The sequence below is a fragment of the Candidatus Pelagibacter sp. PS_31 genome, assembly GCF_059417865.1.
The window spans coordinates 353187-409796 of record NZ_CM182069.1 but is presented as its reverse complement, the minus strand read 5'-3'; the positions used below and the strand labels follow the sequence as shown (position 1 = coordinate 409796).

Here is a 56610-nt window from a genome sequence, read left to right as displayed (position 1 = left end):
TGATATTGAAAAGCCAAAACTTCAAGATAAGTCTGTCCTAGTAGAAGTACATGCTGCTAGCATTAATCCGATCGATAATATTCTACATGCAGGTTATCTAAAAGAAATGCTAGAGCTTAGCTTTCCCCACGTTATGGGCTACGATGTTTCAGGCAAAGTAGTCGAGGTTGGTAAAGATGTACTTAATGTCAAAGTTGGTGATGAAGTGTTTGCTCGTCCCAATCAAGAAGACGCTGGCTCTATTGCTGAATTCGCTCGTATCCAAGAAAATGAACTTGCTATTAAACCAGAAAATCTAAGCCATATAGAGGCGGCATCTATCCCACTAGCGGGTTTGACAGCATGGCAGGCATTAGTTACGAAAGGTAATATTAAGCAAGGTGACAAAGTGTTAATCCACGCTGGTTCAGGGGGTGTTGGAACACTTGCCATCCAAATTGCAAAACATTTTGGGGCAACAGTTGCAACGACTACAAGTTCTAAAAATACTGAACTAGTTAAAAGTTTGGGAGCTGATCTAATAATTGATTATACCGCTCAGTCATTTGAAGATGAGTTATCTGAGTATGATTTAGTCTTTGATATGATCGGGGGTGATGTGCTTACTAAGTCTTTCAAGATTTTAAAAAAGGGAGGTACTCTGATTTCTATTAAGGGTCAAGATACTGAAAACCTTGCTAAAAAATACGGTGTAAACTTTGAATGGTTTTTCATGTCACCTGATGGAGCAATGCTAACAGAACTTGTAACATTAATTAGTCAGGGCACCATTAAAACTGTCATTGATAGTACATATCCAATGGAACAGGCTTCAGAAGCTTTTGGAAAACTAGCAGAAGGTCGAACCAAAGGTAAAATTGTTCTTACAATTAAATAGGGTTTTAATAATCAAGCTATTTAAGTTTATCAAACCTCTAATCAGGTGTCTAGATGGAGTAACTAACTAATACTAAATAAGGATAAAGAGATCCTGAGAATGGGTAATATTTTTATTTAATAATCCAAAAAATGATATTTATTATATAAACCAAAATACCATAAAATAAGAACATTAGAAATTTGTCTTTTCCTGACTTTTCTTTCCAATTTAAAGTAAATAACGCAGCAGGTGATGCAACTAGTAAAATAACCCCAACAACAATTACCAATACTGATAAAATTATAAATACATTCATAAATTAACTTTTATCATATATTTTCTTAAATATTAAATCTGTCTTTAATTGCATAAAACCACACCGCTAATCTAAAATAAAACGTTCTTAACTGGGGGAAGATAAACTTCTTAGGTAATCCTTTGTAAATTTTTGAAATATCTAACTCTTTACTGTTTGATAATACTAACTTAGACAATTGTTTTCCAGTCCAAGGAGCAGCACTCACTCCAACCCCATTATAACCAAATCCATAATAAATCTCTTCATTATCAATTTTACCAATGGAGGGAGTTAATTTTTGAGATAAAGCAATTAATCCCCGCCAATTATAATCAATATTAATATCTTTCCATTTAGGAAAAATATCTTTTAAAAATTTTTCCATTTTCTTAGACATATTTAAATTAGATTGATCACTGCCACTTAAATCTCCTCTAGTGCCAAATAAAATTCGGTTGTCAGGTAACTTTCGATAATAATATAAAAGATTTTTAGTATTAGCTATTGGTGAAAATGTTTTAAAATTATGTTGGTCAATTTCTTGCTTCGTTAAGACTCTGGTGACAATAATATTTGAAATTACTGGTAAAATTCTTGAATTCATCTCTGGGATTAAGCCTTCTTGATAGAACCCGTTTGTTGCAACGACTATTTTTTTTGAACGAATAGATCCTTCTTTCGTCCTTAAAATATAAGCACCCTTATCTTTATCAATTTTATCCACTTTAGTGTGCTCGAAGATTTTTAATTGTTTAGATAAAGCGTATTTTGCAATGCCATTAACAAATTTAAGAGGATTGATTGCAAAACCAGGTTTATATGAAAAAGCTCCAAATTGCTCTGTGCCCCCATGGCCAATTTTATCAAAGTCTTCTTTTGAATAAATTTCAGTTTCAATACCAAACTCTTCTTTGTAAGCTTTGGCTTGTTCTTTAATATCTTTAAACTTAATTGGGTGATGGGCGACTACGTAATTACTATCCCCCGTTACATCACAATCAATATTATATTCTTGTATAATGTCTTTTGTATAATTTGAGCCGTCAACAGAGTTTTTAAAGAATTTTTTAGTTTCATCATTGCCGTAAATAGATTGCATCTTTTTAAAAGACATCTTACTTGGTGGCAGACAACAAAAACCTGCATTACGAGATGAAGCCCCCCAACCTATTTTTCCAGCTTCAACTAAAATGACCTCTAAATTATGATTTTCTATTAAATTAATTGCACAGGATAAACCAGTGTACCCTCCACCTATTACAACAATTTCTGAGCTGACATCTTTATTAAGTTTATCTAGATTTAAATTTTCGCTTGAATGATCTTCCCAATAACTACTAACTGGGGTGTTAAATTGATAAATATCAGAATGATAAATATTTTTCATTAACAAGACCCTAGCACGCAATTAATACTTAATTCTAGTCAAACTTCTAATTTTTTAGGATTTGAAATGAACTTAAAAGACTTAAGCCCTATTTTCATAGGGCTTAAATTAGATTAGTTAAGCAGCACTTACTCTTTGCTCTATGTGCTCTTTATTATTAGAACTTGAAGAAACCTTTTGAAACAATTTAATAGGAACTCCTTTTGATAAAATATCTAATACCGGGCAATGTGTATTTACCGTATCAATCAATTTATCTATTTCAGCTTTTGGTGATGAAGATTTAATATCAACAGTACCAGAGATGGATTGAAAGCCAGGTCTAGTGTTTTTATTTAAAGCTAAAAAACCCTGAAGATCTAATTCACCTTTTAATTTAACACTAACACTCTCAATATTAATACCCGCTGCTGTAGCAAATGCTTTATAGGTTATCTCCTGACACGTTGCTAACGCTGCTAATATTAACTCTACTGGGCTTGGACCTTCGTCTTTACCACCAAAACTTTTGGGTTCATCAACAACTAATTTATGCTCTCTAAGAGTGACTACAGATTGAAGTCCTTCTTTAAGAATTGAGTTGCTTTCATATTGGACCAAAGCATTTTTGGGGTTGGCTGTAAAATCCTTCTGTAGATTACTTATTGTTTCTTTTAGATTGTTACTCATTTGTTTTCTCCTGTTTTAGTGCTTCGACATATGTCAGGCGCACAATTTAGTTAAATGCCCTTCTTAATTTATTTACGCTTTGTCTCCATATTCAGTCATATGTTTTGGAATTCTTTTATTTTTTCCATACATAAAATGATTTTCCATGTTCTCTCGATATTTACTTGCTGGAACAGTTAAACCAATTGACTCAGCAACTTCCCTAATCAACATTGGGTTTGCTCCACAACATACTCCAAGGTAATTAATACCTAGCTCATAAGCATCTTTTGCAAATTTACCTATTTCATATCTATTACAAAAGTGTGGATCCAATGCTGTTGGAAACGTTCTTCCATGAGGTGATGGACACTGACAATTGCTTCGATCTGGTAGATTAAAAAATGTTGGGTAATCTTCACTGGTTCTATAAGGAATAGGTAAAGCTCCAACATGACATTTAACTGCTTTTCTAATTTCTTTTAAAAAAGGAAACATAGTAGCAGGTCCTCTAAAACAATTTAAACCAACAACATCGGCCCCTAATTGCTCTAGCTCTTTACAAGTATCAACAACTGATTTTCCATCTCTCATTTTATTTTCACCCATTGGAGATATGGTTAATACAGTTGGTAAACCTGTTTTTTTCATAACTTCTAAAGCTTTAAAAGCTTCTTCAGCATAATAAAAAGTTTCACCAATTAACATATCAGCACCTTCTTCAACGGCCCAACCAATCATCTCTGTAAACATTCCTTCAACTTCTTTTTGAGATTGTGGATCATTATGTTTCCAGATATTTGAATTTGAAATATTACCTGCCATCAAATTTGGTTTTGATCCTTTAGGAGTATCTAGTGCTACTTTTTTAGCAATTTTTAATGCTGAACGATTTAGTGGTTCAAGAAGTTCTTCTTTACCAATAACACGCATTTTTTCTCTGTGTCCATTATAAGTAAAGGCCTCAACTACATCAGATCCTGCGTGTTGAAATTCTCTATGTAAGTTCTCTAAAACTTCAGGATGATCTAATGACACCATTGGAACAAACTCCCCTGATGACATGTACCCACGTCTTTCTATTTCAAATAAAAAACCTTCTGCACATATAACAGGTCCTTTATCTAATCTTTCTTTTAATCTATTTGTGCTCATTTTTTTTCTCCGAGTTTTGTGGAGAAAAAAGGTCACAAAATAACAAGAGGGTTAAATCCATAGGCCTCTTTTCTCCTTTTTAGTGCTTAAGCAAATGCAGGGCGCACAATATGGTTCAACTGCCCGGTTTAATTTTATGAAAGATAAAAAAAAACCACCTGACTAAAGCGGTGGTTGAAGCGTCGCTTTAGCAGGATTTATAACGCGCTCTGCAATTTAACTTAAATCAGCGCAACTAAATATAATCAACTTTCTCTCAAACTGTCAATTGAAAAAATAAATAATAGTTAAAATTATGAGAATAATGACAATCCAAATACTAAGATTAGTTAAGAATTGCTTTAATTTAGAATTAGATTGTAGAAAAGCTGGGAGTACTAATAAGAGTATCCCTAGCATATAAACAAAGGGTAATATCTGATCTGCCATTTATATCGATGATAGCTTCATCTTTTTGGAATACTTCTTCTGAGGTGAATTTTTTATAACTGCTTGAGCACAACGCATGACCCCTCTTTTTTTATCAAAAGTCATTTTGGGTTCACCATACAATTTCCATCCATTGGATATGGCCTCCGTGACACGATGGCAAAATTCTGAAGTGTCGTCACTTGTAATAAATCTATAACCTTTCATAATCAGACCTTAACAAGTCCTAAATCGGGTGTCTATATCTAGGACGATTATTACTTAATGAAATAATAAGATTGGTTAAGAATTTTTGTAATAGAGAATCTTTTAAATACTTTTATCAATAAATTCATATAACTCATTAAGTGTTATATTTATGTTAATTATAATCCTGTATTAAATGAAATTTAAGTCATTATTCAACTAGACAAAATCATTAATTAATATAAATGATGATGAATCAACTCCTCTTAAAACTTATTATTAAATTCTCTAGCTAGATTTTAACTTCGAATAATATAAAGATTGATGAATCAACTCTCCCCAAAGTAAACTAATAAACTTAACTATAGATATATTTTTACCAACCTATTAAATCGACCTTAAGACTAAGAATCGTTCGAAATGAAAAACAATAAAAAAAACATAAAATAGGAAAATAGAAAAATGGAAATGACCTTAATATATACGATAGTAGGCTTTGCTTTAGCGGGATATAGCGTTATTGCAAATGACTCAATTCAGACATTGGGAACTTTTATCGCGTCAAAACAAAAATGGTTTAAATGGTATACGCTTGCAAGCGCTGCATCATTTGTAATGATACTTGCTATTACTTGGGGCTGGTATAGTAATGATGGAGATATCTCTTACGGCAGACTAACAAGAATACCTTTCCAAGAAATACAATGGTATCACGCAGTGGCACCAGGAATACTTCTAATATTAACAAGAATAGGAATACCGGTTTCAACAACCTTCTTAGTTTTATCAGCTTTTGCATCAACGGTGGTGCTTGAGAAGATGCTTATGAAAAGTGTTGTCGGCTATGGTTTAGCTGCAACGGCTGCTTATATTTGCTGGGTCGTTATTTCAAAATTTATTAATGAAAAACTAGATGAAGTTGAAGACAAATGGATTGGCTTTTGGCGTAACTCTGTTTGGGTAACTTCTGCTTGGTTATGGTGGGTTTGGTTATCTCATGATGTAGCTAACATTGCAGTTTATCTTCCAAGACAAATTGATGTTAACTTATTATTAATTGTACTAGCTTACTTTACAGCACTACTTTTTTATATCTTCTACATTCATGGTGGAACTATTCAAAAGGTTGTCTTAGAAAAAACTGGCACAAGGTACGCAAGATCAGCAACCATAATCAATATTATTTATGCTGCGGTTCTTTATTACTTTAAAGAACTTAATGACTTGCCAATGTCAACAACTTGGGTGTTTGTTGGACTATTGTGTGGAAGAGAATTAGCAATCGCATCAATGAATAGTGATTATAAATTCAAATATGTGTTTCCACTAATTGGTAAAGACTTTCTTAAAATGACTATAGGATTGACGGTGTCAGTTGCAATTGTACTTGCAATTCACTACATCATTATTCCTAACAATTGGTTTTAAGGAAGTAAGACATAACATTGTAATTATTAGCTCTAAGCATTTAATTTATTGCTTAGGGCTTAATAATTTAATCTAAGCTAAGCAATTCAAGTATTAGCTATTTAAGCTTAAACCGTGAACAGAGAAATTTAAAGATAAGGTAATTAAATTTACCAAGACCGTAGAAATTAGGTGCAGATTTTTTAGTCTTTAATTTTTTAGCTTTTTTCTTCTTCATAACTGATTTGGTTTTGTGTTTCGTTTGAATGTTTAAGATTATAGCAATCTGTGCAAAGTAAGATCACCTCTGGTCCTGAGCTTACTTGTGTTAAGATGGCTGTATCATCTCCACACTCACTGCACCCTGATAAACGTTTTTTCATTTATGTTTTTTACGGGTAATTTCATTAATTCTATCAATATAATTTTTAATCTCAGGGTTATCTTGAGCTTTATTATCTTGCTTAGGGTTTTTCTTCCTTTGGTAATAATAATAGATAGGCATAACAACAGATAAGGCAACAATAATAATTGCTAATATAATTTCAGAAGTTGTAACCATTTAATATTTAATGACAGGCTTGATTGAATTTTTTAAGTCTCCAATAATTATAAGGCCATGGTGTTAAAAATCCCGCAGTTAACATAATAGGTACCACCCACCAAGTTAGCATCGCTCCACCAGTTAAAAAATAATCTGTAGCATTCATTGAAATTTCCATACTAACCATTGAGATGAAACTCATTCCACAGGCGGTCTTTAAAGCATTAATTAATTTAAAATTTTGTCTCATTAAAATAAAAGTTTCAAGCATAATGCTGGTTAATAAACCATTTATGATTGCTAAAGTCATAATACCTAATACTGGAAAAGGAATTTTACTTAACTGAAAAAATAGTATGGTTCCAAAGTCACCAATTGCACAACCGATAACACACCACATCGTATTCTTAGCACTTTTTCGCCACGTGTGTTTACACGACCAATGAAATGTATCAGTTGCCATTTAATTTATTTACTTAAATTTATTTGATGTTTGTAATAATCATCTGGCCAAAAACTTTTAATATAGGCTAAAACTGAATCTATATCTTTGTCATTTAATTTATCTCCAAAACCACCCATTTTTCCTTCATAGTCACTAATTATTCCAACTAAACCATACTTAATAATTTTATGTAGTGTTTCATCATCATGGTGCCAAGTGTGTCCTGTACCATTTAAAGGTGGTGCTTTTCTATGGCCATCTTCATCAACACCCTTCCAATTTTCAGCACCTGACAAATTAACTTGATGACAGCTTGCACAATTATTTTGGTAGGCAATTTTACCTCTAGCAATCATTAATTCAGAATCTCTCGTGATTGGATAATGATTGTCAGAATAAGAAAAGCTACTTAATGATATAAGTAGAGTTAAAATTAGAAGTATTTTTTTCATAACTAATAAATTTATATATTAAAAATTGTTAGATTAATCTTATATTTTTTTAAGATTGATTGATTATAGTCCTTAATAATGAACAATTTTTTCTTATTTATTGTCACACTTTTTTGCTGGTCCCCTACTTGGTATGTCATCAAGTTTCAATTAGGTTACGTTGATCCATTAGTATCGGTGTTTTATAGATTTTTGATAGCTGCAATAGTTATTTTTGTTTATTTAATTTATAAGAAGAAAAATCTTAAGTTTTCTTTTAATCAGCATCTTTGGTTTTTACTCTTTGGTGTTTGTCTCTACTCACTAAACTATGTTTTCTTTTATCTATCAAACACTTATTTAATAAGCGCATTTCCAGCAGTTGTCTTTTCAACGGTGGTTATTATGAATATTTTAGGAGAAGGCTTTTACTTTAAAAAGAAACCTTCTTTAAAAACTTTACTTGGAGCAAGTATTGGGATGATTGGAATTATTATCATCTTTAATGATGAGATTTTCAATTTCAGCTTTGCTAATGGAACGCATGTTGGATTATTTTTAGCCTTACTTGGTACATTTTCTGCATCAACAGGAAATATGGTTCACCAAAGAAACTTAAATAACAACTTTTCATTAATACCAACACTTGCGTATTCAATGCTTTATGGTTCACTAGTCACACTATTAATCACTCAGATAAAAGGCACTGAATTATTATTTGAATATAGCTTCAGTTATATCACATCCCTTGCTTATCTATCAATAGTTGGCTCGATATTTGCTTTTATTTTTTATTTAAGATTATTAGAAAAAGTTGGAGCTGGTCGAGCGGGTTATGTAGGAGTTGTGATGCCTGTACTTGCTTTATTAATCTCAACAATATTTGAAAACTTAGAATGGCAACAAGATTTAATAATAGGTTTACCTATTTTAATAATTGGAGCAGTGCTCGTTATTAATCAAAAAATTAAGCCTATAAAATAATTCTTAAGAATTTTTTATTTATTACATTTACCAATAGAACCTAGTAAACATTTAGTTCCATCAATCCAAACTGCGTTATTAAGATTAGCGCCTTCAAAAGTAGCATTTAAAATATTAGCACCCGTTAAATCTGCTTCAAAAAGATTACTGTTAGTAAAGTTAGTCTCAATTAGTGAAGCTCCTTTAAAGTTTACTCTTGTTAAATTAGCACTTGAAAAGTTAGCTTTTTCAAAAATACCCCCTTCAAGATTTGCTTCATATAAATTCGTTCTAATAAAAGAAGATTCTACAAAATTACCATTAGCTAATGTTGCATTCATCATTACCCCTTTATCAAAGGTAACTTTAATAAAACTAATAAAAGATAGATTAGAGTTTGGTATATAGGCTCTACTTAAATCTTGGCCTTCTGAGAATTGACAATTAGAATAATCCACTCCATCAACTGGTGCATCATCACAACCTGCTTTAGCGCCACTAGATAACCATAAACTTAAAAATAAAATGGTAAAAAGCTTGCTTATAAAGCCTGCTCTTATTAATTTTATCATGACAAATGCTAACAAATCATAGATCGGGAGTCTTCTATTAATTTAATTATAGGTAAAATTAAGCCGCTATTTATCGTTTAGGGAAGCCTTCTACGGTATAGAAGTTTCTTATCTTCTTTAGAGATACGTAATAAGCACTTTCTCTAAAGGATTTTTTTATTTGTTTTTTAGCATTATAAATTTCAATAAATGCATTTCTCATACTGTCTTCTAGACCTGAAAAAGCTAAGTCCTCTTCATCAGCACCATGAATAATTTTTTTAATGGTGTCAAAATCTGTTTTAGTATTAGTTTTTTTATCTATCAAATCAATAATGTCTAATATTTTTTGTTCTTGAAATCTTTTTTCAACTCTACCAAAACGTATATGAGAAATATCTTTTACCCACTCAAAATAAGAAACCACAACACCCCCTGCATTGACATAGATATCAGGAATAATCATAACGCCTTTTTCAAATAATTTTTGATCCGCCTCAAATGAAATGGGTCCATTTGCAGCCTCAATTATTAATTTCGTTTTAATTTTATCTACGTTATCAATGGTGATTGCATTTTCTAATGCAGCTGGAATTAAAATATCACAATCTAATTCTAAAAGTTCACTTGGATTGTTTTTAAATTTTCCAAGTTTAGGATTATTGATAGTTTTATTTGTCTTATAAAATTCAATTAGTGCATTTATATCAATGCCTTTTTTATTATATAAATAACCATCAAACTCTCCTATGGCTATAATCTTTGCATTATCTCTATTATATAAATGTTTGGCTAAATTACTTCCAACATTACCAAAACCTTGAACTATAATTTCATTATCCTTTAATTCATTTTTCAATCTTGCTTCTTTAACAACATCTTCATGCCTAAATATTTCTCTAACTACTTCTTCAATACCTCTACCGGTAGCCTCAGTTCTGCCAGCAATACCTCCTCTGTGTAAGGGTTTACCTGTTACGCAACCTCTATAATTTATATCATCTGGTTTAAGTGTTTTATAAGTCTCTAAAATCCATTCCATTTCTCTTTCAGACGTTCCAACATCTGGAGCTGGTACATTTAATGCTGGAGAAATAAAACCTTTATTAATTAGTTTACTAGCAAAGGCTTTAGTAATTTCTCTAAGTTGGGGCATGGTATAATTTTTAGGATTAATTTTTAAACCCCCTTTAGCTCCTCCAAAAGGAATATTAACTATTGCACATTTATAAGTCATCAAAGATGCTAGAGCTTCTGTATCATCTTGATCAACCGTTTCTGAATATCTTAGTCCACCTTTAGTTGGAAGAATGTGCTCTGAGTGAACGGCTCTCCATCCAGTAAAATTATTAATTTTACCATCTAGGACAACACCCACATTTACTTTAATTAATGAATGAATAGATTTTAAATGTTCAAGTAAATCATCACTAAAATTTAGTAATTTAGCTGATTTATCTACATGTAAATTAACGTTATCTTTAAAGCTCATTAATAATTATTATATCTTTAATTTATTTTTTTCCAATAACCATAAACACAACGTGTGCCCCGTCTTGAACAATCATATGTATCATGCAAGACACCATCTTTAACAACAGTTATGTGTTTTGAGCAAGATACAATTAAAGTCCCACTTGGAAGTTCATCTTTTTTCAAATGAACTTTACAGCCTTGACCAATAAACATAGTCGGCGTCCACTGCCAACCTAGTTTTTCAAGGTATTTCTTAACCACCACTCTATGGGTGCCTGATCTTGGGCTGTCATTTTTTTGTTTTAAACTTCTTGCAAGTCTTGTTCTTGATGTAGTTCTAAATTCTTCATTTGCCTTATAAAGATCATCATAAATTTTTTGATAAGGAAGATTTGTTACAATTGCAATAGATCTAACTACACAGTCTCCAGCTTTACCTTTATATCCAGCCGCAGCTCTACCCCCATCATTGATTTGTAATTCTAAATTACTGCTTGAGAATAGTTTTTTAAGGAAGTTCATTAAAAAAATTTTTTATTGATAGTCTTAAATATTTAGATGTTGTGTGCTTAAAATGTGCACCATCAGTAAAATAATTATTATATTCGTCTAAATCACATTTATATTTAGGACATAAATATGTATATGTATCAAATATAAATAAATTAAAATTTTGACTTAATTTTTTGAATGTAAGAAAATTTTTTTGTTTATCTGATTTATACTTTATTAAATTTTCATTATTAGAAATTATATTTACTGTTGGGTGTGGATAAATATATATAACAATAGTATCGCTTGGTAAAAACTCTAGGATCTTAAAAAGCTTTTTGAAAAAAATATCCTCAGTATTCAAAGAAATGAATAAGAATTTTCTATTATAATCTTGAGAAATTTTTATGAATCTATTTAGCGTTATATCTAAATTATTTTTATTACAATTTTGTTCTAAATTAACATAGCAATTTTCAAATCTAGCTTTGTAAATAGACGGACTATCAATAATGTCCATAGTGCTTGGAACCAGATGATCACCGTAACTATTGCCTAATATATAAAATAAAGATTCGCTATTATTTTCAATAATACAATTTGTGCCTGTAGACCATGAAAAACTCTCATTTTTATTATTACACTCATCATATTGTAAAACCCAAATATCATTCTGGATGCTATTCGTTAATTTGTTATTTGAATATTTGGGATAAATTTTTATTAAATTTTTATACAAGCCGTCTCTTAAGACATAGGCTAATTTATAGTTAAATAAAAAAAGAATTAATAAAGTCGTAACCAAAAGGGTTATAAATTTAACAATATTCTTCAATAAAAAATCAAATCTAGTTTTTCTATTTAATGGCAATTCTATTAAATTATAAGTGGTATATGAAATCAATGTTGTGCATAAAAAAGATGAAAAAAAAATTATGACATTAGAGGTTGCAATTAATTTGGTTAAAGAAATTATAGGCATGTGCCATAAAAAAAATGAATATGATATATTCCCATAAAATTTAAAAAAATCGTTTATCAAGAATACTTTTCTATAACTATTAAATATCATGCAAAAGCATATTATTAATACAACACTGATTATAACAATTTTGTAATTTAAATTATAAGGTAAAAAATTTACCATAACTAAAAATATTAAAAAATAAAAGATAAAATAGATAAAGTTTATTTTAACTAAATTTTTTAATCTATTAAAACTTATTAAATAGATTAAAGCTCCTAAAAAAAATTCCCAAAATCTTGATAAACTAAAAAAATAATTTGATAAATATTTTCCAGTACTAAATAAAAAAAAATATAACGAAACTGCAGAAAAAGTTATTAAAAAATAAATAATAATTTTTTTTATTTTAAAAAATTTCTTAGTATTGGATAAAAGAAATATTAATATTCCATAAAATAAATAGAACTGTAATTCTACGCTTAATGACCAAGTATGATTTAACCATTTAACAGTATCACCAAAATATCCTAAATTAGGATTTAAAATATAGTAGAAATTGGATATACCTAAAATAGTTGATAGACTTGAAATAATAATTTCAAAAAAAATACCATCATTAATTTCTAAAAATAAAAAATATATAATATTAAAGATAATTAAAAAAAAAATTAGATTAGGAAAAATTCTTTTAATTCTTTTTAATAAAAAATCAAAAAAATAAAAATCATTTTTAAATTTTATATGATTGAAAATTGAACTAGTAATTACAAAGCCTGATATCAAAAAAAAAATATCTACACCTACATAAAAGTATTGAAATACATTTTGATCTAGATGAAATAGAAATATTAAAATTACTGATAAACCTCTTAAAAACTGAATATCATCTCTAATAATTTGTCCCATTATTAACTTTGTTTTTTTTTGTGATCCAAGATCTCAATCATGCACTGGGTTGCATATTCACGCCATTCACTAGCAGTTTTGCCTTTAAGGCTATCAAGCTGTTGCTTGTTACTATTAATGCTTTCTTGGTATTTAACTTTATCAGTTTCTTCTAGATTTTTTTCCATGTTAGTAAGATTGGTTTCCATGGCACTAATCCAACCATTACCAAGTTCAACACATTTAACATCATCTTTCTCATCACAAACTTGCTTGAAGAAATTGAAAATAACATCATCTGTTTTAATCTCTTTGCTCATCTTATCTGCCAAAAATACCTAATTTAACATCATAATCAACTGCAATTCCATAATCAGGATCATCATCACTATCAACTACTAATTGGCCTGCTCTACTTAATAATCTATGACAATCTTTAGTTAAATGTCTTAATTTAACTTTTTTTCCAAAACTATTATATTTGTCAGCAATGTCTTCAATGGCTTTTAATGCTGATTGATCAATTACTTTTGATCCTGCAAAATCAATAATGATTACTTCAGGATCTTCTTCTGGTTTAAATAATTCTAAAAAGCTATCCGTTGAACTAAAAAATAATGGTCCTTCTATTTCATAAACCTTAGCACCTTTTTCTCTAACAGATGGCCTCTCTACGGCTCTAATTCTTGATGCAGATTTCCAGGCAAAAACTAATGCAGATACAATCACTCCAACAATTACAGCAACAGCTAAATCCTCTAAAACAGTTACAACGGTTACAAGGACAATTACTAACGCATCACTCTTTGGTACAAAAAATAATATCTTTAAAGAGTTCCAGGCAAAGGTTCCAATCACTACCATAAACATAACACCAACTAATGCTGCAATTGGGATCATCTCTATATAGTTTGATGTATATAAAATAAAAATTAATAAGAATAATGCAGCAGCTATTCCTGCAATTCTTGTTCTACCGCCTGATTTTACGTTAATCATAGATTGACCGATCATCGCACATCCACCCATACCCCCAAAAAAACCAGTAACTGTATTTGCAAAGCCTTGTGCTAAACATTCCTGACTAGCCCCACCTCTTTTATTGGTAATTTCACCAACTAAGTTAAGAGTTAACAGGCTTTCAATTAAGCCAATGGCTGACAATATAAATGCATAAGGGAAGATAATTTTTAAAGTTTCAAAGTTTAAAGGAACATTTGGAATTGAAAATGTTGGTAATCCTCCTTTAACACTTGCAAGATCTCCAACACTTGGAATATCAATCTTTAATGCTAAAACTAATATTGAAGTAACCAAAATTGCAGCAAGAGTTGCCGGCACTGCTTTAGTAATCTTTGGTAGTAACCAAATAATTAACATGGTTAAAACAACGAACCCTATTGAATAATATAAAGTATTTCCTGAAATCCATACTGATTGCCCCATTGCATTAAGGGTTTTAAACTGACTAAGTTGTGAGATACCAATAACGATTGCAAGGCCATTAACAAAACCAAGCATTACCGGTTGAGGTACCATTCTAATAAATTTTCCAAGTTTAAAGACACCCGCTAATAATTGTAAAATTCCCATTAAAACTACAGTTGCAAATAAATATTGTGCACCGTGATCCATAACAAGGGACACCATAACAACAGCTAAAGCACCAGTTGCTCCTGAAATCATTCCAGGTCTTCCACCAAACACAGCAGTAATTAAACCAACAATAAAAGCTGCATAAAGTCCTGATAAGGGTGCAACTCCTGCAACAAAAGCAAAGGCAATAGCTTCAGGGACTAACGCTAAAGCAACTGTTAAACCAGATAAAACTTCAATTCTAAATAAAGAAAAGGACGCTCCTTCCTTTGGAATATAATTTTGTGAGTTAAAGCCAATAGATTTAGCAAATGATGAGAGTGTGGTTTTAATCAATGTGTTTAAATTTTAATTATTTATAAGTAGGCGTGTTATCTATTTAGTAAAGCAAGCAGTTGATAAAGTCTAGTTTCAATTAATACGTGTTAACAAATTTGAGACGAATCATATACATAATGATTAAGAGGTAGTGGCGGGAGACTAAAACTACCTCTGTCCTTACCCTTTAATCCTTAAAAAAACTTTTTAATTTTTGAAATAGTTTTCGTTAATAGAACTTTTGAATAAGGTTTTCCTTTAATAACCCAAACCGATAGTGGCCAGGTACTATCTTTAGTAGATCTTGCAATAATATGAATATGTAATTGAGGAACAATGTTGCCAATTTTTTCAACATTAAGTTTTTTTGTTTTAAATATTTTTTTCATTAACTTGCTGCAATGAACAATTTCCTTCATCAATAACATTTGATCTTTTGAGTTAAGTTCTGAGATATCAGTTATATTTTTTCGCTTAGGAATTAAAATGATCCAAGGAAATTTAGCATTATCAATTAAACGAATACTGCATAATTTTAATTCAGTTATTAAATGAGAATCTTTTAGAAAACTTTTACTTACTTTATTTGCCATAACTACAGTTTGAAATATTCATATAAAAATTTTGCAGCAATGATAAGTAAAAATATTCCAAAGTATTTACTAATTTTATTCTTATCAATTGTGTGAACTGTTCTTGCGCCAATTCTTGCCATAAAAGTTGTAATCGGTATAAAAATTAAAAAAGCTGGAATATTTAAAAAACCAATACTTAATGGAATATTTGTTTTTAAATAACTACCCGTTATCAAAAATCCTATTGCACCAAATAATGCTATTAAAAAACCAATAGCAGCAGCGCTACCTATGGCTCTATTAATTGAATAACCAAAAAACTTTAGAATTGGGACATTCATAACGGCCCCTCCAATACCCATGGGTGCCGAGATAAAACCTACTAAAAATCCTAAAATAATTTTCAAATGGAGCTTAATTTTAAGAGTTATATTTTTTTCCTTCTCTTTTAATAATAAAAGATAAATACTTAATAAAAATATTACGATTGCAAAGAAAAGAACTAAAGTTTTAGTTTTAAGAGTTGCTGCAAAAATTGTTCCAAAAATAACACCAAGCACTACAAATATTCCATAACTTTTAACTATATCAAAATCCACTGCTTTAAATTTATGATGAGTTAAAACTGAGACAGTTGAGGTTGGTATTATGATTGCAAACGATGTTCCAACTGCAAGGTGCATGACATATTGTTGATCAATCCCTAAGGAATTAAAAATATAAAACAAAAATGGAACTGTAATTAATCCACCGCCAATACCAAATAAACCTGCAACAAATCCAACAGGAATAGCAGTTAAGGCCATTAGTAGGCTAAAGTATATGTACTCGTTAGATAAAAGAGAACTAAGCAGATTGACTTACCGACGTGTCGACATTGTTATATTTAATCTTATCCATGATGTGATCAATCTTTTTAACATCGGCATCTCTAACACACATATTTTCGCTTAAATACCTTTTCCAAAAGCTAGATCCTGTTTGACCATGAAATAATCCTAACGTATGTCTCATAATTTGATTTAAACGTGTTCCTTTTTTAATTTCTTCTCTAACGTACGGTAGCAACTGTTCAATTACATCTTGTCGACTTGGTACATTTTCATTATTAAATATATCTCTTTCAATATCAGCTAATAAATAAGGAGTATGGTAAGCAGCACGTCCAATCATAACTCCATCAACTTTATCTAAGTGATCTTTCATTTGATCAGTTGTGGTAATTCCACCGTTGATAATAATTTCTTCATTAGGGAAATCTTTTTTTAATCTGTAGACAAAATCATACTTTAAAGGAGGGATGTTTAGATTTTGTTTAGGAGTAAATTTTCCAAGAATAGCTTTTCTTGCATGAATGATAAAAGTTTTAACACCAGTGCTTTTTAAAGTTGAAATAAAATGATGTAAATTTTCATAATCCTCAGTGTCATCGTAACCAATTCTTGTTTTAATCGTGACCGGCAACTTTGTAACCGATTGCATTTTACTTAAGCAGTCTGCAACTAAATTTGGTTCTTTCATCAAGCATGCCCCAAATTTATTTTTCTCAACTTTTTTTGAAGGGCAACCAAGGTTTAAATTTATCTCATCATAACCAAAGTCTTCACCTGCTTTAGTAGCCTCTGCAAGTAAAGTTGGAGATGATCCACCAATTTGAAGGGCTATTGGTTTTTCATTTATATTAAATTCTAATAGTTTTTTTTTATCCCCTCGATGAATAGCTTCAGAGACAACCATCTCACTATAGAGCAATGTATTTTTACTAATCAGTCTTAAAAAAAAACGTTCATGACGATCAGTGCAATCCATCATAGGTGCAACGGATACTTTCCTGTTCATACTAAACTTTTATATTATTTTTTTAGCTATTTGTAGTCTCTGAATCGTCAGAGTTTTCTTCAGTTGTTTCAGCTTCTGTTTCGGCTTCAGCTATTTGATCTAAAGAAACTGCTGTCTCTTCATCTCCCACTTCTAACTCTGCATCAACGTCAACTTCTGGCTCTGCCTTTGCAGTTAATTCTTCTAAATCATCAGAGGATACTTGAATTTTTTCAGGAATTTTTCTAGCTCTTTTAGATGGTAAAATAGGAGTTCCACTTTTAGAAATTTCACCTTTGTACATACTTTCAAAATCATCACCAATAATTTCATCATCATCAGTGCCATCGTCAACTTGCTCAACGTGTTTTCTAAGTTTGTGAATAGCGCTATCTGTTAAGTCTGAAACTTTAATAGTGTCTGCTGCAATTTCTCTTAAAGATATAACTGTGTTTTTGTCATTATCTCTATCTAAAGTTGGTTCTAAACCAGAATTTAATTGAACTGCTCTTTCTTTAGCAACTAAAACTAATTCGTAAGGACTTTCTACTTTATCTATGCAATCTTCTACTGTTACTCTAGCCATGCGCAGTATCTATACAGTAGTTAAAAAAAAATCAAGGATAATTCTATAAATAATCAGGATTAAGCTTGTTCTTTACAAGGAATAACAACAATATTGCTATTAAAATATAAGATCCTGAAACAAGAGCAATTTGCTCAATAGAAAGACTATTATCAATCAAAATTCCAAAGAGTGCTGTACCAAATGCAGTTGAAAATACCATTAACGCTGTGGTTAATGCTTTAATGGAACCAATATATCTTACTCCATAAATCTCAGCCCAAGTAGCAGAACCTAGAACATTTGCTAGTCCATTTGAAATTCCAATTAAACCTAAAAATACAAATGATGAAATTGGTGAGTTAAAATAATAAAGCACAAACGTTGCAACTAATAAAGGAATGTTCATATAAATTATTAATTTTCGACTACTAAACTTATCAATTAAAAAGCCTGTTAAAAATAAAGTAATCACTGATAAAATTGAATACACCATAAAGGATTGGGCAATAACATAAGGTCCCCAACCTTTAGATGACACTATAAAAGATTGATAAACAAATGTACCCGTTGCAATCCAAGGCATCGCTAACATGCTTAAACATATAATATAAAAGCGATAATCTTTTAAAACTTCACCTCTCGTCCATTGTTTTATATCTTTAGTTTTAATATTTGTGGCACTAGATGCTTCTCTTGAATCTAATTTAACGTTTTTAACTAATGTAACAATGACAATAGGTAAAATGATAATAACTGAAATTGATATGGCTATCCAAATATTTCTCCAATCAATAAAAGTTAATAAAAAAATAATTAATAAGGGTAAAATAAATTCAGCTAACGATAAACCAAGCCAAGTTGTGCTTAATGCACGTCCCCTAGTCTTTTCAAAAAATCTTGATATTGTTGTGGTTGCAGTGTGAGACATTAGTCCTTGACCTGATAACCTCATTAAGAAAATTGATAAAAATAAGAAAGCGACTGATGAAATTTTAGAAAATAAAAAACAAGAGATCGCTAGTAACGCAATGACATAAGATGCAAATTTTAAAATATTAAAGTCATCTATTTTTTTACCAACCCAAACAAGTATAAAACTACTTAATAGAGTAGCAGATGCATAGATAGATCCAAACTGACCATGCGTGATAGAAAGCGCGTCTCTTATGCTTGAATTAAACAGTCCTAGAAAAAAACTCTGTCCAAAGCTTGAAAAAAATGTAAATATAAATCCAAATAAAATTACTTTAAAATTCAAACTTTTAAACATAGGAAATAGAAATTATGAGCAATGTTGCATTTATAGGTTTAGGTGTCATGGGTTATCCAATGGCAGGATATATATCAAAAGCAGGTCACAATGTAACTGTTTATAATAGAACTGCTGCAAAAGCTGATAAATGGGTTGCTGAATATAAAGGGTCAAAAACAGATACTCCTGCAAAAGCTGCAGAAGGTGCAGATTTTATATTTACCTGTGTTGGTAATGATAATGATTTAAGAGAAGTAACTTTCGGTGACAACGGTATCTTTAAAACAATTAAAAAAGGCTCAGTTTACATTGATAACACAACCGCTTCTGCAACGATTGCTAGAGAAATTTATGAGCATTCATTAAAAAGTGAATTTGGTTTCTTAGATGCACCGGTATCAGGTGGACAAGCTGGTGCTGAAAATGGTGCTCTAACTGTTATGATTGGTGGAGACCAAGCAAACTTTGATAAAGCAAAAGACATTATTGATTGTTACAGCAAAAAGATGAAATTATTAGGTGGTGCTGGTAATGGTCAATTAGCAAAAATGGTTAATCAAATTTGTATTGCAGGTCTTGTTCAAGGTTTATCAGAAGCAATTAACTTTGGAAAAAAAGCAGGTTTAAATATGGAAGATGTAATTGAAGTTATATCTAAAGGTGCTGCTCAATCTTGGCAAATGGAAAACAGATATAAAACGATGATTGATGATCAGTTTGAATTTGGTTTTGCAGTTGATTGGATGAGAAAAGATTTAAAAATTGCTATGGATGAAGCTAAAAATAATGGCTCTCAACTTCCTGTAACTGAAATCGTTGATAAATATTATGGTGAAGTTCAAGAGATGGGTGGAAACCGTTGGGATACTTCCAGTTTAATTAGAAGACTAAGTAAATAATCTCGTATGCAACCAGCGTACTACGAAGATTTTGAGGAGATCAAAAATAAAATCTGGTCTATGCTGGATAATGCTATCAAAGATAGAGGGTCTCAATTTAGAATTCCTGTATTTATCTGTGGTGGTCAAGATGACTTTGATGGAAGAATTGTAGTCCTTAGAAAATCCGATAGAGAAAATAATATTATCCAATACCATAGTGATATCAGATCAGATAAAATTGCTAAATTAAAAGCAAATAAGAATGCGGCAATGTTATTTTATGACAAAGATGAGAAAATCCAAGTTAGACTTAAAGTTGAGTGCATCATTAATCATGAAAATGATATTACAAAACAGTCTTGGTTAAAAACAGGACACATGAGTAGAAAATGTTATTTAGTTGATAACGGACCAGGAACATTATCTGAAACCCCTACTTCAGGGCTAAAGCCTGAACTAGATAATTTTGAATTTACAATGGAGCAAAGTGAAGTGGGATATAAAAACTTTACTGTTATTCAATGTAAAATTAAAAGTATGGAGTGGCTTTATTTAGCAGCCAAAGGTCACCGTCGTGCTAAATTCGATTTAGAAAATAACAAGGATACCTGGTTAATTCCTTAAAAAACTGATTTAGAATATTTTTTCCAATTATCTTGGTAATGAATTGCATTTTCAGTAATTGACTTTGCCTCTTCTGTTGAGACTTGTCTTACAATTTTGCCAGGGGATCCAACCACTAAAGAATTGTCAGGAATGACTTTGTTTTCTGTGATCAATGCATTAGCTCCTATGATGCAATTTTTTCCAATTTTTGCACCATTTAAAATTACAGCACCAATTCCAATTAAAGAATTGTCTTCAATGGTGCAGCCATGCAGCATAACCAAATGACCAATAGTTACATCTTTTCCAATTTTTAAAGGGTAACCTGGATCGGTATGCAATACACTGCCATCTTGTATATTGGAGCCTTCACCGATATGAATATTTTCAACATCTCCTCTTAAAGTAACATTAAACCAAATGCTGGTATTTTTTTCTAGAGTTACATCACCAATGATGGATGCATTAGATGCAGACCAATTATCACCTAAATTTTTAACTTTTTTATCTTCCAAATCATAAAACATAACTTATATATTATTATAACATGCCGTTAAAAACTCCAATATGTGATTTCGGACAAGCTGCTAAAAGCTTTGAATTAAAGTCCACTAATAACGAAATTATTAAATTAAATGATGTTAAAGGGACAAATGGAACTTTGGTTATGTTTATTTGTAACCACTGCCCTTATGTAAAAGCAGTTATTAAAGACATTGTTGAAGATTGCAAAAATTTAGAAAAACATGGGGTAAAAGCTGTGGCTATTTCAGCAAACGATCCAATAAATTATCCTGAAGATAGTTTTGAAAATATGATTGAATTTGCAAGAAAACATCAATTTAATTTTCCATATTTATTTGACGAAACTCAAAATGTTGCAAAAAGTTATGATGCAGTATGCACTCCTGATTTTTTTGGATACAATAATAATTTAGAATTACAATACAGAGGTCGTATAAGAGAATTGGATAATTTAAAACCAGTAAGAACTGGTGATAGTGATTTATATAGTGCAATGAAACAAATTGCAGAGACGGGCAAAGGTCCTGAAACGCAAATTCCAAGTGTTGGCTGCAGTATCAAATGGTTAGATAATTAATGTACTTAATAGTTACAAAAACGTTCCCTCCAGAAGTTGGAGGTATGCAGAATTTAATGTGGGGTTTAGCAAATGAACTTTCAAAACACTACATGATAAAAGTATTTGCTGATTATCATGAAAATTATAAATTATTTGATGAGCAAGTTTCTTTTTCAATAGAGCGTGTTGGTGGCATAAAACTTCTTAGAAAATATAGAAAAGCTCAATTGATTAATGAATTTATTAAAGAAAATAAAATTGATGGTATAATTGCTGATCATTGGAAAAGTTTAGAACATCTTAAAACTAATAAAAAAAAGATATGCTTAATTCATGGTAAAGAAATTAATCATGAAAAAGGCACCTCTCTTAATAAAAGAGTATTGGAGGTTTTAGATAGTGTTGAAACCATTGTTGCAAATTCTGAGTACACTAAAAATTTAGCTATTTCATTAGGTGTTCGCCAAGATAAAATTGTAGTTATTAATCCTGGTGTTGATCCTGTTGAAGAATTAGATAAAAAAACTTTAGATAAAGTAGAGAATTTATTAAAACATAAATCTCCCAGATTAATTACTGTCTCTAGATTTGATAAAAGAAAAAACCATGAAAAAGTAATCATGGCGCTTCGAAATTTAAAACAAATCTACCCTAGTATTATTTACATTTGTGTGGGCTATGGAGACGAGGAGGAAAATATTAAAAAATTAGTAGCAGAATTGGGCCTTCAGCCACAAGTTATGTTTTTTAAAGATATTTCTAACGAATTAAAAAATGCGCTAGTTGCTAAATCTAATATTTTTGTAATGCCATCTATTGTTCATAAAAAATCTGTTGAAGGATTTGGTATAGCTTATGTTGAAGCTGCACAATATGGAGTGCCCTCTCTTGGAGGTAAAGATGGTGGTGCAGCAGATGCAATCGAGCATGAAAAAACAGGTTTAATATGTGATGGCAATGAATTAGATGAAGTTTATTCATCAATTAATTTAATGATAGAAAATAATAAATTTCATGAGTATGGAAAAGCTGCCAAAGAAAATTCTACTAAATTTAAGTGGAATATAATTATTGAAGAATATAAAAAAATTCTAAACTAAATCTTTTTACTCTTAATTGTTTTATAAATTTGCCAACTAACAATTAGAATTGTAACTCCTATTATTGAGGCTGTAAGAGGTCTGTCCCATAAAAAAGTCCATGATCCATCACTTATTAATAAAGATCTTCTTAAATTTTCTTCCATTAATCCACCAAGGACAAAAGCTAATATGAGTGGTGGCATTGGAAAATCATATAAGCGCATAAACGTTGCAACAACTGCAATCCCAATCATTAAATAAATATCAAAATTATTAAATGACATTACGTAAATTCCCGTAATTGAAAAAAATAAAATAAGTGGAATTAAATAGTTTTTAGGTACTGCAAGTATTCTTGCTATGTAAGGTATTAAGGGCAAGTTTAGAATAAGTAATACTACCATTCCAATATACATGGACATGATTACTGACCAAAAGATTTCAGGATTAGTTATATAAAGTCTAGGTCCTGGTTGAATTCCAAATCCTAATAAAGCACCAAGCATTACCGCGGTTGTTCCACTGCCAGGTATTCCTAAAGTTAGTAATGGTACAAAAGCTCCAGAGCATGCTGCATTATTTGCAGTTTCTGGTGCAGTTAAACCATGAACGCTTCCCTTACCAAATTTTTCTTTTTCCTCATCACTAACAAAATTTCTTTCCATTCCATAAGCTAGAAATGATGCAATAGTTGCACCAGCTCCGGGTAAAACACCAATTAAAAAACCGATTACTGAGTTTCGAGGAATAGCTTTTAACATTTTGGTTCTCTCTTCCTTGTTAATTTTAATTGAACCAAGCTCTGTTAATGAAACTTGTTTGGCGACCGCAGATGGATCATTTCGTTTTAAAATAATTGTTAAGGCTTCACTCATAGCAAAAGTTGCCATTACAACTAAAACAAAACTTATCCCATCAGATAAATTCATATTATTAAATGTAAATCTTGAAATATCAGATAAAGAATCTTGACCAACTGATGCTAACATTAAACCTAAAACAACCATCATCATTGCTTTTAAAAATTGTCCCTTTGATGAAAAGGCTGCAATGGCTGTTAAACCTAAAATCATTAAAGCAAAATAATCTGGTGATCTAAAAGATAAGCTTACTTTAGATAAGCTTGGTGCAAGAAATAATAAATAAATTGAAGCAAGGGTTCCACCTGCAAAAGAACTCCAAGCAGCAATTGCTAATGCTTTTCCAGCTTTACCTTGTTGAGCCATTGGATATCCATCAAATGATGTTGCAACAGTTCCAGGAACACCTGGAGCATTTAATAAAATTGATGAAGTTGATCCACCAAATACTGCACCATAATAAACACCCGCCATTAAAATTAATCCAGTAGCTGGATCAAAACCATAAGTAATAGGTATCATTAATGCAATTGCCGTCATTGGTCCAAGACCTGGTAGCATTCCAATGATGGTTCCAAAAAAACAACCAATCATAACCATAAATATGTTTTGAAATGTAAGAGCTGTTTTTAAACCAATTAAAATTCCTTCAATCATCCCATAACTCCAATTAGTTTTAAAAATGGATCTCTTAAATAAATTTCAAGCACTCCATGCAAAAGATACATAAAAGCACCCACAAAAGGGAAAGAGAGTAAAAATATTAACTTCCACCTTCTCTCACCTAACGCATAATAAGAAGATGCTAGAAATAGAGAGGTCGTTAAAAAATAACCTACTTTTAATATAGTTACTCCATAAATAATTGCTATGAGCACAAGTATAGCTGTTTTCTTGTACTCTAAGTTTTTATGATTAACTTTAATGGTATTGGGTTCTGGTAAAATAATTTTTAAACCAGAAAAAAATAAACCTGCATAACCTAAATAAATTGGAAATGTTCTGGCATTAAAAGGTGCATTTTCATCAAATGAAAAAACCTGAATTTGATACGCAATATATAAATAGAATGCTGAGAAAATAAAAAAGAGCAGTGATATAATTTTAGTAGTATTTATATTCACTGCTCTAATTTTTAAATAATCCTAAAGGATTATATAACTCCTAATTTCTTCATAAGAGCTGTCATTTCTACAGTTTGTGCATCTAAGAATTTAACAAAATCCTTATCTGAGTTATAAATATTAACCCAAGCATTTCTTTTTCTAACAGCTTCCCATTCAGGAGTTTCCATCACTTTACCTAACATTGTAGATAAAGCTTTTTTATCTTTATTGCTCATATTTGGAGGTCCAAAAAATCCTCTCCAGTTTACGAACTGAACATCATATCCTTGTTCTTTTAGAGTTGGTGCATCCGGTGCATCAGCTATTCTTGAAGGAGCAGTAATACCAATAATTCTTACTTGGTCTCTTGCACCCATAAGTTCACCTAAACCTGTAGAGATAATTTGAGTTTCTCCAGATAAAAGTCCAGCTAACGCTTTTCCACCAGCATCATAAGGAATATAAGCAACATCATTTGGATTAGCACCAGCAGCTTGGAAAGCTAAAGCACCAATTAAATGGTCCATACTTCCTCTTACTGATCCACCAGCCATTTTGATAGAGCTTGGATTCTTTTTATATGCATCAACTACATCTTTAAAGTTTTTGTAAGGTGAGTCTTTTGCAACTGCAATCGCACCGTAGTCACCAATTACACCAGCGATCGGAGTAACATCTTTATAAGATAAAACTCCAGATCCTGTAACATAACCTTCGTGTCTAGTAATAGATCTTAAAACTAGCGGCGTAGATTGTACTAAAATTGTATTTTTAGGTTGAGTGTTAATCATGAAAGCTAAAGCTTTTCCACCACCACCACCTGACATATTTTCAAATGATGCACTTTTTAACATTCCTGATTTTGTTAAAGCTTCTCCAGTACCTCTAGCAGTTCCATCCCATCCACCACCAGCACCACCACCAATTACGAAATGGATTTTTTCCATTGCGATTGAATTTGTTGCTGTTGCAGAGAATAATAGAATTGCTGAGAATAATACTGAAACTAATTTTTTAATGTTTTTCATTATATTCCTCTATTGTTAGTTTTTAATATTTGCAGTTAATTATACTATGGTCATGAAAGCAAGTTTTTGAATAGAATACAACTTAACGTTGATTTTCTTTCTTTAGGAAATAAGCAAGTGTTATCTCAAATATTTTATTAATAAAAAAAATAGATATCATTAATTACGAGAGTTTCTTTTCTGTTATTTTTTTTAAAGTAAGTGATAAAAGAATATTTGTTAATGAAAAATTCTTCTATTCAATTTAATTCCTTTAACATTAAAGAATTATTTTCTAAAAAATTTCTATTAGTTATTTTAATTTCTATCCCAAGTGCAATTGTAGCTGACTATTTTAATATTCCATTAGCGTGGATGCTTGGTCCTATGCTTGCAGTTTCAATTGCGGCATTAAGTGGAATAAAAATTAAAATGCCAAAACTAGCATTAAGTTCAATTTTAATAGTTCTTGGGCTTCATATTGGAAATTATATAGATCAAAATTTAATCAATCAGATGACTGAATGGGTGTGGACTTCAATAATAATGTTTGTCTATATTTTAATAAGTATTTTAATTGTTTCAAAATATTTACAAAAATTTTCAGGTTATAATGTTAAAACTTCTATTTTTTCAGCAGCACCGGGTGCATTAGGTCCGTTAATGATACTGGCTGAACATGAAAAATCTGACTTATCGCAAGTTGCTACATCACATTTAATTAGGTTAATTATAATAATAACTGTCATTCCTTTTTTTGTTGTTAACTATTCAACAAATGAAGCTCTAACAATTGAAAAATTTAATTATCTTGATCAAAATCATTTTCATCTTTTAATCCTCTTAATAGGTTCGGTATCGTTAATTTTCTTATTTGATAAAATTGGTGTGCCTGCTGCATTATTATCTGGGACATTAGTTGCAAGTGGAATTTTACAAATAACTGAAGTTGCCTCCTACAAACTACCAGATGAAAGTATAAATTTTTGTTTGCTTATTTTGGGTGCCTCTGTGGGTTGTCGTTTTGCAGATAAATCATTAAAAGAAGTTGCAGGTAATTCATTTCATAGTTTAGTTGCAACTGTAATACTTGTAGCTCTTGGATTATTAGCTGCAATTGTTGCAACATATTTTGTTGATACCAATTTCTTAACTCTACTTTTATCTTTTTCTCCTGGAGGAATTTATGAGGTAGCTGTAATAGCAATAGCTTTTGATTTAGACCCTAACTTTGTGGCATTTCACCATATTATTAGATTACTAATGATACTCTTCACTGTTCCTGTAATATTGAAAATTATTGGTAAAAAATTAAATTAATATTTTTTCTAAAACTTTACCTGCACTTAATTTATTTAAATCATCAACCTGTATTGCTTTAAAGTTTTCTCGCTCAATACTAACTTTAAAAGCTGTGGTGTGTTTGCCAAATAAGGTCAAGCCTTTTACACCAAGATGAGCAGTCATATGAGCGGGTCCTGTATCATTTGCAACAACAAATGAACTTTCTTTAATCAAGCTTGCAAGTTGAGAAATATCTAAAGCTTTACCTTTATCTAAAATTGAAATGGCATTAATGTTTTTTGCATCATTAATTTCAGAGGGTCCAGGTGCCACAATAACTTTAATTTGGTCTTTATATTTATTTTTAATTAACTCTATTAGCTCATTATAATGGGGCCACTTTTTATGAGTTAAATGCGCTGAACAAAATGGAAATAAGACAATGTATTTGTCTAACTTAAACTCTTGTTTAATATTATCGATGTTAGTCACAGCCCAACTAAAATTTGGTTTCATGGTATGTTCTGTTTTAATTTCAGAGGTTTTAAGTTGATGATCAAATCTATTTAAAACTGGGTTTTTATCAAATTCATCTTTTGAAATATTACTTGGTAAAGTTGTTTCTGAGCTAGACCAAGTATTAAAATTTGCTTTTGGAAATAAAATATTTTTATAAAATTTTGTTCTAGATGAGTTTTGTAAATCATAAACTTTTCTAAAATTCTTCTTTTTCAAGTTTCTCATTAACATATATAGATAAATTAAATTAAATCTTGATTTACGTTCGTCTAAAATAACATTGTGTACAAATGGGTTTTTCCTAAATAATTCAAAATAAGGTGTTGTTGTTAATATATGTATTTGATCTTCAGGGTGGTTTTCAGAAATATCTTGAATTGCCCCACAAGCTTGGGCTATATCTCCTAAAGAACCATGTTTGATAACTAAAATATTAGACATATTTCTAACAACTTAACATAGTATAAATTTTTATGAATAAAATTCTAGTTGAAGTATCAGTTGGTGAACTTTTAGATAAAATTTCTATTTTAGAGATTAAACAAGAAAAAATTAAAGATCCTGAAAAATTAAAATTTATTAATGATGAACACGGTATTTTAAAAAATCAATTAGATAACAATGTTAAATCTGATGAAAAGCTTAATACACTTTTTAAGTCACTGAAAGATATTAATGCAAAATTATGGGTTATAGAAGATGACAAACGATTGTGTGAAAAAAATTCTGATTTTACTGAAAAATTTATAAAACTATCAAGAGATGTTCATTTTTTAAATGATGATCGTGCTAAAATAAAATTAGAGATGAATAATCACACAGGCTCTAAGATTAAAGAGATTAAAGAATACACTTCTTATTGAAAACTATATTTTTTTTCTAGATATTTTATCAAGTTGTGAAAAATAAAAGTCATAAATAAATAAATTCCACCTGCTAAAAGAAATACTTCTAAAGGTTTATAAGTTGTTGATACAATATGTTTTGCAACACCTGTAATATCCATCAACGTTACCGTACTTGCAAGAGATGTGCCCTTCATCATTAATATAATCTCATTACCATAAGCTGGTAAAGATTGTCTGATCGCTACAGGAATTTGAATTTTATACAAAATAATTTTACTTGATATCCCTAAACTTTTACCCGCTTCAATTATTCCAGGTTTTATAGTTTGAAAAGCTGATCTTAAAATTTCTGAAGTATAAGCCCCTGTATTTAAGGCAAATGCAATAATTGCACACCAATAGGGTTCTTTTAAGATGACCCAAAGAAAAGTAGATCTTAGCCATTCGATTTGTCCAAGACCATAATAAATTATAAATATTTGAACTAGTAATGGAGTTCCTCTAAATAAATAAGAATATCCATAAGCAAATTTATTAATAAATGGGTTTTTATTTAATCTTAAAACTGCAAACAAAAATCCAATAAATAAACCAATGATTAAAGATGCAGATAATAATTTTAAAGTTATAACAGCTGCACTAAGTAATTTTGGTAAACTTGTTATCATTAAATCAAAATCCATTAAAAGCCCCTACTATATTTGACTTCAAGTCTATTAATTAGCTTCATGCTTAAAAATGTAAGCATCAAATATAAAACTGCTGCAAAACAATAAAAGAATAAAGGATCTCTAGTAGATCCTGCTGCAATATAAGATTGTCTCATAATTTCAACTAAACCTGTAACTGATATTAATGATGTGTCTTTTAAAGTGATTTGCCAGACATTACTTAAGTTTGGAATAGCAAGTCTTAACATTTGAGGTAGAATTATTTTATAAAATTGAGCAAATTTACTAACACCTAAAACTTTGGCAGCTTCAAACTGACCTTTATCAATTGATTGTATCGCTCCTCTAAATACTTCAGTTGAATAAGCCCCAGATATAATGCCGATTGCAACTGAGCCTGTAATAAATGCATTAATTTCTATATATTCAAAGTATCCAAAAATTGAAGCAACGTACATTATCGCTCCACTTCCCCCAAAAAAGAAAAGGTAGATTACTAATAATTCAGGAACCCCTCTGATAACTGTTGTGTAAGTATTGCCAATAAAATTTAAAAATTTATTATTTGATAATTTTAACGGCGTAAAGATTAATGAAAATAAAAAACCGATTAACATTGCAGTGACTGCTACTGCAATTGTCATTAGAGTTGCATAAAACAACTCGTCTCCCCAGCCTGTTTTTCCGAATGATAAAAGATCCATATCGAAAGGGCGACTAATTAAATAGTCGCCTTTTCAAAATATTATTTACATAGAAGCGTCAAAGCCAAAATGCTTGATCGCTAATTTGCTAATGATTCCTTGTTTTCTAGCAGTGTTAATTGCTTTGTTGAAATCTTTAAGAAGTTTTGCATCTCTTGTACCGATTGCATCATCTCCGCCTTGTCTAATTCCAACACCAACACCATTACCAAAAGCACCACCTGAAAAAGTAGGTCCAACTAATACTACTGGTTTTCCTGATTTGTCCGCATAATCAGTGAATGCAACTGCTGCAGCTAATGCAACATCACATCTACCAGAAGTTAAGTCTAAGTTTACTTCATCTTGAGTTTTGTAAGTTCTAACATTTACTTTACCTACATCACCAGACTCTAAAAAGTTTTGGTGAATAGTTCCAGTTTGTGTACAAACAGTTTTTCCAGCAAGTGCAGCAGTTAAAGTCTTAAGAGTTTTCTTAACAGCACTTCCACCTAAAGTTAAATTGATTCCTTCTGGTGTATCCATGCCCTCTAAACTAGAACCTTTCATTACTGCAAGGGCCGCAACTTCGTCTGCATAACCTTGTGAAAAAGTAATTGTTTTTTGTCTTTCAGCTGTAATAGACATTCCAGCCATGATCGCATCAAACTTTCTCATTAATAAAGCTGGAATCATTCCATCCCAATCTTGCTCAACAATTGTACATTCACGTTCCATAATTGCACAAAGCTCTTGAGCTAATTCAACCTCAAAACCAATAAGATTGCCTGATGCATCCTTAGAGTTCCAAGGAGGGTAAGCACCTTCTGTTCCAATTTTTATTGTATCAGAATAAGCATTTCCAATTAACAATAAAGAAGCAAGAACAGTTAAAATTGTTTTTTTAAATATATTCATTTTTTCCTCCATAGATTTATGTAGGATTTATTTCACAAATTTAATAATTTAAAAAGAAAATTTTAGTGATTAATTGATGATGAAAAGTTCCAAGAACAGTCAAAACTTGGGATGTAAACCCTATCCAAAGTTGTATTTCCAAAATTCTTATTGAAAACATCTAGCCATTTCTGCACTTGCTCTGGTTTCTTATCTTGACTACCCACTTGAGCGGTAATTACTCCATTTGGCTTTAATATTCTAATTAACGAATCCATATTATTAGCTGCAAGATCTATGCAAAACTGATCATCGTTAAGATCTACAAAAATTTTATCGTACTTATCGTCTTCAACAGATTTTATACTTTCAAAAGCATCTCCCCAAATACATTTAACTGAATTTTTCTTAGTTGATTTATTACCAATACTTCCAAGGTGTTTGTTACAAACTTCAACTACTTCTGAATCAAGTTCATACCAGTCTATAAAATCAAAACCTTTAGACGTACACTCTCTTGCAACTCCTCCATCTCCACCACCAATAATAGCTGCTGTTCCCATATCTTTATTTAATTTTAAAGCAGCGTTTACAAATGTTGAGCTATACAAAACTTCATCATTTGTTGCGACTTGAATTTCGTTATCAATGAATAATGATTTACCAAATTGTTCTAAATCTAATATTTCAATATGTTGGCCTACTTTAGATTTAAAATCTTCTAAAACTTCATTTACAACATATGACTTTTGTAATCCAGGTGAACTGTAAATGTCATGATATAAAGACTTAGTATCTCTATCAAAAGCTTTTGTGACAATTCTTTTATGTTTAAATTCTTTTTTAACAATATCGAGCGCAATAGAAGGGCTAATTTTTCCACAGGTAAAAAAATCAAAACTAATAATTCCTTTTTCTGGAAACGTATGAAAACTGATATGACTTTCAGCTAATAAAGCAAGTATAGTGAAACCTTGAGGCTCAAATTTATACTTTGAAATTTCAAGGACCGTTACTTCTGCAGCTTTTGCAATTTTACGAATTACGTTCTCGTAAACTGAAGGGTCATACTCTTGAGTAGTACCTATGATGTCTAAAGTTATGTGCTCACCTACTTTAGTCATAAAAATTATTCCCTCTTATAATTTTTTATTAATATTAAGTTGCTCGGTTTTATATAGGTGTATTGATAATTTTCAACAATTAATCAATTTTTTGATATTTTACTTAATTAAATTAAAACTGAGCATTAATTAAATTAGCAAATGCACTAGCCCCTTTTGCTAGATTTTTGTTCCAATCATTATCAGCATTTTCATCCGCATTATCCGATATATATTTAAAACATTTAAACTCAATATTTTCCAACCTACAAACTTTTGCAATAGCGTATGCCTCCATATCGACTACATCAACTTCCATATCAATCTTTTTATTAACAAAGCTGTCTCCCGTTCCACAAGAATAACCATCTTTTGATGTAATAATTTCTTTAATTTTATCAAAAGGCGTCTCTCCCAATTCAAAGTCTAACCCTCTAACATCCATATCTCTTTGATAGAATTTAGTACACTCAACTATTCCTTTTAAATCTGTATTAATTGCACCAACTGTACCATAATTAATAATTAGTTTTGGTTTGTGAATATTAATTAACTTTAATGTGTTATAGGTTGCATTAACTTTTCCAACACCAACGTGATTAAAATAGTCCAATCCAATAGTTTCTTCTTTAATTGCTGCTAGGAATAATTTGTCCATAGATTTTTTTTACTAAAGATATAAATATATTAATATCATGAATTTAAAAGATTATATTAGGTCTATTCCAGATTATCCAAAAAAAGGAATTCTATTTAGAGACATTACAACTCTAATCAAAGATGCAGATGCATTTGAAGAATGTATTAATCAAATAGTTAAAAGATCTAGTAAATATAAAATTGATAAAATTGCAGCAATTGAATCAAGGGGTTTTGTTTTTGCGTCAGCCGTTTCTTATTTGTTAAAAAAGCCGTTTATATTACTTCGTAAAAAAAATAAATTACCTGCTAAAACTCATTCTATTGATTTTGAGTTAGAATATGGAAAGGCAACTATTGAGGTACATATAGACTCGATTGACAAAAATGACTCTATTTTAATTATTGATGATCTAATTGCAACAGGTGGTACAGCTGAAGCTGCTGCTAAGCTTGTAGAAATTTCAGGAGGTAAAATTGCCGCTTTTATTTTTGCAATCAATCTTTTTGATCTTGGTGGTTGTGATAAGTTAATTAAGAATGGTTATAAAATAGAAAATTTAATGGATTTTCCAGGTCATTGATATTTTTTATCAACTCGGTACGATGAATTTTTCCCAATAATTGAATTTAGCAAACCATTAAGTCTGCAAACATATTTACTTTTCATTTTTTTATTAAAGGTAATTGTATAAAAAACAACTTTAAAGAATGATCTAAGTAATTTTCCACTAGTTTTTTTAATTGCAAATAAATATCCATAATTTTTTTTATAAAAATAAAAAGTTGACCACATCCAATGCCACTCTCTTAGTTTTTCAGATTCTAATTGATTTTTGGGATCAGATCCAAAAGATCCTTTGTAACCAAGGTGATCAATAAGTAAGTCTTTTGCTCTAAAAACATTTTCATTTTTTAACTCAAGATTTTTACACAAATCAAATTCCTCAAAATATAAAAAAAATGACTCATCAAAAATTTTCCTTGAGTTAAATTTTTTTAAGTTAATTAACATCATGCATCCAGTAACCCAGTCAACTTTAGTTAACGTTTCAAATATTTTTTTTGTAGATGACTCAATGTCATTACTATACTGCTTTTTCTCATTTTCTTTAAATACACCTGAAGATGAGAAAGATTTATCTTGATTGTATGTGCTCCCAATAATTGTAAAATTTAAACTTGAATCTAGATATTTTTTAACATTATCAAAAAATGTTCTATGAAAAACTATATCTGGATTGGCTACTATTACATAATCGGTGTTTACTAGGTTAAAACCATAATTGTTTCCGGCTCCGTAACCAAGGTTTTTTCCTGTAAAATGAATTGATAAATTATTTTTTTTATCGATAGAGAAAAATTGATTTTCTTTCTTAAAAGAGTTTTCAATAATTTTAATTTCGACATTTTTATCTATTGAATTTAGACAATTTTTTAAAATGGTACTGTCTGTTTTGTATGTAACTATTACAATAGTGAGTTTTGCTAAATTATTCATTATATTCAAAAACTAAAATATATACTTTTTTTATTATTAATGTAGAAATTTTATAATGAAAAATATTATAGTAACTGGAGGGCTTGGGTTTATTGGTAGTAATCTAATTGAGTTATTAATCCATAAAAAATATAAGGTTATAAATATAGATAAGGTTACCTACTCATCTAATTTCTACAATACAAATGAGTACCTAAAAAACTCAAAATATAAATTTATCAAATGTGATTTAAATAATAAAAATAAACTTAGTAAGATTATTTTCAAACATAAGCCAATTGGTATTTTTAATTTAGCTGCAGAAACTCACGTAGATAGATCTATTGATAGTCCTGAAAGTTTTATTAACAGCAATATTATTGGTGTTTTTAATCTACTTGAAATATTTAGAGAATATTTGAAATTAAATAAAAAAAGTAAATTAATCCATATTTCTACAGATGAGGTTTATGGGGATATATTAAAAGGAAGATCTCATGAAAACTTTCCCTACAAACCTAGTTCACCTTATGCCGCTAGTAAAGCGGCCTCTGATCATCTCGTAAGTTCATATGTTAGAACCTACGGTATTTCAGCAATAGTCACAAATTGTTCAAATAACTATGGCCCAAAACAACACCCTGAAAAACTTATTCCAAAATTGATTTATAATATCTTGAATAATAAAAGTTTACCCATTTACGGTAATGGGAAAAATTCAAGAGAATGGATATATGTTCAAGATCATTGTGAAGCATTAATAAAAGTTTTTCAAAAAGGTAAAGTTGGTGAATTTTACAATATAGGTTCAAATAAAAATTTGAATAATCTTGAAATTTGCAAAGCCTTAATAAAAATTGCTAAAAAAAATCACTTAATTGGTTCAAATGTTATGATTAAATTTGTTAAGGATCGACCTGGTCACGACATAAGATATGCACTTGATAGTAAAAAAATATTAAAAACCTTGAGATGGAAGACAAAAGTTAGTTTTGAGAAAGGTTTGGAAAAAACATTTTTATGGTATCTTCATAATAATAACTATTACAAATCTATATCTAAAAAAGATATTATTAAAAGATTGGGTACAAAATGATTAAAAAGGGAATAATTTTAGCAGGAGGAATGGGAACTAGAATGAGTCCTCTTACAAAAGCTGTTAATAAACAACTTTTACCAATTTACGACAAACCTCTTATCTTTTATCCACTCTCAATATTAATGCTTGCAAAAATTAAAGACATTTTAATTATTGTAAATAAAGGACAGTTAAATCAATATAAAAAATTAATTCCTAATGGCAACAATCTAGGAATTAAAATTACTTATATAGAGCAAGACAAACCCAGAGGATTACCTGATGCTTTTGTTTTGGGTGAGAAATTTATTGGTAAAGATAACGTTGCAATGATTTTAGGAGATAATTTTTTCTATGGTCAGAACCTAACTTCAAAATTACTAGACTGTGCAAAAATTAAAAATGGCGCTAAGGTTTTATTGCATAGTGTTCAAACTCCCGAGTTATTTGGTGTTGCAAAAGTAGATAGAAATAACAAAATTATACAATTAAAAGAAAAGCCAAAAAAATTTATATCTAAAAACGCCATAACCGGTTTATATTTTTTTGATAATAAAGTTGTACAGTATTCAAAAAAACTAAGACCATCTAAAAGAGGTGAAGTAGAAATTATTGATCTTTTGTTAAGATATAAAAAAGATAATAAGTTATCGGCTGATTTTATTGGAAGAGGTGGTGCCTGGTTAGATACAGGTTCAATTGATGATTATTATAAAACAATTGCTTTTGTGCAGGCAATTGAAAATAGACAAGGATTTAAAATTGCTTGTATAGAAGAAATTGCATTAAACAATAAATGGATAGGGAAAAAAGAAATTGATAAATCAATTAAGTTTTATGGTAACTGTAATTATTCAAAATATCTTAAAAATTTAATTTAATGCAAAAAAAAATAGTTATCACGGGTGGTGAGGGAAGATTTGCCCAAGTTTTAAAGAGAGATAATAAAAAATTAGATATCCTTTATCCAAGTAAAAAAGAATTAAATATTTTAAGTATAAATTCTATAAATAGATATTTAAAAAAAAATAAGCCTAAATATTTGATTCATGCAGCAGCTTTATCGAGACCAATGAATATTCATGACAAACAAATATCTAAAAGTATTGATTTAAACATAATAGGTACAGCCAATATGGTAAAAGTCTGCTCTGAACTAAAAATTAAACTTATTTATTTTTCAACTGGCTATGTTTATGAGGGAAAAATTGGTAATTATAATGAAATTGATCCTGTATTACCTGTTAACAATTACGCATGGTCAAAGCTTGGAGGTGAGTGTGCGGTTACTATGTACAAAAATTCTTTAATATTAAGAATTACAATGTGTGAAAAACCTTTTTTACACAAATATGCTTTTCATGATATTGAGGCAAACTTTATATTTCATGAAGAAGTTGTAAAAATTATACCTAAAATTTTAGATAAAACTGGAATAATTAATGTTGGTGGAAAAATTCAATCAATTTATTCATTTGCAAAAAAAAATAACAAAAGTGTCAAAAAAAAATCTGGTAAAAAATTATTTCCAAAAAAAGTTTCCATGAATGTTGCAAAATTAAATAAAATTATGAAATGGTAGCGGGAAGTGGAATCGAACCACTGACCTCAGGCTTATGAGTCCTGCGCCATGACCCTTGGAGCCAACGCATCCTGCAAGAACATCTTTAAAACTCCTTTGTCTCTGCTCTTTTCTTTCTAAACTCAGATTTACATAAACTTAGACTCTAGTCAACTTCTATTGGAGCATTGGAGCATGAGTGGAGCAAAAAAAGTTAGTTCCAATCACTAACAGCTTTAACTTATCAAAATTATTAAAAGCTTTCAAATAAAACCCAAAATAAACATAATATGACTTTGATTACATTAAACATAAGTATATTTTAAAAATATGACTCAAACACTTTTTGAAAAATATGGTGGAAAAAAAACAGTTGGTCAAATTGTTATTAACTTTTATCAAAAGCTTATGGCTGATGAAAATTTGAAAAAGTTTTTTACAAATTCTGACATGAAAGTTTTAATTTCACACCAAACTAATTTCATTTCTCAAGCTTTAGGTGGACCAAAAGAATATACTGGTCTTGATATGAAAACTGCTCATCAAGGCATGAAAATATCTCAAGAAGACTTTAATGGAGTTGCTGGACATCTAAAACAAACCTTGGAAGAACTAAATGTTGAAAGCCAAGATGTTGACACCATCATTGGTGTTGTCGCTCCACTTTCAGAACATATTGTATCAAAATAACAGAATTCATAATTAATAAATTTTGATAATATTTATTTAATGATAAAAATAAATAATTGGGAAGACTTAATAGCGTTAGCAAAAGAACAAGGGCTTACACCTAAGGAAGCATGGGAAAGAATTGAAAAAACAAATCTAAAATTTTTAAATAGAAAAAGTTCAGCAGAAAAAGAACTTAAAAAAGGAACAAGAGTACAAAGACTCATGTTTCCAAAGAATAATGAGGAAAATATTCTTTTAGCAAAAAATGTACCTTCTTTGGATGTTTCTGGTGATTTTTATAATTTCAAAAATTTAGAAGATAAAATCTTTTTTACTCTTGGCGATGTTTCTGGCAAAGGAGTGGATGCAGGACTCATTATGGCAAGAGTTACCTCATTGTTTGAAATCCTTGTTGAGGAAAAAAAGAGTCTTATTGAAATTGTGTCATTAATAAATGATAATTTATATAATTTACGTTCAGGAAAATTTTTAACAGGAATATTTGCTGTATACGATAAAAAATCTAAAAATCTTGAATTTATTAATGCTGGCCATTCAGAAAGTATAATTTCAGAGAATAAAAAAATTACTGAACATGTTTCTAGCAAAATTCCGCCGCTTGGAGTTCAGCCTATTAATCTTGATTTAAATAGTGTTTTAAATAAAATTTCATTGAAGGATAAAATTTTTTATATATACAGCGATGGCTTAAGCGAAAGTAAAGATTTTGAAGGAAATGAAATTGAAGCTGAGGGTATAATAGATTTGTTAAATAAGAATAAAGATCACGATATTGCAACACAATTGGAAAATATTTTTATAGAAATTTCCGCGTTTGGTGCATTGCAAAATATGTCAAATGAAGAACAAAGTATAATTAAGGATGATCTTACAATTTTAGCTATTAATGGGAAAAATATTTAATCAATGAAAAAAATTAAAAATGGTTTTACCTTAATTGAATTATTAGTGGTAGTTGCCATCATTGGTATTTTATCATCTGTCGGGGTTGTTGCTTATAATGGGTATACAGCTGGGGCTAAAGAAACAGCTTGCAAAGGTAATTTTAGAACCATAGTTAAAGCTGTTTATGAAAATATAATGTGGTGTGAGCTTAACCCAACAATTAATTTTTTGTGGAATAATGAACAATCTTGGGAATTTGATTGTGATACTATGTTCTATAACGGCATGTCAGTTGCGTCTCAGTGGGGGTACACGACAACTGAACAATTAGTCAGTCTTACTGTAAGAGATATTTCTAGTCAAGATAGTCATAGAAAACCAGACTCAAATATAGGTTCAAGAACAACACTTAAAACGATGACTAATCCCTACACTGGTTCTGGTGCTGTTTCTGGTGGTACTGCAAGGAGGGAAATTTATGATGGAGATAGATATGATATGAGAGGTAGTGTATCTCTTCTAAAAAGAGATAGTAGTGGAAATGAATTAAGCAATAATTGGCAGTCAGAGGGACAACTGTATCTAATAACTAAATGTCGTGATAAAGTGATAGAATACGAATTTGATATCTATTGAAAATTTATATGTTTTTTTAAAATGAAAGTTATAAATAATAAAAAAGGTTTTACCTTAATTGAATTATTAGTGGTAGTTGCCATCATTGGTATTCTTGCAAGTGTAGGTATTGTTAGTTTTCAAGGTTACACTAAAATGGCAAAGAACAGGGTGCTTGTTGCAAATTGGAAAACAATTTCAAAAGTAATTGAGTTAGAATTAGCTGCTGCAAACAATGGTCTTGATAGTTTTATTGCAGAATATGATGAAGATGGAAATATGGTTAGTGAAAAAATGGATGGAAATACAACTTGTAATAATTTTGCATTTTCAGTCCAACAACATTTTAGTCATTTTAAAAACCCATACAATCTAGAATGGGAATCTGTAACAGTTGATACATTAGCGCAATCACAACATAGGAAAGGACAAATTCAATTAGTGTGCTATTCACATTTTGCAAGTTTCGGTGACGGTGGAGGATGTCCTATTTCATCTGATGCATGTAGATTGTTGTTGATTGCTTATAAAGAAGATAGAGGACGATGGAATACACCTGATGGAAAGTGTGATAATACAATTGTTTCAACCACTGGTGATGGCTGGCAACGTAATATGAGAGAATTTGTAAATGATTGTTATAATCAAATACTTGTAGGTGGAGACCAAAGAGAAAGTCAAGCTCAAGCACAATCTGATTGTGGTTGGGATTCAAGTATCCATGGCTCTTGGGCAGTAAATCAAAATAGTATCAGAGATGAAGCAGGTGGAAAATGTTCAGGTTCAAGTGGAACACCTTGTTCTTAAATTTTTAATTAATCTGTTATCTAACACGTGCTTCTCACTTGTTATTTCTTCTTCTAGATAACGCAATGACCAATTCTCATTGGAGCATGAGTGGAGCAATTGATATTTGAAAATGTTCAACCTTAAATAAGGGTTGATTTTTGGTAGCGGGAAGTGGGATCGAACCACTGACCTCAGGCTTATGAGTCCTGCGCTCTAACCGACTGAGCTACCCCGCCACTTAATTCTTGATGATTTATAATAGTTTTTTAATTTAGTGCAATCAAGTATTTGAGAGAGTTGTTTACTTTAAGAACGTGATCAAAGTTCCTAATAAAGAAAGTCCTAATATAGTAGAGCTATAAAAAATTATTTTTCGTTTTGTTTCATTTTTTTGATCTATTTTTACCCTGTTAAGTAATTTGTTAATGTCTACAATTCTCTTTTGATCAATATATTGTAGTGGAATGGTTTTTTTATTAACTTTTTTTTCACTGATATGTTTTCTGTCATGAAAATAAGTTTTTTGCATGAGATTATTTAACCACCAATTATTTAACTCGGCAACAAAATTATAACAATCTAGGACGTTTATCTTTTAGAGGAGTTATCTCTACTAGTGCTGGGAATTTTTGTTTAGCAACTTCAATATATAGGTTCATTTTTGAAAGTACTTCATTTGAATGTATTGAGCTTACATATCCAAAAGACAGGTTTTTTTTATAATTAAAGGAATAATTCCCAGATGTCGTTCTTCCTATAATCTTATCTTCCAGATAGATTGGTTCTTCATGTAATAATAGAGGTGTGCCTGGCTTACTATCTTTAAGTGACAGCATAACAAACCTTCTGTTTTGTTTTTTACCTTTTATTTTTAATAAGCTTTCTTTGCCAATAAAATCGATTTCTTTTTTATAACTAATTGCAAAATTTAATCCTGCCTCGTATTGATTTTCTTCCGGTGAAATATCATGACCCCAATGTAAAAATCCACTTTCCATTCGCATTGTATCCATTGCATGCGACCCACAGTGAGATAAATTATGATTTTTTCCTTCTTCAACAATTAACTGATAAATTTCTGTAGCATCCTTATTCTCTATATAAAGCTCAAATCCTAATTCACCTACATAAGATAATCTTTGAGCCCAAATTTTTTTTGAACCAAGACTTATAAATTTACCATATCCAAATTTAAATCCTTCATTACTAAAGTCATCATTTGAAATTTTTGAAATTAAATTTCTACTTTTTGGTCCAAAAATTCCTAAACAAATAAGATCATCTGTAATATCTTTTAATTCTAAATTAGGAGATAAATATTTTACAATATGTGCCTTATCATGGGTTCTTGTTGCAGCTGAACTTATTATTCTAAAATGATTTCTATCAATACAAATAACAGTTAAGTCTGCTTCAATTCCTCCAGCTTCATTCAGCATTTGTGTATATGTTGATCTACCTATTTCATTTTTAATGTTAGCTGTACATATCCTTTGTAATTCTCTATGTGCTTGCTCTCCTTTTATTTCATATTTTGAAAATGGAGAGAGTTCATACAAACCAACATTGGTAATTGTATTTTTACATTCATGCTCAACTGATGGATACCAATTTTGATAATTAAAACTATATTCGTATTCTGCTTTAGCACCCTCTAATGCATACCACATTGGTCTTTCATATTCACCCGATTGGCCAAAACAAGCACCGGCATTTTTTAATTCTTCATGATACGGTAATAATTTTTGATTTCTTGAAGTTTGATGTTGTTTATAAGGCCAGTGCATTCCATACAAATCACCAAGAGTTTCCGTTACCCTTTCCATGATAAATTTTTTAGATGAGTGGAATTTTTGAAATCTTTTAATATCTAGTGAAAATAAATCTTCATTCATATATCCATTAATCATCCATTCAGCAGTAACTCTGCCCGCACCCCCTGAACTTGCAATCCCAATGCTATTAAATCCACAACACGTAAAAAGATTACTCACCTCTGGAGCTTCTCCTAAAAGGTATTGTGTATCAGGTGTAAATGATTCAGGTCCTGAAAAAAATTTTCTAATACCAGCAGTTTCTAAAATGGGTAATCTTTGAAATGATTTTTCTAAATAAGGTTCAAAGTGATCAAAATCATCTGGAAACTCACCAAAAGAAAAGTCCTGTGGCACCACCCCTTTGTCTTTGAACGCAGGTTTTGCATTAGGCTCAAATATTCCAACTAACATTTTTCCTGCATCTTCTTTTAAATAAAGACAGGAATTATAGTCTCTTAAAACGGGTAAGTTTTTAGGTAACTTATCTAACGGTTCTGTGATTATGTAAAAGTGCTCGTTTGGATATAATGGAATACTTACCCCAATATCCTCTCCAATTTGTCTCGACCACATCCCAGTTGCAATTACAACGTATTCACAATCAATTTTGCCAAATTTCGTTTGAACACCAACAATTTTTTTGTCTTTAATTAATATTTTTTCAACAGGAGTTTTCTCAAATATCTGAGCTCCTTCCATCTTTGCAGCTTTTGCTAAAACATTAGTCACTCCAACGGGGTCTGCCTGACCGTCTTCCGGCATATATACCCCACCTAAAATATCATCATCATTTATAACAGGATAAAGTTCTTTTATTCTTTGTTTGCTAACAGTTTCAACATTAACATCAAATAACTGAGCAGCAGTTGCTTGTCTTAATAATTCTTGTAGCCTTTCAGGCGTGCTAGCAACTGTGATTGCACCATTTTGTTTTAGTCCAGTTGATAAACCAGTTTTTTTTTCTAATTCTTTGTAAAGATTTAAAGAGTATTTACGAAGTCTTGTAATTGTAGCGGATGCACCTAATTGACCAACAAGTCCTGCTGCATGCCAGGTGGTTCCTGATGTTAGTTGGTCTCTTTCTAATAAAATGGTATCTTTCCAACCATATTTTGCAAGATGATATGCAATAGAACAACCAGCAACCCCCCCACCAATGACAACAACTTTTGCTTTGGCCGGAAGCATTTTATCCATACTTTTTTACTGGGTTATAGCTTTTTCCGGTGCTACAAACTCGTGTCCAAAAACATCAGCAACAGCTTTATAAGTCACCATACCCTTATGGACGTTTAATCCTGCAAGGAAATTTTTATCTTCGCCTAAAGCTTTTTGATAACCTTTGTTAGCAAGTTTAACTAAATAAGGTAGTGTTGCAGCATTTAATGCAATTGTTGAAGTTCTTGGAACTCCACCTGGCATATTAGCTACACAGTAATGAACTACATCGTCAATGATATAAGTTGGATCACCATGGGTTGTTGGTTTACTCGTTTCAACACAACCTCCTTGATCAATTGCAACATCAACAATAACAGATCCTCTTTGCATAAGTTTTAACATTGGTTTAGTAATTAACTTTGGAGCTTCAGCACCTGGAATTAAAACACCTCCAATTAATAAATCAGCTTTTGCAACTAGTTGATTTAAATCGATCTTATCACTTTGTTCTGGAATTATTTTATCTCCAAACATTTCAACTAATTGTTTCAATCTTGCTTCAGACTTGTCAACGATATGAACTTTAGCACCCATTCCTGTTGCAATTATAGCAGCATTTTCTCCAACAACACCACCACCTAAAATAACAACAGTTCCACCTTCTACTCCAGGAGCACCTCCCAATAAAAGTCCTCTACCTTTTTGATTTTTTTCTAAACAATGCGCACCAGCTTGAACTGACATACGTCCAGCAACTGCACTCATTGGTGCAAGTAATGGTAATCTGCCATTGTCATCTGTAACTGTTTCATAGGCTATACAAACACCTTTAGATTTAATCAAACCCTCTGTTAATTCTTTAGCTGCTGCTAAGTGTAGATAAGTGTATACGATTTGATTTTCTCTAATCATCTTAACTTCACCTGATTGGGGCTCTTTTACTTTAACAATTATATCTGCATCATTGAAAATATCTTCAGCTTTATCAACAATTTTAGCACCTACACTTGTATATTGATCATTTTCAAAACCAGCTTCAAATCCACCATTATTTTCAACTAAAACTTCATGACCTTCTGATATTAAAGTTTTAACGCTTTCAGGGGTTAATCCAATACGATGTTCTTGTGGTTTGATTTCTTTAGGTACGCCAATTTTCATAACACTCTCTCCCTTTTCAGTACTTTAAATTTTATTAAAGTTTTTAGTTTTTTTGATTTTTTTGATAGTTAGTAATACCAGTTCTTAACTTTTCAATAATCTCATCAATGTGTTTTTCTTCACAGATGAATTGAGGAGCTATAATTAAACAATCTCCTGTAGCTTTAAAGTTAACACCAGCTTCATAACATGCTTTAAAACATTCATAACCAGCTTTACCTGGTTTAGTGTTTAGCTTCATGTCTATTCCACCCATCATTCCATATCCTCTGATATTATCTACAGACTCTAGATCCTGAAGAGAGAATAATCCTTTTTGGAAATAAGGAGCTAAATTTTTTGCTCTATTGAAAATATCATCTTTTTCAAAAATTTCCTGCACTGCAAGAGCGGCAGCAACTGCAACTGGAATTCCTGAATAAGTATAGCCATGAAACAATTCAACTGCACCTGTTGGTGAAGCATCCATTACCGCATCATAGATATAATCATTACATGCAACAACACCCATGGGAACAACACCGTTGGTTGTAGCTTTAGCCATTGTCATAATGTCTGGAGTTACTCCAAATTCATCTGCAGCGAATTTAGATCCTGTTCTGCCCCATCCTGTAATTACTTCATCAAAAATTAAAAGTATTCCATGCTTGTCACAGATCTCTCTTAGTTTTTGTAAATATCCTTTTGGTGGAACCAGTGTTCCAGTTGATCCAGCAATCGGTTCAACAATACAAGCAGCAATGTTTTCACCACCAAAATTTTGACAAATAGTTTCTAAATCATTTGCTAAATAGTCTCCAGTTTCTGGTTGACCACTTACAAACTTATGTTCTGGTAAATGTGTATGTCTAATGTGTTGGACACCTGGCATTAAAACACTTGCAAACGTTTTAACATTATTCACCATTCCACCCACTGAAATACAACCAATGTTCATTCCATGATAACCACGCTCACGTCCAACAAATCTAAATCTTTCTGCATGTCCTTTTGCTCTGTGATATGCAACAGCAATTTTAATTGCAGTTTCTACAGCTGTAGATCCACAAATTGTAAAAAACATTTTATTTAAATCACCTGGTGTGTGTTTTGAAATTTTTGTAGCTAATTCAAATGAACCACCAAAACCTTGTTGAAATGGTTGTGCGTAATCTAAAGTTTCTAATTGCTTTGTAACAGCTTCTGTGATTTCTCTTCTTCCATGGCCTAGTGGGTTACAAAATAACCCTGAGCTCGCATCTATTTGTGTTTTTCCATGGTGAGTTTTTAAGTAAACCCCCTTAGCTTCTGTAATTAGTCTTGGGTTTGCTTTGAAATCTTTATTAGATGTAAACGGCATCCAATGTTCATTTAATGAATTAGGTACTGAAGTTCTGTTTTCTGAGCTCATAAATATTCTCTCTCTAAGTATGTAGTGTTATAATTTTACTCCTAACTATTAGACTAAATCAAAAGGTTTTCTATAATTATTTTTTTCTTTAAGGCTTATAATTTTACAACTTATAGGTGTATAAAAATTAAAATTTGTTTTACATCAATTCCAAATTCTATTTAAATACAGATAATTTAATTAAATTACTAACAAAGGAATAATAATGAAAAAAATAATTAGTTTTATTCTTGGTGCTGTAGTTGCTCTTAACTTATCAATGTCAGTTGCTAACGCTGCTGCTAAAGAAGTTAGAGTTGCATTCTTTTTAGAATGGCCTACTCCAAACCAAGAAGACAAAGTTAAAAAGATGTTTGATAAAGCTCTAGGGGTTCCAGTTAAATGGACTAACTTTTCAAACGGTGGTGCAATGACTGATGCTATGTTAGCTGGAGATATTGATATTTCTTACTCACAAGGCTTAGTGCCATTCATCAATGCTGTTAAATCAAAAGCTCCGCTAAAACTTGTAGATATTGCTATGGAATACGGAATGGGTGGAACAACTTGTGTTACATCTAATGCTTCTGGAATTACAAAAGCTAACGCTTCTGAATTAGAAGGTAAAAAAGTTGCTGTTCCTCTAGGAACGATGGCTGAGTATGTTTTTGATGAAAGTATGAAAGTTGTTGGTGCTGATAAAAGTAAAATGACAGTTATTCAAATGGATCCTGAAGAAGGTGCTGCTGCACTAGTTTCTGGTGACGTTGTAATGGCGTGTTTATTTGGTGGTAATTCTATTAAAGCTGCAACTGCAGTTGGAAGTAGATTACTAACAGTTCAAGAAGCACGTGATGCTGGTATCTTAGGTATCGACATTACATCTGTTACTGACAAATTTATGAAAGAGAACCCAGGTATGCTGAGAACTTTCATAGAAGTAACTCATGAAGCAAATGCTAGATATGCAGCAGGTAAAAGTGATTTAAATGTTATCGCTAAAGATGCTGAGATGAAGCTTGGTGATATGAAAGAAACTTTAAGCGGATTTAAATTTCTTACACCTGAAGAGACTGAAAAATCTATGACTTCTGGAAATCTAAGTGGATTTTTAAAAGGAATGGGTACTCCTAACGGAGCAGTTGATACAAGCTTTTTACCTCTTTAATTTAGAGAGTTAAATAAATTTAAATAGGCGCCAATTTAATAAATTGGTGCCTATTTTTTTAAAAAAATTTTAATATAGTATTGTCTTATGAGTGATTTAATTTCTCAGAATTTAAACATGATCTTTAAAACTCCTAAAGGAGAAACAGTTCATGCATTAAAAGATGTAAACTTTACACTTAAAAAAGGTGAACTTTTAACTGTTCTTGGTCCTTCGGGCTGTGGAAAAACAACTTTATTAAACATTACTGCTGGATTTCTACGACCTACTTCTGGAGTTCTCACTCTTAACGGAAATGAAATTAATGGCCCTGGTGTTGAACGAGGAATGGTCTTTCAACAAGGTGCTTTATTTGAATGGCTAACGGTTGCAGAGAATGTTGACTTTGGTTTAAGAATGAAAAAAGAAGACCCGGTTAATACTGCTAAGAAAGTTGAAGAATGGTTAAATATAGTAGGCCTACAAGGTTTTGGAAACACTCCTACTTATCAATTATCTGGAGGTATGCAGCAAAGAGTTGCTCTTGCTAGATGTTTAATTAATGACCCTGATTTAATTTTAATGGATGAACCGTTAGGAGCATTAGATGCATTAACCAGAGAGAAGATGCAGTCTTTAGTTTTAAAAATTTGGAAAGAAACAGGAAAAACAATTATCTTAATCACCCACTCAGTTGAAGAAGCTTTACTACTAGGTGAAAGATTATATGTAATGGCACCAAGACCAGGTCGTATCCATAAAGAATATAATCTTCCTTTTGCATCAATGGGTATTGATGGTGATTTAAGAGAGATAAAAAAAACACCTGACTTTGTAAGCACTAGAGAAGAAATTCTAACTATGATTTGGAATATGGAAGAAGAAATTATGGGTAAAGATATTTAGTATGCTAACAGGTATTATAACATTCGTAGTAATTTTTGCAGTTATTGGATCTATTTTGTATGGAAGAAAATTAGCAAAAACTGAAAAATTAGATGCTGTATTTGGTAACCCTGAAAGAGCTAAAGGTGGAGTTCATTGGGTTATTGTTGGTAGTAGTTTTTTACTATTAACTTGGCTTTACTATTCTTGGGATATGGCGAAATCATTTTATCCTCAGTCTGCAAATGAACTTTGTCAGGTTGCAAAAGTAAACGACTCTTTACTTTCATTAAAATATTTATTTCCAATTGAGGAACGTGAATTTAAGAGTACTTCAATAATTAAAGGTGAAAACAAAAATATAAAAAAACTAGCTAATGAAATTAAAAATTCACCTAATATAAGAGAACAAGACAAAACTACTCTTTTAAAATTTATTGCAAAAACTCAACAATCAATTCCATTATTAACCAATATTGATCTTTTAAAAGAAGAAACAAAAAGTCAAATTCGAGATTTAACAAATAGAATTACTTGGTTAACAGAAGATTTTCAAAAAATAAGCTATCCGCCAATTAAAAGTATTGAAGAAGAGAACGCGAGAATTGAAGCTTTAAAAAAACAAGGGAAATGGGGAGCCTCTGCAACCGCTGTAGAAAATACAGTTGAAATACCAAATATTCCTGAAACAAAAATGGGTTTAAAATTTGATGCAGCTGCAAAAGAATTAACTCTTATTAGTAATGACTTTTTCAAATTAAGAAATCATAACTATAAATATAAACAGTTAATGAAAGAGATTAAGGATGAGATTAAAGCTTATCGATCTAGTTTAGATGATACCCAAGAAGTAGCTTCTGCATTAGCAAAAGATGTTTTGAAAATTGCTCGAAGAATCGAATACGCAAGTATTTTCCCACCTAATACTCTTGATGATATGCAAAAATCAATAATAGAGTTTGATGAAGTTCAAAAGAAAGAGCAAGGTGTTTTAAGACTAGTTGATATTTTTTTATTTCCTGCTGGTACAATTGTTTCAAGTGGACCAAATTGTTCTGAGCAAGGATCTGGAAGATGGTTACCAAAACCGTCTGATACCTTTAATAAATTTGTGCTACTCCTTAAACCCAGTATTGGATTTAAAAACGTACCTCTAATTTGGTATGAAATGATGGATGTAAGTAAAATAGTTGGTTTTATATTACCTGATTGGATTGCAGATGCTATGCCTGGGGCATATCCAATTCATAATGCTGACGGAACTGTTACTCCAAACTTTAAGAGTAAAGTCTTAAGTGTTGTTACAGGTGAGTTTAAATTATTTAAGATACCAGTTCCGATGGGTCATATCTGGGATTCTTTTTTAAGAGTTCTCCTAGGTTTGGTACTTGGAATTATTTTTGGTGTACCACTAGGATTATTTATGGGTTTAAACAGATTTGCTAAAGGATTTTTTGATCCCTTAATTGAACTATATAGACCGGTACCCCCATTAGCTTGGGCTCCTCTAGTTATTACTGTATTTGGAATTGATAATGTTGGGAAAGTTTTCTTATTATTTATGGTTTCATTTTCAATTATGATCATCTCTGCTAGAGCAGGAGCTGCTGGTACTCAGTTGTCTAAAATTCATGCTTCACACTCACTTGGTGCATCTAAATGGCAAATATTAAGACATGTAATATTTCCAAACTCATTACCAGAAATTTTAACAGGGGTTAGAGTTGCTGTTGGAATGTGTTGGGGAACTTTGGTTGCAGCTGAATTTTTAGCTGGTACTACAGGTATTGGATTTGTTGAAAACGTTGCTAAAAAATACTTCCAATATGAAGTTATTTGGATCACTATTTTTGTAATGGGTATGTTAGGTTTATTATTTGATGTTGCTTTAAGAAAAATAATTGACAAAACAATTCCATGGCATGGTAAAGGTTAATCAAACTTTTATTAAACTATGAAATCTTCGAAATTAAAAAGAATTATTAAAGATATCTTTATTAAGTATAAATTAAACAAAGATCATGCCACTATTTGTGCTGAAGCCTTAATCAATGCAGAATTAGTTGGTGCTCCATCACATGGTTTATCTAGACTTAAGATGTACTGTGACCGTATTTCTAAAAAAGTTATTAATCCAAAAGCTAAAATTAAAGTTAAAAAAATTTCTCAATCCATTGCCCATGTTGATGGTAACAATAGTATTGGCTTTGTTGCAGCAGATACCGCTATTAAAACTGCTATAAACAATGCTAAAAAAACTGGAATTGGCTTAGTTGCAGTTAAGAATAGTGGTCATTATGGTTTATCTGGTTATTACGCAGAGCAAGCAGTTAAAAAAGGTTTAATGGTAATGATATTTACTAATGCACCTCCAGCAGTTGCACCTCATGGAGCTTTAAAAAGTTTATTTGGAACAAACCCTATTTGTTTTGGAACACCTACTGGATCAAAGGTTCCTTTTATTTTAGACACTTCAATCTCAATGATTAATAGAGGAAAAATTAGAGTTGCAGCAAGAGAAGGAACTAAAATTCCTGAAGGAGTTGCTTTAGATAAATTTGGTAAACCAACAACGGATCCTAAAAAAGCATTAGAGGGTGTTCAATTACCAATAGCTGGTTTTAGGGGCTCTGGATTAGCTTGGATGGTTGATATTTTAAGTGGTGTATTAACAGGTGGTAATCATGCAGGTAGAGTTAAAGATCCATTTACCGATTTTAGTGGTCCACAAAATATTGGTCACCTATTTTTTGTTTTAAAGCCTAATTTATTTGTCGGAAATTCTTTCAATAAAAGAATAAAAGACAATATCAAAACTATAAAAAGACTTCCCAAGATAAAAGGTGTTAAAGAAATTCTTTACCCAGGACAAAGTAAGTTTAATAGGTTTAAAAGTAATCTTAAAAAAGAAATTAATATTTCAAAAGCTGTTTTAAAAGACTTGGAATATTTACAAAGTATCTAACTATCGTACAGATCTTGAAAACTTTACAAGATCATTAACAAGAAGTTCAGGTTCCTCAAGGGCTGCAAAATGTCCACCCCTCGGCATCTCTGTCCATTGAGTAATATTAAACATTCTATCCACATAAGATTTTGGTGGCCACTCAGACATTTCTGCTGGAAAAATTGCTGCAGCTGTTGGAATTTCTATTTTTTTAAAATCTTTAGGAAAAAAACGTCCACCCTCTTCTCTTCTTCCGTAATAAATCCAAGTAGCTGTGTTGAAAGTTTTTGTAACTACATAAACCATAATATTAGCTAAGAGTGTATCTTTTGAATAAACACTTTCAATATTGTTATCTTTTAAATCAGACCATGAGTACATTTTTTCAATAATCCATGCTGCAATTCCAACAGGACTGTCCATCATTCCATAACTTAAAGTTTGAGGTTTAGTTGCTTGTTGAGTTCTATATCCATCTTGCATTATTTGGTCTGTATTAAATCTTTGTTGCCATTCTTCCTCTTGTTTTGTTTGTGGACCATCAGGGTGGCGCATTGTTAAACAATTAATGTGAATTGCCTTACATGATTTTGAATGATCATAACCAATCCAGTTTGCAATAGTTGCTCCCCAATCACCTCCTTGTGCTAAATATTTTTTATAACCAAGGTTTTCTGTCATCAATTTATTTAAAGTATTGGCTATTTTTCTTGGTCCCATGGGTCTTGAAGGTCTCCCAGAAAAACCAAAACCAGGTAATGATGGGACCACTACATCAAAGGCATCGTCAATGTTTCCACCAAATTTTTCAGGGTGTGCAAGTCTTTCTATAATATGTAAAAACTCAATTACCGATCCAGGCCATCCATGCATAAGAAGTAAAGGTGTTGGGTTGGACCCACTTCCCTTTTCATGAATAAAATGTATTTCGATATCATCTACAATAGTTGTGAAATTTGGAAATTGATTTATTTCTGCCTCATGTTTTCTCCAATCAAAATATTTAATCCAATAATTTGAGATCTCTTTCATATAATCAAGATTACTTCCATATTTCCAGCCACCATCATCTGGCATTTCATGCCATGGGTAATTTTTTACTTTAGTGTATATTTCTTGAAGTACTTTATCGGGAATATCTAATTTAAAAGGCTTAATCATTATCAATTTACAGTATATACTTTTTAAAAATTCAGACTAAATATACCTCATGCTTTCAAATAAAGAAATTGTTTGTCCTAATAACCTTCTGGATCATGCGCATAAGAAAAAAGGTGTTAATGCTGCAATCGTAAATGCAGGGTTGCCTTTACCAATGCTTTCAGTTCAAGATGCTGTTAATGAAAATTTAATAATACCTATTTTTATTGGTGATAAAAAAGAAATTCTTAAATGTGCTGAAGATTTAAAATGGGATATTTCAAAATTTGAAATCATTGATGAACCTATTGAAAATAATACTGCTGCTATTGCTGCAAAACTTGCTAGCCAAGATAAAGTAAAAATTATTGTTAAGGGTCATATTCATACGGATGTATTAATGAAAGAAATTTTAAAAAGAGATTACAATTTACTTGGTAAAACTAGACTTAGTCACATATGGCATATGACAAATACTAAAGACGACAAGCCACTTATAATTACTGATGGTGCTTTAAATGTTTTACCCAATGTAAAAACAAAAATGCATATTTTAAGAAATGTAATTGATTTTTCAAACCGTATAGGAATTGAAAGGCCCAAAATTGCAGTTCTATCAGCAACAGAAGAAATTTTAGATAGTGTACCAAGCTCTATCGATGCAGATGAAATTACAAAACTTGCAAAAGAAGAAAATTTAAATGCTGATGTTTTTGGTCCCTTGGCATTTGATAATAGTATTTCAAAAAAATCTGCCGCTATAAAAGGTGTTAAAAATATTGTAGCTGGTGATGCAGATGTATTGCTAGTTCCAAGTGTTGAAACTGGAAATAGTTTGGTTAAAATGATGATTTATTTTATGGGAGCTTGTGCAGCTGGTGTGGTAGTGGGTGGTAAAGTTCCAATAGTAATTACTAGTAGATCTGATGAAGCACAAGCTAGATTAGCCTCTATTGCTGCAGCTGTTGTTGCTTTAGACTAATTCTTCATTGAAATAATTACATTAATGTTTTAAATAAAGCTTCAAAATTAGAGAGGGAAACAATGGCTATAACGTACTTAAAAAAATCACCAAAAACATCGTCAACAGACGATACTAAAACAACTGGAATTGTTCAGGATTTATTAAAAAATATCGAAACTACAAAAGAACAAGGTTGTATCGATCTTACAAAAAAATTTGATAAATACGATGGAGAAATCATCGTTTCTAAAGAAAGAATTGAAGAAATTAAAAAAACATTAGATCAAAAAACAAAAGATGATGTTCAATTTTCATATGAAAGAGTTAGAAAATTTGCTGAAGCTCAATTAAAAAATTATGGTCAAGATTTTGAAGTAGAGCTTTCAGATGGACTTTTTGCTGGTCAAAAATTAATACCTGTTAATACCGCTGGATGTTATGTACCAGGAGGTCGTTATGCACACATTGCATCAGCAGTTATGAGTGTAACAACAGCAAAGGTTGCTGGTGTAAAAAACGTTATTGCCTGTAGTCCTCCAAAAGAAGGAGTGGGTGCACATCCAACAATTATTTATACCGCAGATCTTTGTGGTGCTGATGTAATTTTAAATTTAGGTGGTGTTCCTGCAATTGCAGCAATGACTAATGGCTTATTTAATAACCCTCCTGCAGACATTATCGTTGGTCCTGGAAATCAATTTGTTGCTGAAGCTAAAAGAATTTTATTTGGAAAAGTGGGTATTGACTTGTTTGCTGGTCCTACTGAGATTGGAATTATTGCTGACGCTAAAGCTGACCCTGAGATAGTTGCTGTAGATTTAGTGGGTCAAGCTGAGCATGGTTATAATTCACCTTGTTGGTTATACACAACGAGTAAAGAGCTTGCAGAAAAAGTAATGAAAAGAGTTCCAGAATTAATTGCTGAACTACCAGAAGTTCCAAGAACTAACGCAGATGCAGCGTGGAGAGATTATGGTGAAGTTATCCTTTGTGATACTGATGAAGAAATGGCAACTATTAGTGATGAGTATGCTCCAGAACACTTAGAAGTTCAGACAGAAAATTTAGAGTGGTTTCACAAAAGACTTACAAACTATGGTTCTTTATTTATTGGAGAAGAAACAACTGTTGCTTATGGAGATAAATGTTCAGGAACTAATCATATACTTCCAACTAAAGGTGCGGGAAGATATACGGGTGGATTATTCGTTGGTAAGTTTGTTAAAACTTTAAGTTTTCAAAGAATGACAAAAGAATCTACTGAATTAGTTGGTGCTGCAGCTGCAAGAATTTCTAGATATGAGGGAATGGAAGCACATGCAAGAACAGGCGACGTTAGGCTTAAAAAGTACGGTTATTCTAGTTAAATTATATAATTTCCATTAGCACTGTTAAAGCCAAAATAGACATAAAAAGAATAATCAAATAATTTATTCTTTTCCACACTGTTGCACTTTTAAGATATTTAGAAAAATATTTTGAAAGATATCCTATTATAAAAAAAAATAGGAATGAAGAAATGGCTGCCCCAGCACCAAAGTAATACTTATCCACTTGACTAAGGCTTTTAGAGAAGTTTCCTAGGAAAAACACAGTGTCTGAATAAACGTGTGGATTAAGAAAAGTAAAACCTAAAGTTTTAATTACAATGTTAGATAGATTATTAGTTTTACTATCCACATTAAATGAAGTTTCTGAAACTTTAGTTTTAATTTTTCCCCAAATAAAATGTAATAAAAATATTAAAAGTAAAATATTAAAAACTAACTCAATAGTTGGAGTAAAAAAATGATTCAGATACTGAAATAAAAAAATTCCTAAAAAAATTAATAAAAAGTCTGAAATTGAACAAATTAAACATACAATAAAAATATATTGTTTTTTTAAGCCTTGTTCTATAACAAATATATTTTGAGCACCTATTGCAAGAATTAAACTTAACCCAGTTAAAAAACCTAATATTAAATAATCCATTAAGTTTTATTAAACTCTTTTTTTACCCTGAACAACTCTATCAAGTATTAATGCAACAAATAAAATAGCTATACCCGCAAGTATACCTTGTCCAACATTAGCATATTGCAATGCCTCGAGAACATCTTGACCTAATCCTTTTGCACCGATTAGAGATGCTACAACTACCATGGCTAAACTTAACATTACTGTTTGGTTCACACCTGCCAAAATTGAAGGTGTAGCTAATGGCAGATCTACTTTTCTCAGCAAATACCATTTAGTTGCACCGTATGCGATAGCAGCTTCTCGAATTGTTTCTGGCACTCCACGTAACCCTAAAACTGTAAGTCTTACAACAGGTGTACCACCAAAGATCATTGTAATAATTACTGCTGCAACCTTTCCAGTTCCAAAAAATGCTATTACTGGAATCATAAATACAAAGGCTGGCATTGTTTGCATGAAATCCATTATCGGTCTAATTAATGAATAAAATCTTTGTCGTCTTGCACAGAAAATTCCAAGCGGAATTCCAATTGCTATACTTAAAACTGCAGCAGTTCCTAATAAGGCAAGTGTAGTCATTGCTTTAACCCAGAAACCTAAAAAACCCATATAACATAAAAATCCTGTAGAATAAATTGCAGCCCTGGGTCCTGCTGATAACCCAGTTAAAGTTACAATTGCAGTTATAATTACAATCCAAGGAGTTTTAACAAACAATAATTCTAAGAAATCTAATACGGACCTAATACCAATTGTTATAGCTGTAAAAATTAAATCTCCTTTAACAACAGCATAATCAAAAACAATTTCTATCCATTTAATTGAAAATAATCTTATTTCAGGATGTGTTGGGAACGTATCCATTATCTGAAGTAAGCCCGGAAAACTGTAATGGATAACGGTAAAAATCATTATAACAGAGGTAAAAACACCACTTAAAATGTAATTTTTCATCTGCATCCCTGGATGAATAGATTTATCAGATAACCATTCAGAATATTTCTTTTCTAAAATTGAATTTGCCAAAACACCCTGAACAATTTTAACTCCTATCAATAAAATAAAACCAAAAATTGCTATCCAAATTGCTGAAGCTTCTATTCTCGTAATTTCATCTAAATAACCCTGCATAGCATCCTCTAAGGATTTTATGTTTCTTTCAAAGACATCAATTTTGTCTGGATTATTTTCTATCGCAGCTTCTAATTGTTTATTTCTAAAGGCTATAGTGCTTTTTACTTGTTCAACTTTAGCAATGGCCTCTGCCGTAATATTACCAAATAAACCTCTGATTATTTGTACTACTGAAAAAGTTTCAATAATTAAAAAAGCTAAAGTCCAATTCCAAATATTACGCATTCCAAACCAAATTGGTCCAAATATGAATGCAAATAAATTAAATGAAAATGAGTAAGTAGGCTTGCTACCAATTTTTTTAAACTCTTTAATATAATAGTCTGGATTACTTTTTACAAAGTCAGTAATTAATTCATCTCTTGATGGGTTTCTGTTTGCTTTATTATCCATCACTACCCTCTACAACAGCTTTTAATAAGTCTGCCTGTGTTATTATACCAATATTTTTGTTTTCATTATTAATTACTAATATCGGCTCATCCTTAATAGAGGATTTTTCTATCAACTTATTTAGTAAATCATTTTCATGAACGCTTTCTAAATTTTTTGATATTAATCCAAATTCTTTTTCAAATTTCTCAACAGGCTGCATGATAGATTTTGCTTGGATAATTTTTAATCTAGATATTCCTTTTACAAAATCAGCAACATAATCATCTGCTGGTTTCATTACTATTTCTTCTGGTGTTCCTATTTGGATAACTTTTCCATCTCTCATGATAGCAATTCTATGACCCACTCTTACTGCTTCATCTAAATCATGAGTTATAAATACTGTAGTCTTTTTCATTTGTTTTGAAAGTTTGATAAATTCTGCTTGAAGCTGTCTTCTTATTAATGGGTCTAGTGCACTAAAAGGTTCATCCATTAATAAAACATCAGGATCTGCTGCTAAAGCTCTTGCTAATCCTACTCTTTGTTGCATTCCACCTGAAAGTTCATGGGCAAATTTATTTCCCCAACCTTGAAGTTCCACAATATCTAAAATCTTATTAGCAGCATCCAATCTATCATTTTTACTAATGCCTCTTATTTCAAGCGGCATTGCTATATTGTCTAAAACTGATCGGTGAGGCATTAGAGCAAAGTTTTGAAAAACCATGCCTATCTTTTTATTCCTTAAATCTTGTAAACTTTTTGGATCAAATTTCATCACATCTTCATTATCGATCAAAATTTGTCCTGAAGTAGGTTCTAGTAATCTATTAATATGTCTCACTAAAGTGGATTTACCACTCCCTGAAAGACCCATTACACAGAATATTTCTCCTTTTTTAACGTCAAAAGAGACATCTGATA

Annotated in this window: 62 protein-coding genes, 1 tRNA gene and 2 riboswitches (2 of these 65 running past the window's edge); of the genes, 23 read left to right on the top strand and 40 right to left on the bottom strand. The window is 30.9% G+C overall.

Annotated features, from left to right (window positions below):
• A protein-coding gene (locus AC5SLN_RS02185; protein ID WP_494593909.1) for an NADP-dependent oxidoreductase crosses the window boundary here: on the top strand, positions 1-877 show its 3' portion. Its footprint begins 47 nt before the window's first position; the window shows 877 of its 924 coding nt (coding positions 48-924); the start codon falls outside the window, past its left edge; it ends in the stop codon at positions 875-877.
• Positions 878-989: 112 nt separating this feature from the next.
• On the opposite strand, the gene AC5SLN_RS02180 is transcribed toward AC5SLN_RS02185, so the two are convergent.
• From AC5SLN_RS02180 to AC5SLN_RS02160, 5 genes are all read right to left on the bottom strand, one after another.
• Positions 990-1175: a hypothetical protein gene (locus AC5SLN_RS02180; RefSeq protein ID WP_006996719.1), complete on the bottom strand. Its 186-nt coding sequence runs from the start codon at positions 1173-1175 to the stop codon at positions 990-992.
• Positions 1176-1200: 25 nt separating this feature from the next.
• On the bottom strand, positions 1201-2544 hold the full coding sequence (locus AC5SLN_RS02175) for an NAD(P)/FAD-dependent oxidoreductase (protein ID WP_494593907.1): 1344 nt from the start codon (positions 2542-2544) through the stop codon (positions 1201-1203).
• Positions 2545-2661: 117 nt separating this feature from the next.
• Positions 2662-3213 (bottom strand): OsmC family protein, encoded by a 552-nt coding sequence (locus tag AC5SLN_RS02170; RefSeq protein WP_494593905.1) that lies wholly within the window; start codon positions 3211-3213, stop codon positions 2662-2664.
• 4 nt (positions 3214-3217) lie between these two features.
• A riboswitch (SAM riboswitch) is annotated at positions 3218-3282 on the bottom strand.
• Between the two features lie 3 nt (positions 3283-3285).
• Positions 3286-4347, bottom strand: a complete 1062-nt coding sequence (locus tag AC5SLN_RS02165) for a homocysteine S-methyltransferase family protein (protein ID WP_027307025.1) — start codon at positions 4345-4347, stop codon at positions 3286-3288.
• Positions 4348-4416: 69 nt separating this feature from the next.
• Positions 4417-4481: riboswitch (SAM riboswitch) on the bottom strand.
• 295 nt (positions 4482-4776) lie between these two features.
• Complete coding sequence (locus AC5SLN_RS02160; protein ID WP_006996714.1) at positions 4777-4983, bottom strand: DUF1737 domain-containing protein; 207 nt, start codon at positions 4981-4983, stop codon at positions 4777-4779.
• A 447-nt stretch (positions 4984-5430) separates the two neighbouring features.
• Here AC5SLN_RS02160 and AC5SLN_RS02155 point away from each other — a divergent pair, with 447 nt between their 5' ends.
• On the top strand, positions 5431-6390 hold the full coding sequence (locus AC5SLN_RS02155) for a hypothetical protein (protein WP_494593903.1): 960 nt from the start codon (positions 5431-5433) through the stop codon (positions 6388-6390).
• A gap of 197 nt (positions 6391-6587) precedes the next feature.
• Here the strand turns inward: AC5SLN_RS02155 and AC5SLN_RS02150 are convergent, their stop codons facing one another.
• From AC5SLN_RS02150 to AC5SLN_RS02135, 4 genes are read right to left on the bottom strand one after another with little or no spacing between them, the layout of a single operon-like run.
• The gene (locus AC5SLN_RS02150) at positions 6588-6752 is read right to left on the bottom strand and encodes a hypothetical protein (RefSeq protein WP_020169523.1); all 165 of its coding nucleotides are present in this window, start codon (positions 6750-6752) and stop codon (positions 6588-6590) included.
• Entirely contained in the window at positions 6749-6931 is a 183-nt protein-coding gene (locus AC5SLN_RS02145; protein WP_494578570.1) for a hypothetical protein, read from the bottom strand. Before AC5SLN_RS02145 ends, AC5SLN_RS02150 begins: the two co-directional genes overlap by 4 nt.
• 7 nt (positions 6932-6938) lie before the next feature.
• Positions 6939-7376, bottom strand: coding sequence for a DUF4396 domain-containing protein (locus AC5SLN_RS02140; RefSeq protein WP_018414244.1), 438 nt, complete (start codon positions 7374-7376; stop codon positions 6939-6941).
• Positions 7377-7381: 5 nt separating this feature from the next.
• Entirely contained in the window at positions 7382-7810 is a 429-nt protein-coding gene (locus tag AC5SLN_RS02135; RefSeq protein WP_020169524.1) for a c-type cytochrome, read from the bottom strand.
• A gap of 78 nt (positions 7811-7888) precedes the next feature.
• Here AC5SLN_RS02135 and AC5SLN_RS02130 point away from each other — a divergent pair, with 78 nt between their 5' ends.
• On the top strand, positions 7889-8773 hold the full coding sequence (locus tag AC5SLN_RS02130; protein ID WP_494593901.1) for a DMT family transporter: 885 nt from the start codon (positions 7889-7891) through the stop codon (positions 8771-8773).
• A gap of 14 nt (positions 8774-8787) precedes the next feature.
• Here the strand turns inward: AC5SLN_RS02130 and AC5SLN_RS02125 are convergent, their stop codons facing one another.
• The 11 genes from AC5SLN_RS02125 to AC5SLN_RS02075 form a co-directional block, all read right to left on the bottom strand.
• A complete protein-coding gene (locus AC5SLN_RS02125) occupies positions 8788-9324 on the bottom strand; it encodes a pentapeptide repeat-containing protein (protein ID WP_494593899.1) in 537 nt (178 codons plus the stop codon).
• A gap of 70 nt (positions 9325-9394) precedes the next feature.
• Positions 9395-10795 (bottom strand): Glu/Leu/Phe/Val family dehydrogenase, encoded by a 1401-nt coding sequence (locus AC5SLN_RS02120; RefSeq protein WP_494593897.1) that lies wholly within the window; start codon positions 10793-10795, stop codon positions 9395-9397.
• A 17-nt stretch (positions 10796-10812) separates the two neighbouring features.
• A complete protein-coding gene (locus AC5SLN_RS02115) occupies positions 10813-11301 on the bottom strand; it encodes a hypothetical protein (RefSeq protein ID WP_494593895.1) in 489 nt (162 codons plus the stop codon).
• The gene (locus tag AC5SLN_RS02110) at positions 11288-13144 is read right to left on the bottom strand and encodes an acyltransferase family protein (RefSeq protein WP_494593893.1); all 1857 of its coding nucleotides are present in this window, start codon (positions 13142-13144) and stop codon (positions 11288-11290) included. Before AC5SLN_RS02110 ends, AC5SLN_RS02115 begins: the two co-directional genes overlap by 14 nt.
• Before the next feature lie 2 nt (positions 13145-13146).
• Entirely contained in the window at positions 13147-13443 is a 297-nt protein-coding gene (locus AC5SLN_RS02105) for a hypothetical protein (RefSeq protein ID WP_494593891.1), read from the bottom strand.
• Between the two features lies 1 nt (position 13444).
• Positions 13445-15055: a SulP family inorganic anion transporter gene (locus AC5SLN_RS02100; protein WP_494593889.1), complete on the bottom strand. Its 1611-nt coding sequence runs from the start codon at positions 15053-15055 to the stop codon at positions 13445-13447.
• A 176-nt stretch (positions 15056-15231) separates the two neighbouring features.
• The gene (locus AC5SLN_RS02095; protein ID WP_494593887.1) at positions 15232-15630 is read right to left on the bottom strand and encodes an HIT domain-containing protein; all 399 of its coding nucleotides are present in this window, start codon (positions 15628-15630) and stop codon (positions 15232-15234) included.
• A gap of 2 nt (positions 15631-15632) precedes the next feature.
• Positions 15633-16418 carry a sulfite exporter TauE/SafE family protein gene (locus AC5SLN_RS02090; protein ID WP_494593885.1) on the bottom strand — a complete coding sequence of 262 codons (786 nt, stop codon included), beginning with the start codon at positions 16416-16418 and terminating at the stop codon, positions 15633-15635.
• Positions 16419-16458: 40 nt separating this feature from the next.
• On the bottom strand, positions 16459-17451 hold the full coding sequence (gene dusA, locus AC5SLN_RS02085) for a tRNA dihydrouridine(20/20a) synthase DusA (protein WP_018414250.1): 993 nt from the start codon (positions 17449-17451) through the stop codon (positions 16459-16461).
• A gap of 22 nt (positions 17452-17473) precedes the next feature.
• Positions 17474-18016 (bottom strand): DNA-directed RNA polymerase subunit omega, encoded by a 543-nt coding sequence (gene rpoZ / locus AC5SLN_RS02080; RefSeq protein WP_006996696.1) that lies wholly within the window; start codon positions 18014-18016, stop codon positions 17474-17476.
• Positions 18017-18059: 43 nt separating this feature from the next.
• Positions 18060-19268 carry an MFS transporter gene (locus AC5SLN_RS02075; protein ID WP_494593883.1) on the bottom strand — a complete coding sequence of 403 codons (1209 nt, stop codon included), beginning with the start codon at positions 19266-19268 and terminating at the stop codon, positions 18060-18062.
• 14 nt (positions 19269-19282) lie between these two features.
• On the opposite strand from AC5SLN_RS02075, the gene AC5SLN_RS02070 reads away from it, so the two are divergent.
• Together AC5SLN_RS02070 and AC5SLN_RS02065 are read left to right on the top strand one after the other, a co-directional pair.
• Positions 19283-20149, top strand: coding sequence for an NAD(P)-dependent oxidoreductase (locus tag AC5SLN_RS02070; protein WP_494593881.1), 867 nt, complete (start codon positions 19283-19285; stop codon positions 20147-20149).
• 6 nt (positions 20150-20155) lie between these two features.
• Positions 20156-20755: a flavin-binding protein gene (locus AC5SLN_RS02065; RefSeq protein ID WP_494593879.1), complete on the top strand. Its 600-nt coding sequence runs from the start codon at positions 20156-20158 to the stop codon at positions 20753-20755.
• Here AC5SLN_RS02065 and AC5SLN_RS02060 read toward each other — a convergent pair.
• Entirely contained in the window at positions 20752-21264 is a 513-nt protein-coding gene (locus tag AC5SLN_RS02060; protein ID WP_494593877.1) for a gamma carbonic anhydrase family protein, read from the bottom strand. The genes AC5SLN_RS02065 and AC5SLN_RS02060 overlap by 4 nt on opposite strands.
• Positions 21265-21284: 20 nt before the next feature.
• Here AC5SLN_RS02060 and AC5SLN_RS02055 point away from each other — a divergent pair, with 20 nt between their 5' ends.
• Together AC5SLN_RS02055 and AC5SLN_RS02050 are read left to right on the top strand one after the other, a co-directional pair.
• Positions 21285-21839, top strand: coding sequence for a thioredoxin family protein (locus AC5SLN_RS02055; RefSeq protein WP_271486661.1), 555 nt, complete (start codon positions 21285-21287; stop codon positions 21837-21839).
• Positions 21839-22921 (top strand): glycosyltransferase family 4 protein, encoded by a 1083-nt coding sequence (locus tag AC5SLN_RS02050; protein WP_494593875.1) that lies wholly within the window; start codon positions 21839-21841, stop codon positions 22919-22921. The genes AC5SLN_RS02055 and AC5SLN_RS02050 overlap by 1 nt, the downstream gene beginning before the upstream one ends.
• Here AC5SLN_RS02050 and AC5SLN_RS02045 read toward each other — a convergent pair.
• From AC5SLN_RS02045 to AC5SLN_RS02035, 3 genes are read right to left on the bottom strand one after another with little or no spacing between them, the layout of a single operon-like run.
• Positions 22918-24420 (bottom strand): tripartite tricarboxylate transporter permease, encoded by a 1503-nt coding sequence (locus tag AC5SLN_RS02045; RefSeq protein ID WP_494593873.1) that lies wholly within the window; start codon positions 24418-24420, stop codon positions 22918-22920. The genes AC5SLN_RS02050 and AC5SLN_RS02045 overlap by 4 nt on opposite strands.
• The gene (locus AC5SLN_RS02040; protein ID WP_011282218.1) at positions 24417-24887 is read right to left on the bottom strand and encodes a tripartite tricarboxylate transporter TctB family protein; all 471 of its coding nucleotides are present in this window, start codon (positions 24885-24887) and stop codon (positions 24417-24419) included. The genes AC5SLN_RS02045 and AC5SLN_RS02040 overlap by 4 nt, the downstream gene beginning before the upstream one ends.
• A 29-nt stretch (positions 24888-24916) precedes the next feature.
• Complete coding sequence (locus tag AC5SLN_RS02035) at positions 24917-25897, bottom strand: tripartite tricarboxylate transporter substrate binding protein (RefSeq protein ID WP_494593871.1); 981 nt, start codon at positions 25895-25897, stop codon at positions 24917-24919.
• A gap of 222 nt (positions 25898-26119) precedes the next feature.
• Between AC5SLN_RS02035 and AC5SLN_RS02030 the strand changes: the two genes are divergently transcribed.
• Entirely contained in the window at positions 26120-27196 is a 1077-nt protein-coding gene (locus tag AC5SLN_RS02030) for an AbrB family transcriptional regulator (RefSeq protein WP_494593869.1), read from the top strand.
• On the opposite strand, the gene AC5SLN_RS02025 is transcribed toward AC5SLN_RS02030, so the two are convergent.
• Complete coding sequence (locus tag AC5SLN_RS02025) at positions 27188-28120, bottom strand: glycosyltransferase family 9 protein (RefSeq protein ID WP_494593867.1); 933 nt, start codon at positions 28118-28120, stop codon at positions 27188-27190. The genes AC5SLN_RS02030 and AC5SLN_RS02025 overlap by 9 nt on opposite strands.
• Before the next feature lie 32 nt (positions 28121-28152).
• On the opposite strand from AC5SLN_RS02025, the gene AC5SLN_RS02020 reads away from it, so the two are divergent.
• On the top strand, positions 28153-28542 hold the full coding sequence (locus AC5SLN_RS02020; protein ID WP_494577174.1) for a DUF6165 family protein: 390 nt from the start codon (positions 28153-28155) through the stop codon (positions 28540-28542).
• Here AC5SLN_RS02020 and AC5SLN_RS02015 read toward each other — a convergent pair.
• The 5 genes from AC5SLN_RS02015 to AC5SLN_RS01995 all read right to left on the bottom strand — a co-directional run bounded on the left by AC5SLN_RS02015 (position 28536) and on the right by AC5SLN_RS01995 (position 32539).
• Complete coding sequence (locus tag AC5SLN_RS02015) at positions 28536-29210, bottom strand: ABC transporter permease (protein WP_006996682.1); 675 nt, start codon at positions 29208-29210, stop codon at positions 28536-28538. The genes AC5SLN_RS02020 and AC5SLN_RS02015 overlap by 7 nt on opposite strands.
• Positions 29210-29902, bottom strand: a complete 693-nt coding sequence (locus AC5SLN_RS02010) for an ABC transporter permease (protein WP_494593865.1) — start codon at positions 29900-29902, stop codon at positions 29210-29212. The genes AC5SLN_RS02015 and AC5SLN_RS02010 overlap by 1 nt, the downstream gene beginning before the upstream one ends.
• 45 nt (positions 29903-29947) lie before the next feature.
• A complete protein-coding gene (locus tag AC5SLN_RS02005) occupies positions 29948-30799 on the bottom strand; it encodes a transporter substrate-binding domain-containing protein (RefSeq protein ID WP_494593864.1) in 852 nt (283 codons plus the stop codon).
• Positions 30800-30861: 62 nt separating this feature from the next.
• Positions 30862-31902 (bottom strand): adenosylmethionine decarboxylase, encoded by a 1041-nt coding sequence (gene speD, locus AC5SLN_RS02000; RefSeq protein ID WP_494593862.1) that lies wholly within the window; start codon positions 31900-31902, stop codon positions 30862-30864.
• Positions 31903-32014: 112 nt separating this feature from the next.
• Complete coding sequence (locus AC5SLN_RS01995) at positions 32015-32539, bottom strand: 5'-methylthioadenosine/S-adenosylhomocysteine nucleosidase (protein WP_494577171.1); 525 nt, start codon at positions 32537-32539, stop codon at positions 32015-32017.
• A gap of 37 nt (positions 32540-32576) precedes the next feature.
• Between AC5SLN_RS01995 and AC5SLN_RS01990 the strand changes: the two genes are divergently transcribed.
• Positions 32577-33104, top strand: coding sequence for an adenine phosphoribosyltransferase (locus AC5SLN_RS01990; protein WP_494593860.1), 528 nt, complete (start codon positions 32577-32579; stop codon positions 33102-33104).
• On the opposite strand, the gene AC5SLN_RS01985 is transcribed toward AC5SLN_RS01990, so the two are convergent.
• Positions 33098-34021, bottom strand: a complete 924-nt coding sequence (locus AC5SLN_RS01985; RefSeq protein WP_494593858.1) for a glycosyltransferase — start codon at positions 34019-34021, stop codon at positions 33098-33100. The two genes, AC5SLN_RS01990 and AC5SLN_RS01985, sit on opposite strands and share 7 nt — an antisense overlap.
• A gap of 55 nt (positions 34022-34076) precedes the next feature.
• On the opposite strand from AC5SLN_RS01985, the gene rfbB reads away from it, so the two are divergent.
• The 7 genes from rfbB to AC5SLN_RS01950 all read left to right on the top strand — a co-directional run bounded on the left by rfbB (position 34077) and on the right by AC5SLN_RS01950 (position 39639).
• Positions 34077-35096, top strand: coding sequence for a dTDP-glucose 4,6-dehydratase (gene rfbB / locus AC5SLN_RS01980; protein ID WP_494593856.1), 1020 nt, complete (start codon positions 34077-34079; stop codon positions 35094-35096).
• Positions 35093-35959, top strand: a complete 867-nt coding sequence (locus tag AC5SLN_RS01975) for a sugar nucleotidyltransferase (protein WP_494592301.1) — start codon at positions 35093-35095, stop codon at positions 35957-35959. The genes rfbB and AC5SLN_RS01975 overlap by 4 nt, the downstream gene beginning before the upstream one ends.
• Positions 35959-36660: a sugar nucleotide-binding protein gene (locus AC5SLN_RS01970; RefSeq protein WP_494592299.1), complete on the top strand. Its 702-nt coding sequence runs from the start codon at positions 35959-35961 to the stop codon at positions 36658-36660. Before AC5SLN_RS01975 ends, AC5SLN_RS01970 begins: the two co-directional genes overlap by 1 nt.
• Before the next feature lie 309 nt (positions 36661-36969).
• A complete protein-coding gene (locus tag AC5SLN_RS01965) occupies positions 36970-37329 on the top strand; it encodes a group I truncated hemoglobin (RefSeq protein ID WP_006996981.1) in 360 nt (119 codons plus the stop codon).
• Positions 37330-37368: 39 nt separating this feature from the next.
• Positions 37369-38235 (top strand): PP2C family protein-serine/threonine phosphatase, encoded by an 867-nt coding sequence (locus AC5SLN_RS01960; RefSeq protein ID WP_018414266.1) that lies wholly within the window; start codon positions 37369-37371, stop codon positions 38233-38235.
• Between the two features lie 3 nt (positions 38236-38238).
• Positions 38239-38853 carry a prepilin-type N-terminal cleavage/methylation domain-containing protein gene (locus AC5SLN_RS01955; RefSeq protein ID WP_018414267.1) on the top strand — a complete coding sequence of 205 codons (615 nt, stop codon included), beginning with the start codon at positions 38239-38241 and terminating at the stop codon, positions 38851-38853.
• A gap of 21 nt (positions 38854-38874) precedes the next feature.
• Positions 38875-39639 (top strand): type IV pilin protein, encoded by a 765-nt coding sequence (locus tag AC5SLN_RS01950; RefSeq protein ID WP_494587131.1) that lies wholly within the window; start codon positions 38875-38877, stop codon positions 39637-39639.
• Between the two features lie 141 nt (positions 39640-39780).
• Here AC5SLN_RS01950 and AC5SLN_RS01945 read toward each other — a convergent pair.
• The 5 genes from AC5SLN_RS01945 to aptA all read right to left on the bottom strand — a co-directional run bounded on the left by AC5SLN_RS01945 (position 39781) and on the right by aptA (position 45150).
• Positions 39781-39857, bottom strand: a tRNA-Met gene (locus AC5SLN_RS01945).
• Between the two features lie 65 nt (positions 39858-39922).
• The gene (locus AC5SLN_RS01940; RefSeq protein WP_494593853.1) at positions 39923-40150 is read right to left on the bottom strand and encodes a hypothetical protein; all 228 of its coding nucleotides are present in this window, start codon (positions 40148-40150) and stop codon (positions 39923-39925) included.
• A gap of 40 nt (positions 40151-40190) precedes the next feature.
• On the bottom strand, positions 40191-42635 hold the full coding sequence (locus AC5SLN_RS01935) for a GcvT family protein (protein WP_494593851.1): 2445 nt from the start codon (positions 42633-42635) through the stop codon (positions 40191-40193).
• Positions 42636-42641: 6 nt separating this feature from the next.
• Positions 42642-43760: an alanine dehydrogenase gene (gene ald / locus AC5SLN_RS01930; protein ID WP_494593849.1), complete on the bottom strand. Its 1119-nt coding sequence runs from the start codon at positions 43758-43760 to the stop codon at positions 42642-42644.
• A gap of 43 nt (positions 43761-43803) precedes the next feature.
• Positions 43804-45150 carry an omega-aminotransferase AptA gene (aptA, locus tag AC5SLN_RS01925; protein ID WP_494593847.1) on the bottom strand — a complete coding sequence of 449 codons (1347 nt, stop codon included), beginning with the start codon at positions 45148-45150 and terminating at the stop codon, positions 43804-43806.
• A gap of 205 nt (positions 45151-45355) precedes the next feature.
• Between aptA and AC5SLN_RS01920 the strand changes: the two genes are divergently transcribed.
• The 4 genes from AC5SLN_RS01920 (at position 45356) to AC5SLN_RS01905 (ending at position 50126) form a co-directional block, all read left to right on the top strand.
• The gene (locus AC5SLN_RS01920) at positions 45356-46297 is read left to right on the top strand and encodes an ABC transporter substrate-binding protein (RefSeq protein ID WP_018414008.1); all 942 of its coding nucleotides are present in this window, start codon (positions 45356-45358) and stop codon (positions 46295-46297) included.
• 87 nt (positions 46298-46384) lie between these two features.
• The gene (locus tag AC5SLN_RS01915; RefSeq protein WP_494593845.1) at positions 46385-47182 is read left to right on the top strand and encodes an ATP-binding cassette domain-containing protein; all 798 of its coding nucleotides are present in this window, start codon (positions 46385-46387) and stop codon (positions 47180-47182) included.
• A gap of 1 nt (position 47183) precedes the next feature.
• Entirely contained in the window at positions 47184-49097 is a 1914-nt protein-coding gene (locus AC5SLN_RS01910) for an ABC transporter permease (protein ID WP_494593843.1), read from the top strand.
• An 18-nt stretch (positions 49098-49115) separates the two neighbouring features.
• The gene (locus AC5SLN_RS01905; protein WP_020169286.1) at positions 49116-50126 is read left to right on the top strand and encodes an Ldh family oxidoreductase; all 1011 of its coding nucleotides are present in this window, start codon (positions 49116-49118) and stop codon (positions 50124-50126) included.
• Here the strand turns inward: AC5SLN_RS01905 and AC5SLN_RS01900 are convergent, their stop codons facing one another.
• The gene (locus tag AC5SLN_RS01900; protein ID WP_494593841.1) at positions 50127-51269 is read right to left on the bottom strand and encodes an epoxide hydrolase family protein; all 1143 of its coding nucleotides are present in this window, start codon (positions 51267-51269) and stop codon (positions 50127-50129) included.
• Positions 51270-51318: 49 nt separating this feature from the next.
• Between AC5SLN_RS01900 and AC5SLN_RS01895 the strand changes: the two genes are divergently transcribed.
• A complete protein-coding gene (locus tag AC5SLN_RS01895; protein ID WP_494593839.1) occupies positions 51319-52230 on the top strand; it encodes a bifunctional enoyl-CoA hydratase/phosphate acetyltransferase in 912 nt (303 codons plus the stop codon).
• A 62-nt stretch (positions 52231-52292) separates the two neighbouring features.
• On the top strand, positions 52293-53579 hold the full coding sequence (gene hisD / locus AC5SLN_RS01890) for a histidinol dehydrogenase (protein ID WP_011281955.1): 1287 nt from the start codon (positions 52293-52295) through the stop codon (positions 53577-53579).
• A gap of 1 nt (position 53580) precedes the next feature.
• Here the strand turns inward: hisD and AC5SLN_RS01885 are convergent, their stop codons facing one another.
• The 3 genes in view from AC5SLN_RS01885 to AC5SLN_RS01875 are tightly spaced (at most 9 nt apart) and all read right to left on the bottom strand, a layout consistent with a single transcriptional unit that may run on beyond the window.
• Positions 53581-54186: a LysE/ArgO family amino acid transporter gene (locus AC5SLN_RS01885; RefSeq protein WP_494593837.1), complete on the bottom strand. Its 606-nt coding sequence runs from the start codon at positions 54184-54186 to the stop codon at positions 53581-53583.
• Positions 54187-54195: 9 nt separating this feature from the next.
• Positions 54196-55701, bottom strand: coding sequence for an ABC transporter permease (locus AC5SLN_RS01880; RefSeq protein WP_006997120.1), 1506 nt, complete (start codon positions 55699-55701; stop codon positions 54196-54198).
• Positions 55694-56610: the 3' portion of a quaternary amine ABC transporter ATP-binding protein gene (locus AC5SLN_RS01875; protein ID WP_006997121.1), read on the bottom strand. Its footprint extends 133 nt past the window's final position; the window shows 917 of its 1050 coding nt (coding positions 134-1050); its start codon lies off the right edge, out of view; the stop codon is at positions 55694-55696. The genes AC5SLN_RS01880 and AC5SLN_RS01875 overlap by 8 nt, the downstream gene beginning before the upstream one ends.

Bases quoted from the DNA above. Each gene is read 5' to 3' on its own strand.
- AC5SLN_RS02180 (WP_006996719.1), bottom strand. From the start codon at position 1,175: ATGAATGTATTTATAATTTTATCAGTATTGGTAATTGTTGTTGGGGTT.
- AC5SLN_RS02175 (WP_494593907.1), bottom strand. From the start codon at position 2,544: ATGAAAAATATTTATCATTCTGATATTTATCAATTTAACACCCCAGTT.
- AC5SLN_RS02170 (WP_494593905.1), bottom strand. From the start codon at position 3,213: ATGAGTAACAATCTAAAAGAAACAATAAGTAATCTACAGAAGGATTTT.
- AC5SLN_RS02165 (WP_027307025.1), bottom strand. From the start codon at position 4,347: ATGAGCACAAATAGATTAAAAGAAAGATTAGATAAAGGACCTGTTATA.
- AC5SLN_RS02160 (WP_006996714.1), bottom strand. From the start codon at position 4,983: ATGAAAGGTTATAGATTTATTACAAGTGACGACACTTCAGAATTTTGC.
- AC5SLN_RS02155 (WP_494593903.1), top strand. From the start codon at position 5,431: ATGACCTTAATATATACGATAGTAGGCTTTGCTTTAGCGGGATATAGC.
- AC5SLN_RS02150 (WP_020169523.1), bottom strand. From the start codon at position 6,752: ATGAAAAAACGTTTATCAGGGTGCAGTGAGTGTGGAGATGATACAGCC.
- AC5SLN_RS02145 (WP_494578570.1), bottom strand. From the start codon at position 6,931: ATGGTTACAACTTCTGAAATTATATTAGCAATTATTATTGTTGCCTTA.
- AC5SLN_RS02140 (WP_018414244.1), bottom strand. From the start codon at position 7,376: ATGGCAACTGATACATTTCATTGGTCGTGTAAACACACGTGGCGAAAA.
- AC5SLN_RS02135 (WP_020169524.1), bottom strand. From the start codon at position 7,810: ATGAAAAAAATACTTCTAATTTTAACTCTACTTATATCATTAAGTAGC.
- AC5SLN_RS02130 (WP_494593901.1), top strand. From the start codon at position 7,889: ATGAACAATTTTTTCTTATTTATTGTCACACTTTTTTGCTGGTCCCCT.
- AC5SLN_RS02125 (WP_494593899.1), bottom strand. From the start codon at position 9,324: ATGATAAAATTAATAAGAGCAGGCTTTATAAGCAAGCTTTTTACCATT.
- AC5SLN_RS02120 (WP_494593897.1), bottom strand. From the start codon at position 10,795: ATGAGCTTTAAAGATAACGTTAATTTACATGTAGATAAATCAGCTAAA.
- AC5SLN_RS02115 (WP_494593895.1), bottom strand. From the start codon at position 11,301: ATGAACTTCCTTAAAAAACTATTCTCAAGCAGTAATTTAGAATTACAA.
- AC5SLN_RS02110 (WP_494593893.1), bottom strand. From the start codon at position 13,144: ATGGGACAAATTATTAGAGATGATATTCAGTTTTTAAGAGGTTTATCA.
- AC5SLN_RS02105 (WP_494593891.1), bottom strand. From the start codon at position 13,443: ATGAGCAAAGAGATTAAAACAGATGATGTTATTTTCAATTTCTTCAAG.
- AC5SLN_RS02095 (WP_494593887.1), bottom strand. From the start codon at position 15,630: ATGGCAAATAAAGTAAGTAAAAGTTTTCTAAAAGATTCTCATTTAATA.
- AC5SLN_RS02090 (WP_494593885.1), bottom strand. From the start codon at position 16,418: ATGGCCTTAACTGCTATTCCTGTTGGATTTGTTGCAGGTTTATTTGGT.
- dusA (WP_018414250.1), bottom strand. From the start codon at position 17,451: ATGAACAGGAAAGTATCCGTTGCACCTATGATGGATTGCACTGATCGT.
- rpoZ (WP_006996696.1), bottom strand. From the start codon at position 18,016: ATGGCTAGAGTAACAGTAGAAGATTGCATAGATAAAGTAGAAAGTCCT.
- AC5SLN_RS02075 (WP_494593883.1), bottom strand. From the start codon at position 19,268: ATGTTTAAAAGTTTGAATTTTAAAGTAATTTTATTTGGATTTATATTT.
- AC5SLN_RS02070 (WP_494593881.1), top strand. From the start codon at position 19,283: ATGAGCAATGTTGCATTTATAGGTTTAGGTGTCATGGGTTATCCAATG.
- AC5SLN_RS02065 (WP_494593879.1), top strand. From the start codon at position 20,156: ATGCAACCAGCGTACTACGAAGATTTTGAGGAGATCAAAAATAAAATC.
- AC5SLN_RS02060 (WP_494593877.1), bottom strand. From the start codon at position 21,264: ATGTTTTATGATTTGGAAGATAAAAAAGTTAAAAATTTAGGTGATAAT.
- AC5SLN_RS02055 (WP_271486661.1), top strand. From the start codon at position 21,285: ATGCCGTTAAAAACTCCAATATGTGATTTCGGACAAGCTGCTAAAAGC.
- AC5SLN_RS02050 (WP_494593875.1), top strand. From the start codon at position 21,839: ATGTACTTAATAGTTACAAAAACGTTCCCTCCAGAAGTTGGAGGTATG.
- AC5SLN_RS02045 (WP_494593873.1), bottom strand. From the start codon at position 24,420: ATGATTGAAGGAATTTTAATTGGTTTAAAAACAGCTCTTACATTTCAA.
- AC5SLN_RS02035 (WP_494593871.1), bottom strand. From the start codon at position 25,897: ATGAAAAACATTAAAAAATTAGTTTCAGTATTATTCTCAGCAATTCTA.
- AC5SLN_RS02030 (WP_494593869.1), top strand. From the start codon at position 26,120: ATGAAAAATTCTTCTATTCAATTTAATTCCTTTAACATTAAAGAATTA.
- AC5SLN_RS02025 (WP_494593867.1), bottom strand. From the start codon at position 28,120: ATGTCTAATATTTTAGTTATCAAACATGGTTCTTTAGGAGATATAGCC.
- AC5SLN_RS02020 (WP_494577174.1), top strand. From the start codon at position 28,153: ATGAATAAAATTCTAGTTGAAGTATCAGTTGGTGAACTTTTAGATAAA.
- AC5SLN_RS02015 (WP_006996682.1), bottom strand. From the start codon at position 29,210: ATGGATTTTGATTTAATGATAACAAGTTTACCAAAATTACTTAGTGCA.
- AC5SLN_RS02010 (WP_494593865.1), bottom strand. From the start codon at position 29,902: ATGGATCTTTTATCATTCGGAAAAACAGGCTGGGGAGACGAGTTGTTT.
- AC5SLN_RS02005 (WP_494593864.1), bottom strand. From the start codon at position 30,799: ATGAATATATTTAAAAAAACAATTTTAACTGTTCTTGCTTCTTTATTG.
- speD (WP_494593862.1), bottom strand. From the start codon at position 31,902: ATGACTAAAGTAGGTGAGCACATAACTTTAGACATCATAGGTACTACT.
- AC5SLN_RS01995 (WP_494577171.1), bottom strand. From the start codon at position 32,539: ATGGACAAATTATTCCTAGCAGCAATTAAAGAAGAAACTATTGGATTG.
- AC5SLN_RS01990 (WP_494593860.1), top strand. From the start codon at position 32,577: ATGAATTTAAAAGATTATATTAGGTCTATTCCAGATTATCCAAAAAAA.
- AC5SLN_RS01985 (WP_494593858.1), bottom strand. From the start codon at position 34,021: ATGAATAATTTAGCAAAACTCACTATTGTAATAGTTACATACAAAACA.
- rfbB (WP_494593856.1), top strand. From the start codon at position 34,077: ATGAAAAATATTATAGTAACTGGAGGGCTTGGGTTTATTGGTAGTAAT.
- AC5SLN_RS01975 (WP_494592301.1), top strand. From the start codon at position 35,093: ATGATTAAAAAGGGAATAATTTTAGCAGGAGGAATGGGAACTAGAATG.
- AC5SLN_RS01970 (WP_494592299.1), top strand. From the start codon at position 35,959: ATGCAAAAAAAAATAGTTATCACGGGTGGTGAGGGAAGATTTGCCCAA.
- AC5SLN_RS01965 (WP_006996981.1), top strand. From the start codon at position 36,970: ATGACTCAAACACTTTTTGAAAAATATGGTGGAAAAAAAACAGTTGGT.
- AC5SLN_RS01960 (WP_018414266.1), top strand. From the start codon at position 37,369: ATGATAAAAATAAATAATTGGGAAGACTTAATAGCGTTAGCAAAAGAA.
- AC5SLN_RS01955 (WP_018414267.1), top strand. From the start codon at position 38,239: ATGAAAAAAATTAAAAATGGTTTTACCTTAATTGAATTATTAGTGGTA.
- AC5SLN_RS01950 (WP_494587131.1), top strand. From the start codon at position 38,875: ATGAAAGTTATAAATAATAAAAAAGGTTTTACCTTAATTGAATTATTA.
- AC5SLN_RS01940 (WP_494593853.1), bottom strand. From the start codon at position 40,150: ATGCAAAAAACTTATTTTCATGACAGAAAACATATCAGTGAAAAAAAA.
- AC5SLN_RS01935 (WP_494593851.1), bottom strand. From the start codon at position 42,635: ATGGATAAAATGCTTCCGGCCAAAGCAAAAGTTGTTGTCATTGGTGGG.
- ald (WP_494593849.1), bottom strand. From the start codon at position 43,760: ATGAAAATTGGCGTACCTAAAGAAATCAAACCACAAGAACATCGTATT.
- aptA (WP_494593847.1), bottom strand. From the start codon at position 45,150: ATGAGCTCAGAAAACAGAACTTCAGTACCTAATTCATTAAATGAACAT.
- AC5SLN_RS01920 (WP_018414008.1), top strand. From the start codon at position 45,356: ATGAAAAAAATAATTAGTTTTATTCTTGGTGCTGTAGTTGCTCTTAAC.
- AC5SLN_RS01915 (WP_494593845.1), top strand. From the start codon at position 46,385: ATGAGTGATTTAATTTCTCAGAATTTAAACATGATCTTTAAAACTCCT.
- AC5SLN_RS01910 (WP_494593843.1), top strand. From the start codon at position 47,184: ATGCTAACAGGTATTATAACATTCGTAGTAATTTTTGCAGTTATTGGA.
- AC5SLN_RS01905 (WP_020169286.1), top strand. From the start codon at position 49,116: ATGAAATCTTCGAAATTAAAAAGAATTATTAAAGATATCTTTATTAAG.
- AC5SLN_RS01900 (WP_494593841.1), bottom strand. From the start codon at position 51,269: ATGATTAAGCCTTTTAAATTAGATATTCCCGATAAAGTACTTCAAGAA.
- AC5SLN_RS01895 (WP_494593839.1), top strand. From the start codon at position 51,319: ATGCTTTCAAATAAAGAAATTGTTTGTCCTAATAACCTTCTGGATCAT.
- hisD (WP_011281955.1), top strand. From the start codon at position 52,293: ATGGCTATAACGTACTTAAAAAAATCACCAAAAACATCGTCAACAGAC.
- AC5SLN_RS01885 (WP_494593837.1), bottom strand. From the start codon at position 54,186: ATGGATTATTTAATATTAGGTTTTTTAACTGGGTTAAGTTTAATTCTT.
- AC5SLN_RS01880 (WP_006997120.1), bottom strand. From the start codon at position 55,701: ATGGATAATAAAGCAAACAGAAACCCATCAAGAGATGAATTAATTACT.